The following is a 56,398-nucleotide window of genomic DNA, read 5'->3' as shown; positions in this document are numbered from 1 at the left end:
GCCCGCTCCCCCGGTGGCCGTTGCCGAGGTGCCGCCCGCGCTGCTGCTGCTGCTGCCGCCGCCGTTGCTGCTGCTGCCGCTGCCGTTGCTGCTGCCGCTGCCGTTGCTGCTGCCGTTGCTGCTGCCGCTGCCGTTGCTGCCGCCAGCGCTGGCCGACGGTTCGCCGCCGCCATGGCCCGCCGCGCCGCCGACGCCGGCCGAGCTGTCTTCGGCGCCGCATGCGGACAGGAGGGCCGCCGAGAGCAGCGCATGCAAAGAAACCACGGATCGTCTGAACAGAAGAAAGGTTGATCGAGACATCAGATTCTCTCCTCCCCGGCCATCGGCGCGCGGCGCCGCAGGGCGACCGGTAAGTGCATGTCGCTCGACGGGCGCGAGCGCGCCCGCCGAGCGATCATGGAGTCCCTGTCAACTAAATATGGATGAAGAGGGTACGGGGCCACCGCCGGGCGCCGCTCTGCTCTCCCTGTGAGCTGAAGCGCCCGCGATCAATCACACGTTGTCCCAATTTTTCGTGCGGGGACCGGAGCCGTCACCTGGGATGTAGATTTGCACCCAGGAAGGACGCCGCGGTGCAGCTCGCGTCGAACGACAGCCCGCTCGCCCGGGACCTGAGGTGACCCGCCGTCAGAGCTCAATGCCGAGGAGCGCGCCAGGCCGGAACCGGTCGCGCGTGAGGACCGCGTCGGTCACGAGAAATTCAAACAACATGTGATTGATCGCGGGCGCTTCAGCTCACAGGGAGAGCAGAGCGGCGCCCGGCGGTGGCCCCGTATCCTCTTCATCCACATCCTGGTCGCCAGCGAACCCTGGCATCTAGAGCAATCCATGAAGCTCAAGCTCAGCGCCAGCATCTTTCTCCCCATCCTCGTCGCGCTAGGTTGCAGTGGTGCCCCCCGAGAGGAGGACGGCGGCACACCAGGTAACGGAACCGGCGGCGCTTCCAGCTCGGTCGGGTCCACCGGCTCCGGCGGGTCCACCGGCTCCGGCGGAACATCGAGCTCCGGCGGGTCCACCGGCTCCGGCGGGTCCACCGGCTCCGGCGGAACATCGAGCTCGGGTGGCGCGACGACCACAGGTGGGGGAGCGACCGGCGGGACCAGCACGGGCGGTGGTGCCTCGGGAGGCGGGGGCGCCGGTTCCGGCACCGGCGAAATCTTCAACCCTCCGTATATCCTGGGTGCAGATATCTCATGGACCCTCGAACAGGAGTCGATTGGCCGGAGCTATCGAGACAAGGGCCAGACCAAATCCATCGAGCGGATCTTTGTCGATCACGGGTTCAACTTCATTCGACTCCGGACTTTCGTGTGCCCGGATTGTCCCGGAGGCTATACCTCGGAACTTTATTCGGGTGCTCGCCCGACGGAGGCCTTCTGTGACACCGCTCACACCATCGCCATGGCGAAACGGGTCAAAGCCTGCGGGATGGGCCTGTTCCTCGACTTTCACATGAGCGACACGTGGGCGTCCATCGGTCACCAGGACGTACCGTCCGCCTGGGCTGGGATGAATCCGCCTCAAATGCAGGCGGCCGCTTACGACCACGTGAAAGGCGTGCTCGATGAAATGGTGGCGGCTGGCGTGAAACCGGACATGGTCCAGGTCGGCAACGAGACCAACTCACGCATGTCGGGAGTGTCCATGAGCAATTGGGCCAACTTCTCCGGTCTCGTCAATGCCGGCATCCGGGCCGTGCGCGAAATCGACCCGAACATCATCGTGTGGGCGCAGCACGGTCGACCGCGACCTGACGGCGACTTCCGCCCCTGGGTGGACGCGTACTTGACCAACAATCCGCACATCGACGCAGATGGAATCTGCGGCTCGACCTACGGAACCACCAACAATGGCCAGGACTGGAGGGAGGAGTTCGGGTACATCATCAACACCTACAAGCTGCCCGTGATGAGCTGCGAGTACACCGATGACCGCAGAGATCTCATCAATCCCATCATGCGCGCCTTCCCGAACCAAATGGGCAGGGGCACATTCCTTTGGGAGCCGACGGCGTACGGTGATCGTAGGCTTTTTGATTTCAACAACAATACGTACACGACCAACGCCAACATGGCCGCGTACGCACGTTTGGCCGAGTCCTATGGCCTTCCTGTGCCATCGACCCCTGCCGAAAGGCTCCAGGGAACGACGTGCCAGTAGCCGTGCTGCTGCTGGTGAAGCGGCCGGATGGCAACCTTGGGGACGGCGTAGCAGGAAGGGAAAAGTACATGAACCCTCAAAACCACGTGTCACGGAGGCTCTTCCTGGCCATCCTGGGCTCGGCGTCCGTCGCCGCCGGCTGCTCCCGCGAGGAGAGCGACGCGGCGCGCGCCTCCCAGAAGCCGGCGTCGGAGGCCGATGCCGCGGGGCGGAAGCCGAAGAAGCTGTCCGAGATCGTGGTCGGCTTCTCGCAGACGGGCGCCGAGAGCTCCTGGAGGATCGCGCACAGCAAGTCGATCCAGGAGGAAGCGGAGAAGCGCCACGTGCAGCTCCTCTTCGCAGACGGTCAGAACGTGCACAACAACCAGGTCAACGCCGTCAACGGGTTCATCACCAAGGGCGTCGACGTCATCGTCATCGCGCCGCAAGAATCCGTGGGCTGGAAGCCCACGTTGAAGGAGGCCAAGCGCGCCGGGATCCCGGTGGTGCTCACGAGCCGGGGCGTGGACGCCGAGGAAGATCTGTACGAGACGGTGATGGTCGCGGACTTCGTCTGGGAGGGGCGCAGGGCAGGGGAGTGGCTCGCGAAGCAGACGAACGGCAACGCGCGGATCATCGAGCTCGTGGGCACGCCGGCGGCGGACGTGGCGGTGATGCGCAAGACCGGCTTCGCCGAGGCCATCGCGAAGCACCCGGACATGAAGATCATCGCGAGCCAGAGCGGTGACTTCACGCGCACCAAGGGAAAAGCCGTGATGGAGACGCTGCTCGCGGCCCACAAGGGCGAGATCAACGCCGTCTACGCGCACAACGACGACATGGCGCTCGGGGCGATTCAGGCGATCCAGGCGGCGGGGTTGAAGCCCGGGCAGGATATCCAGGTGATATCGATCGACGCCGTGAAGCCGGCGTTCGAGGCCATGATGGAGGGGAAGCTGAACGCGACGGTCGAGTGCAACCCCCTGCACGGCCCCCTGCTCTTCGATACGATCGACAAGATCGTGCGCGGTGAGAAGGTGCCGAAGCGGACGATCGTCCCTGGCCAGATCTTCGAACGCGAGCAGGCGGCGGCGGCCATCGGCTCGCGGCCCTACTGAGGAGAGATCGGCGCTGGCGCCCCGCTGGGGCGGCGCGAGCGCCATCACGCTCGTGAGCTCGCTCGTCGCGCGGCGCTCACGTACGGAGCAGCAGCCGCATGCCTGTCTCGAAAGCCTTGCTCTCTGTCGAGGGCCTCAGCAAATCGTTCCCCGGAGTTCGCGCTCTGCACGACGTGCACGTCGAGGCGCGCGCCGGCGAGATCCAGGCGTTGATGGGGGAGAACGGGGCCGGCAAGTCGACGCTGATCAAGCTGCTTACCGGCGTCTATTCTCCCGACGCCGGGACCTTGCGCCTCGGCGGCGCGGTGATCCGGCCGACCTCTCCCCGCCACGCTGAATCGCTGGGGATCAGCGCGGTGCACCAGGAAATCAGCCTGATCCCGCACCTCTCCATCGCGGACAACATCATGCTGGGCCGGCAGCCTCGGCGCTTCGGCCTGATCGACGGGCGCGCCGTCCGCGCGAAGGCGCGTGAGGCCCTCGCGCGCCTCTCGCTGGATCTCGACGTGTCGCGATCGGTGGCGGCGCTGCCCACCGCGCTGCAGCAGATGGTCGCGATCGCCCGCGCGCTCGCCGTGGACGCGCGGATCCTGATCCTGGATGAGCCCACCTCCAGCCTGGATGAAGCGGAGACGCTGCGGCTCTTCGACGTCATGCGGGGGCTGAAGGCGCAGGGGTTGGCGATCCTCTTCGTGACTCACTTCCTGGATCAGGTCTACGCGGTCAGCGACACGATCACGGTGCTCAGGAATGGCTGCTTGGTGGGGCAGTACGCGAGCAGCGAGCTGCCTCGCCTGGAGCTCGTCCAGGCGATGCTGGGCGTCAAGCTCGGCGCGAAAGACAGGGCCGCGCCAGGCGGCCCCGCCGGTCCGGGAGGGGAGGCGAGCGCCGCGGAGCCGGCGCTCGCCGCGCGCGGCCTCGAGAGAAAGGGGGTCATCGGACCCATCGAGTTCGCGCTGCGGCCCGGCGAGGTGGTTGGGCTGGCGGGGCTGCTCGGCTCGGGTCGAAGCGAGACCGCCAGGATGCTCTTCGGGATCGAGCCCGCCGATCGCGGCGAGCTCGCGGTGAACGGACGCGCGACCGAGATCAAGACGCCACGGCACGCGATCCGGGCCGGCCTCGCGTACTGCCCGGAAGACCGCAAGGTGGATGGCATCATCCCGAACCTCTCCGTGCGAGAGAACCTCCTGCTCGCCTTGCAGGCCTCCCAGGGGGCGCTGCGGGTGCTCCCGCGCCACGAGCGGGAGCGTCTGGTCCAGCACTACATCAAGACCCTGAGCATCAAGACGCCGTCCCCGGAGACGCCCGTCAAGCTGCTCTCGGGCGGCAACCAGCAGAAGGTGCTGCTCGCGCGTTGGATGGCCATGCAGCCGCGGATCCTGCTGCTCGACGAGCCCACGCGCGGCGTGGACATCGGCGCCAAGCTGGAGATCGAGGCGCTGGTGAAGTCGCTCAGCGAGAAGGGGGTCGCCACGGTCTTGATCTCGTCGGAGCTCGAGGAGGTCGCGCGCAACTGCTCCAGGGTGGTGGTCCTGAGAGACCGCAAGCAGCAGGGCGAGCTCGTGGGAGAGTCCGTGACGCCTTCGTCCATCATCCAGGCCATCGCCCATCAGAAGGAGGCGCCGTCCGATGCTTGAGAAGATCACGGAAGCGGCGCCCACGAACGCCAACCTCACCGGCATCGCAATCCTCCTCTTCACCGGGTGCGCCGGCGCCCTGCTGCTCCTGCGCGGGCGCCGCGAGGCCTGGCCTTTGCTCGGCCTCCTGGCGCTCCTCCTGTTCAATTCGGTCCTGTCCAAGAATTTCTTCTCCATCGTCGAGCGCGACGGGGCTTATTACGGGACGCCCATCAACCTGCTCAACCAGGGCTCGGAGGTGATGCTCCTCGCGATCGGCCTGACCCTGGTGATCGCCGTGAGGGGCATCGATCTATCGGTCGGCTCGGTCATGGCGTTGTCTGGCGCCACCTGCGTGATCCTGATGAAGGAGGCTCACTGCGGGCCGCTCCTGGCTGCGCTCTTGTCGCTCGCCGTCGCCGGCGGCGTCGGTCTGTTCAACGGCGCGCTGGTGACGGCGCTGAACATCCAGCCCATCATCGTGACCTTGATCAGCATGGTCGGTGTCCGCGGCGTCGCCATGCTCATCACCCGCGCCGAGCCCGTGACGCACACGGATGCGACGTTTGCGTTCATCGGCAACGGTCACGTCGGTGGCTTGCCGTTCTCCATGGTGCTGGTGGCCGCCGTGTTCGTCGTCGCCGCGCTGCTCTGCCGGAGGACGGCGCTCGGCCTGTTCATGGAAGCGATCGGCGACAACGAGCGGGCGAGCCGGCTCGCCGGCGTCGACGACCGCCGCATCAAGCTCTGGTTGTACGGCTTTTCCGGCCTGTGCGCCGGCATCGCCGGCCTCGTGGCCGCCTCGTACATCTCCACGGCCGACCCCGATCGCGTGGGGCGCCTGCGGGAGCTGGACGCCATCTTCGCCGCGGTGATCGGCGGTACGGCGCTCACCGGCGGGCGCTTCTACCTGGGTGGCACCCTGATAGGAGCGTTGTTGATACAAACGCTCTCCACCACGATGTACATCCAGCATGTCCCCTCGGAGATCGAGCCGATGCCCAAGGCCGGCGTGATGCTGCTCAGCTGTCTGCTGGTCTCGGAGGAGTCGCGCCGGCGGCTGCTCGAGCTGCTCGGCCTCAAGCGGGGGCAGTAGGGATGCTCCGCTGGGATCGGCGGGATCTGCCGCTCATGGTGACCGCGGTCCTCCTGATCGCGCTCTACTCGGGGGTGCTGGTCTGTTACGACGCGGCGCGCAGCCTGCGTTTCCTGGTCGACCTGATCAAGGGGAACGCGGCGATGGGCCTCTGCGCGGTGGGGATGACCTTCGTCATCCTGTCGGGGGGCATCGACCTCTCGGTCGGCTCCGTCGTCGCGCTCACGACGGTCCTCGTGGGCACGCTGGTCGCCGGTGGCTGCCACCCGGTGGTGGCGTTCTGTGTCGGCCTCGCGGTGTCGGTCGCGTTCGGCGCGATGACGGGGCACCTGATCCATCGTTTCTCTCTGCCCCCGTTCCTCGTGACGCTCGCGGGCATGTTCTTCGCCCGCGGCGCGGCGTTCCTCGTCAGCATGCAGCCCATCGGCATCGATCACCCTGCGCTGGACTGGATCGTCGATGAGCTCGGCTTCGCGCTGGCGATCCCGGGCCTGGACCGGACCTGGGTCCCGGCGACGGCGCTCCTGTTCTTGATCGTCCTCGTGCTCGGCGTGATCCTCGGCCGTAGCACGAGCTTCGGCCGGAACGTCCTCGCCATCGGCGGGGACAGGCAGGCCGCGCTGCTCATGGGGGTGCCGCTGGGCGCCACGACGGTGTGTCTTTATGCGTTGTGCGGCTTGTGCGCGGGCCTCGGCGGGGTCACGACGGCGCTGATCGACAGCGCCGGAAAGCCGAACATCGGCGCGGGGCTGGAGCTCGAGGCCATCGCCTCGGTGGTGATCGGTGGAACGCTGCTGACCGGGGGGGCTGGCAGCGTCGTCGGCACCGTGATGGGCGTGATGATCACGGGCATCGTGCGAGCGGTGATCAACCTGGATGGACGGCTGCCGTCGCCCTGGCACCACATCAGCATCGGGCTGCTGCTGCTCGTCTTCATCGTCATGCAGCAGGTCCTGATCCGATCGGCCCCTGCAGCCAGGGGGGTGGAGTACGGTCATCATCGATGATGCCGGAGAGCGAGGAGCGATAGAATGATCGAGGCCAAGCGAATTCTGGTCACCGGGGCGGCGGGCAAGGTCGGCCAGACATTCATCCGAAGGTTCCTGTCGGACCCCGCGTTCGAGGGGTGGAAGGTCCGCGCGCTGTGCCACAACCGCATGCTGGAGCGGACGGCGCGCGTGGAGGTGCTGCGTGGGACCATCGAGGACAGGGCCGTCGTCAACGAGGCGACCGAGGGGGTGAGCCACGTGCTGCACCTGGCGACGAGCAAGGAGACCCCCGAGAGCATCATGGACGTAGCCGTCAAAGGCATGTTCTGGCTGCTGGAGGCCTGCCGCGTCAGCCCCACGTTCGAGCAATTCATCCTGGTCGGGGGCGACGCCGGGATGGGCCACTTCTTCTATCCGCACCCCGTCCCCGTGACGGAGACCCAGCGGCACAGCGCCTACCCGGGCTGCTACGCGCTGTCCAAGGTGCTCGAGGAGGTCATGCTCGAGCAATATTACATTCAATATGAGCTCAACGGATGCTGCCTGCGCGCGCCCTGGATCATGGAGAAGGACGACTTCAAGGCGCAGCTGTCCTTCGGCGACGACGTGTTCGGAGGGCCGAGGTGGCGCGATCTGGTCGGCGCCGAGGCATCGGAGGGGTACGTCCGCTCGGACGCCGTGCCGGTGATGCTCGACCGCCGCGGCGAGCCGGTGAAGCGTAACTTCGTGCATGTGGAGGATCTGGTCACCGCGATCCTCAAGGCCATCCATCATGAGAAGGCTCGCCAGCAGACCTTCAACATCTGCATGGATGAGCCCGTGGACTACGGCGAGCTGGCGCGTTACCTGGAGGCGACGCGGGGCCTGCCGAGCGTGAGGGTGAAGACGCCGTTCCATTCGACGTGGCTGGACAACTCGAAGGCGAAGTTTCTGCTCGGTTGGCGGCCGCAGTACGACCTGGCGAGGCTCACGGATGCCGCCTTCGACTACGTGCGCGCGCCCGATGACCCGCGCGTCACGTGGTACCCCGGTTGATGGGCCCTGCCTCCCCACGGCGGCCCCTTCCCGCGGTGGACGAGCCTGACGATCACGCCGACGGCCTGGCGTGCTCCTCGGCATCGAGCTCTGACGGCGGGTCACCTCAGGTACCGGGCGAGCGGGCTGTCGTTCGACGCGAGCTGCACCGCGGCGTCCTTCCTGGGTGCAAATCTATATCCCGGACGACGGATCCGGTCCCCGCGCGAGAAATTCGGACAACGTGTGATTGATCGCGGGCGCTTCAGCTCACAGGGAGAGCAGAGCGGTGCTTGGCGGTGGCTCCCTACCCTCTTCATCCACATCCAGTTGACAGGGACTTGAATGCTTGCCCCGTGGCCGGGCAACGCGTGGGGGCCGTGCTGCTCTCGGCGGGCGGGAACGCCGGACGCTTGAACCACCGGAACGGACCCGACATGTCCCGCCCGGCATCAGGCCCCGCCGGGAGAGAGCTGCGTCATGGATATTTCCACCACTTCGTAAGACAAGCCAGTTGTTGGATGATGGGACTTTAGCGCGCCCACGGCGGGCGAAGGGCGACAGCCATGTCTAGGCACTCGAATCATGAGCAAGCGAGTCGTCTCAGAAGACGTCGGTCAGCTATCCCGATCGCGTTGATCGTCGCCAGCGGCTGCACTGGAAGCGTGGGCAACCAGGGCACCTCGGGCGAACCTGATCCTGATGAAGAAAATTCCCCCACCCCAGTGGACCCGCCCGTGTGCGAGGACGGCGTGGTGTACCCCGGGCGAGCGCCGCTGCGGCGGCTCACGCGCTTCGAGTACAACAACACCGTTCGCGACCTCCTGGGCGACACGACCGATCCCGCCTTCTCGCTGCCGAGCGAGGATGTCGGGAACGGTTTCGGCAATGACGCGGACACGCTGTCGGTCTCGAGCCTGCTGGCCGAGCAGCTGGGCACCGTCGCGGAGGGCATCGCCCAGCGTGCGACGGCCACGCCGGAGGCGCTCGCGAAGCTCGCCCCTTGCGCGAGCAACGTGACGGCAGGGAGCGAGGAGGCGTGCGCGCGCACGATCATCGAGAGGCTCGCCCCGCGCGCGTACCGCCGGCCCGTCGCCGCCGGCGAGGCGGACGAGCTCCTCGCGCTGTACAGCGTTGGACGAAAGGACGCGACGTTCGCCGCCGGCGTCGCGACGGTGATCGAGGCGTTGCTTCAATCGCCCGATTTTCTCTACCGCATCGAGAAGGGCACGCCCGACCCGGAGCGCCCCCAGCTCCGCCGACCTACGGGCGACGAGATGGCGACGCGGCTCTCGTACATGCTCTGGGGCACGATGCCAGACGAGCAGCTGCGCATGGCCGCGCAGGCAGGTGAGCTATCGACGAAGGAGGGCGTGCGCGCGCACGCCGAGCGCATGCTCGACGATCCTCGGTCTCGGCCCACCTTCCGGTTCTTCTTCGACAACCTGCTCCCCATCAGCAGCCTCGCGGATCTCGAGCGAAACGCGGACGCCTTCCCGACCTTCTCTCGCACCATCGGCTCGTTGATGCGCGAGGAGACCCAGCGGTTCCTCGAGCACGAGATCTTCGAGGGGACCGGCACCTGGCCGTCCATCTTGACGGCCCCGTACACGTTCGTGAACGAGCAGCTCGCGGCGTTCTACGGCATCCCCGGGGTGACGGGCGACGAGTTCAGAGAAGTACGGCTCGACACGACCCAGCGCCTCGGGCTGCTCACCCAGGGGGGCTTGATGGCCGGCACGACGCACTCGAACAACACGAACCCCGTGGTCCGCGGCTCGTTCGTGCTCCAGAAGCTGATGTGTATCTCGATCCCGCTCCCCACCGGCGCGATCCTGGAGCAGGTCAAGCCGCCGGATCCTTACTCCGGCAAGACGGCGCGGGAGCGCTTCAGCCAGCACAGCAAGGATCCGGTCTGCGCGGGGTGCCACAAGTTCATGGATCCGGTCGGCTTCGCGTTCGAGAACTACGACGCGGTCGGGCTGTTCCGCGCCACCGAAAACGGCGTCACGATCGACCCGAGCGGCACGGTCCCGGAGACGCTGGGGGACGTGAGCGGGCCGATCGACCTGGTGCAGAAGCTCGCCGGCTCCGAAGAGGTTCAGAGCTGCTTCGCAAAGCGCTGGAGCGAGTTCGCCTACGGCCTCACCCTGCGCGCTGAGGATCGGTGCACCCAACAGGCGATCACGACCGCCTTCGAGGCGTCCGGCTACAACGTGAAGCAGCTCCTGATCGAGCTCACGCAGACGGATGCTTTCCACTACTTGGCTCCAGGACAGGAGTGATGGGTATGTCGAAATATCGCTTGAGCCGACGTGCCATGCTGCGGGGTGCCGGCGCCATCGCCGTCGCGCTTCCCTGGCTGGAGATCATGGGCCCCGAACGCACCGCGCGCGCGGCCCCCGAGCCCGCCAAGCGTTTCCTCGCCGTCTACACGCCCGGCGGGACCGTGTTGAACCGCTGGAGGCCGACCGGCACGGAGACGAGCTTCACCCTGAGCCCCATCCTTGCGCCGCTCGCTCCGGTGCAAAACCGCCTGCTCGTCGTCGACGGCCTCGACATGAAGAGCGCGCTCGGGGAGCAGCACCAGGCCGGGATCGTCGCCTGGCTCACCGGTACGGCGCAAGAGGGCGCCAACAACGGCGGCTACGGGAGCGGGCCGTCCATCGATCAGGTGATCGCCGCCCGGATCTCCGCTGGTCAAAAGGCGCAGGCGAGCATCCAGATCGCGGTGCGCTGGGCGACGGGCAAGGCCCACGGCCTGCTGTCGCCGATGAACGCTGCGAACTACGAGAACGCCGCGCCGCACAAGCCGATCCCGCCGCGCCTCGATCCGGTGGAGATCTTCACCAAGCTCTTCGGTACGCTGAACCCGAGCGACAACAACGACGCCGCCCGTCGCCTCGCGCGACAGCAATCGATCCTCGACTTCCTCGACCGGCGCTACTCCGCCGTGTCCGCGGCGCTCGGCGCCGCCGACAAGCAGAAGATCGACCAGCACCTGACGAAGATCCGCGAGATCGAGCAGAGCCTCAGCAGCACCGACACCCCGACCACGATGAGCTCTTGCAAGGCCCCGACGATGGTCGACACGTCCGACTACAACCCGCGCACCGGGCTCAACGCGGACGACAAGGGCAACGTCAAGGACACCTCGACCGACGCGGCGATCCCCAAGGTCGGCAAGCTCATGACCGATATGCTGGTGATGGCGCTCGCCTGCGACATCACCGCGGTCGGCACCCTTCAGTGGAGCGACACCGAGGCGAAGCACACCTTCCCCTGGCTCAACCTGACCGAGCACCACCATTTCTACCAGCACGACGGCGGCTTCAAGCCGGCCGAGTGCGAGCGCATTTGCAACTGGTACTCGAAGCAGCACCTCTACCTCCTGCAGGAGATGGAGAAGATCGACATGGGCGGGCATTCGCTGCTCGACGAGAGCGTCGTCTTCTTCGGCTCCGAGCTCTCGGATCCGCCGTCGCACAAGAAGAACGACATGCCGTTCCTGCTGGCCGGCGGCGGCGGGGGCCTGCGCACCGGACGCTGGGTCCGGTACTCGCACCTCCCGCACAACAACCTGCTCGTCTCGATCTTGAACCTGTTCGGCGATACCAGGACCACCTTTGGCGACCCGCGGTACTGCACCGGACCGCTCACGAACCTGACCTAGCCATTCGAACGAGACGCGGTATCAACGCAACGACGTTCCGCGTCCCCAGCCTCAACTGCCGGCGCTCTCGCCGGACTGGTGTACAATGAGACTTTCTCTGATCGTGGTCCCTGCGATGATGGTCCTTCTTGCCTGCGGCTCCGATTCCGACCCGCCTTCGGACGACCAGGCCAGCTCCAGCACGACCGGCGCTGGGGGCTCGGGCGGCGGGGTCTCGACGAGCGTCAGCACGAGCGCCTCGAGCAGCGCGAGCTCCGGCGGGACCGGCGGCAGCGACGGAGACGGCGGCAGCGACGGAGACGGCGGCGGAGGCGGCAACGGCGGCAACGGCGGAGGCGGCGGGGGCAGCGGCGAGGAAGATCTGCGCACCGCGGCCGCCAGCATCGACGGCTTCCGCTGGGAGATGCCGTGCGACGAAGACCCGGGCAACCGTGACGAGTGTGCGACGTCCACGCTGATCAACCAGACCAAGACGTTCGGCGGCTCGCCCGACACGGTCTATCACGTGACCGTCCGGCTCCGCGGCGTCGTCGAGCCGGAGATCTACAAGGGCGGCACGCCCGACGGCATGCACTTCCGCGTGGGCGGTACACCCGACAATCCGACGTACAACCGCTACAGCTTCTCTGTCTCCGACCCGGCCGAGACCTATTACCTCAACGATAACCCCACCGTGGGGCACGACGTGTTCATCATCGACCACACGAAGACCATTCCGGTCCGGGGCGGAGCCACGGTTTCCTTCAAGGGCGAGGATCCGAACCATAGAATGATCGCCAACTTCAAGCATCTGGTCGTGAACGGCATCGCGCCGGCGCCCCAGCCGTACAACGGTCAGTTCATTCAGCTCGACGTGCAATCCGTCGAGAAGTCGCAGCGGTGACCGCTCGCGGGCGCTCCTCGGCTGAGGGGGCAGGAGGAGCAAGGCGATTCGTCGCGACGCCGCGGCGCACCCGCGTGAGGAGCTCGCTCCGGCGGTCGGTCGTCATGTTTCCCTCCCCCGGAAGAGCTCGGCCAGCTTCGCGTTGTTGGCGAACGCGCGCCGCAGCGCCTCCTTGCCGAGCCGGAGCCGGCTCCAGACCGTGTTCGGAGAGGCGCCGGCGAGCGCCGCGATCTCGTCGACCGTGTAGCCGAGCACGAAATGGAGGGCGAGCGCCTCCGCCGTGGCCTCGGGCATCCCGTCGAGCACCTGGAGCACCATCTCACGCCGCCGGTTCGAGACCGCCTCGGCGAACGGCGACGCGCCGCCCTCGTCCGGGGCCACGTCGATCGGCGCGCCCGGCTCGTCGAAGCGCGCGCGCACGCGGAGGCGCCGGCGCGCGCCGAGCGCGGTCATCACGGCGATGCGGTTGGCAAAATGCAGCACGGTGCACTCCGCGCGGAAGGACGGCAGCGCCTGGAGCAACGCGAGCACGGCTTCCTGGGTCGTGTCCTCGACGTCGGGGTGACGAGGGCCGAGCACCTTCCTCACGCTCCGCAACATGGCGCCGCCGAGCTCCGTGACGAGCGTGCGGATCGCCGCCGGATCGCGCGCCGCGGCGGCCCGGGCGAGCCCGAGCAGTTCGTCCGCCCGCGGCGGCGCTCCCTCCGGCGGCGCGTCGAGGTCAGCCGCAGGCCCCCGCATTCTGGCGACGAAGGTTGAGTCCATAACTCCCGGTCAAGGCGCGCAGCTCCGAGCCCGGCGACGACGGCGCGACTAGGGCCCTCCGGAGCGCGGAAAGCCGTCGGTGTCCCACGCCAGATCGGAGATCCGCAGCGTCGGTGCGCCGTTCGATTCGGCGTCGTAGGCGTGATAGATGTTGTAAGAGCGATCGCCGGAGGACAGCACGGCGTTGTGTCCGGGCCCTCGCCACCGGGAGCCGCCTCCCACGACAAGCGTGACACGCATCTTGAACTCCTGAGGCTCCCTTGGCGAATCGTTCGCCGAGTCGTCCCGCTCTCCCACATGGGCCGGAGCGCCCACGATCAATCATGGGTTGCTCGACCTTCTCGTGGAGCGCCAAGAATCGTCTTCGCAGCAATTTTGCGTCGACACAGGATCAAGGCGAATCGAGGTGCGACGCGGCGAGCTTCGTCAGAGGTCGGCCACGCCGCTCCGCGTCGATGGCCACGGAGGGTCCGTGCGACCTTCTGGAACGGCGGAATCCTGGAACCGATGCCCGCAAGTCGTTCTGCCCTTGCTCGGCTCATGCGCCCACACATTCTGCCGGGGAGCCCGAATTTCTCGCGGCGACCGGAGCCGTCGCCTGGACTGCACATTGCACCAACGAAGGAATCCGCGGAGCCGCTCGCGTCGAACGCCAGAGCGGCTCGCGCGGGACCTGAGGTGACCCGTCCTCAGAGCTCGATGCCGAGGAGCACGCCAGGCCGGAGCCGGCAGCGCGTGAGGACGGTCTCGGTCCCCTGCTCGAGCCTGAGATCGTAGCGGACGCGCGCCGGGTCGAGCTCGGCGAAGAGCTCCGCGAACAGCCGGACATCCTGGCTCAGAGCCAGCTCGACCACCGAGCCGGCCACGAGCACGAGCGCGTTCGAGGCGCTCGCCTCCGCAGGGACGACCGCCGGTGCCTCAGCGCTGCCCGGCCTCGGCGCGGCGTCGACATGATCGATGCCCGCGCCGAGCCGCACGCCGAGCTCGATCGGCGCCACGCCCGGGGCGAGGGCGTAGAGCCAGCAGGCATCGGCCCGGAGCGCGATCGTGCGGAGATCGAGGCCGATGCGCGCCTCCTCGTAGCGGCGCTCGAACTGGTACTGGAAGCGCGCGTCGAGGGCGAGCCGGTGCCGCTCCCAGCTCCCGCCGAGCGCGACGCGTACGCCGGGGCCGTGCGTCAAGCCGACCTCGGCCGAGTGCGCCGTCACGCCGTAGAAGAGCCCGAGCTCCAGCGCGCGCCGCGCCGGCGCCGCCCCCCCGGAGACAGGAGCTTCGGAGGGCGCCTCGGGAGGCGCCGCCTGGCGCAGGATGAGCGCGCGCGCCTGCTCCCGATCGAGCGAGGCGCGCGCGTCCAGGCGCAGCGACCGGAGCGAGAGCTCCACGACCTGCGCCAAGGACTCGCGATCGAGCTCGTCGAAGCGACCCGAGAGATCGATCGAGCGCACCAGGAAGCGATCGGCCACGGGATCCGTGAAGTAGAGCGCGGCGCGGCGCGGGTCGCTCACGTCGATCCAACACGAGACGCTCACGCCGGAGGAGGCCCGCGTCGCGAAGAGCGCCGGCGCGTCGAACCGCGGCGCGGTCCGAAAGCGGATCGTGAACGCGGAGAGCGCCTGGGACTCGAGCGCCGTCCGGATCGCGCCGAGGTTGTCCGCGGCGCCCGTGAGCACGAGCTCCACCACCGGCGCGCCGGGCGCCGGCGCCCCCGGCGATCCGGACGACGCCGCCGCCGTCGCGTCGCTCGCCTGGGCGCGCGCCGCGGAGAGCGCGACGACCGCGGCGAGCCCGAGCGCTGCCGTCGCTCGCTTCGTGATCACCCTCCGAGCTCGGCGAGACGGCGGCGCGCATGCTCGACGTACGGCGAGCCTGGGTGATCCCGGAGCAGCCGCCGCCAGTTCTGGGCCTCGTCGGCGGAGCGGCCGAGCGCCCGCAAGGCGCGCCCGCGGCCATAGAGCGCCTCGACGGCGAGCGGCCGTGAGCCGGCCACGCCGAGGTACCGGTCGAGCTGCACGAGCGCCGCGGCAGGCGCGCCGGTGTTGAGGAGCAGGTTGCCCAGCGACACGAGGGAGAGCGTGGCCTCGGGCGACGTCGCGAAGCTCTTCTGGAGCGAGCGATAGAGCTCGACGGCGCGCTGCGAGTTCCCAGCGCGCCGCGCCTCGTTGGCCTCCCGGAAGAGCTGCTCGGCCGTCGACGCGGAGGACGCCGTCGCGCTCGGCCCGCGCCCGGCGTCGCGCGGCCTCGGGGCAGGCGCCGCGAGCGCCGGAAGCGCCGCTTCGACGGGCGCCGGCGCGCCCGGCTGCGCCGGCCGCGCGCCGGCCGGCGCGGCCTCGCCGGGAGGCGGAACGGCCTCGGCGAGCGCGACCGCACGCGAACGGGACACCACCGCGCGCGCCGCGGGCTCGAGCAAACGGGCGCTCCCCGCCGGGGTCGGCTCCAGGCGCGAACGGACGAGCGCCGTTGTCGCGGCGGCCACGCCGCAGGCGAGGACGACCGCCGCGGCGTAGAGCCAGACGCTGCGCCGCCAGCCGGCCCCGCGCCGCCCCGCGGGACCGCCCCCGGGTCGCGCGTCCTCGTCCCCGCGCCGGACGTCGTTGTCGGGTCGCACGGGCGCGCTCGCGGGCCACACGGGCGCGCCCTCGCGCCGCTGGTCGATCGCAACCGCCCCGATCGCCGCGCTCACGATGCGCGCGAGGCGCTCTGCGTCCCCGGGCTCCGCCGCGCCCACGGCGTCGAAATCCTGGGCGATTTCCCAGGTGGTCCGGCAGGACTCGCAGGCGTCGAGGTGGGCGTCGAAGGCGAGCCGGTCCGGCTCGGTCGCGACGCCGCGGCGCACCCGCGTGAGGAGCTCGCTCCGGCAGTCGGTCGTCATGTTTCCCTCCCCCGGAAGAGCTCGGCCAGCTTCGCGTTGTTGGCGAACGCGCGCCGCAGCGCCTCCTTGCCGAGCCGGAGCCGGCTCCAGACCGTGTTCGGAGAGGCGCCGGCGAGCGCCGCGATCTCGTCGACCGTGTAGCCGAGCACGAAATGGAGGGCGAGCGCCTCCGCCGTGGCCTCGGGCATCCCGTCGAGCACCTGGAGCACCATCTCACGCCGCCGGTTCGAGACCGCCTCGGCGAACGGCGACGCGCCGCCCTCGTCCGGGGCCACGTCGATCGGCGCGCCCGGCTCGTCGAAGCGCGCGCGCACGCGGAGGCGCCGGCGCGCGCCGAGCGCGGTCATCACGGCGATGCGGTTGGCAAAATGCAGCACGGTGCACTCCGCGCGGAAGGACGGCAGCGCCTGGAGCAACGCGAGCACGGCTTCCTGGGTCGTGTCCTCGACGTCGGGGTGATGAGGGCCGAGCACCTTCCTCACGCCCCGCAACATGGCGCCGCCGAGCTCCGTGACGAGCGTGCGGATCGCCGCCGGATCGCGCGCCGCGGCGGCCCGGGCGAGCCCGAGCAGTTCGTCCGCCCGCGGCGGCGCTCCCTCCGGCGGCGCTCCCTCCGGCGGCGCGTGGAGGTGAGTCGCAGGCTTTCGCATGCTGGCGACCAGCATGCACGAGCCCGGAAGTCCAGGTCAAGGCGCGCCTCCCGGAGCACGGCGACGGCAGCGCGACTACGGCCCTGACTACGGCCCTCCGGAGCGCGGAAACCCGTCGTTGTCCCACGCCAGATCGGAGATCCGCAGCGTGGGGGCGCCGTTCGATTCCGCGTCATAGGCGTGATAGACGTTGTAGGCGCGATCGCCGGCGAACAACACGGCGTTGTGCCCAGGCCCTCGCCACCGGGAGCCACCTTCCACGACGATGGTGCCGCCGCCGGACATCATCGGCGTGCCCTCCTCGTCGACGTACGGGCCGGTGATGCGCGTCGAACGACCGACGGCGACCTTGTAGGTGCTGTCGGCCCCACGGCAGCAGGCGTCGAACGAGACGAACAGGTAATAGAAGCCGCAGCGCCGCACGATGAACGGCGCCTCGAGCGCCCCGCGGGCGTCGGGGCGCGCGGCGAGGGCGTGGAGCTCCTCGTCGGCCCGCTCCCCCGACGGGGCGAGCTTCACCATCTTGATACCGCTCCAGAAGCTCCCGAACACGAGCCATGGCGTGCCCTCCTCATCCATCGCGACGTTGGGATCGATCGCGTTCCAGTCGTCCCGCGCCGCGCCGTCGTTCGAGCAGATGGCGGCGCAGCGGTCGGTCCACGGACCTGCCGAGTCGAGCGAGGCCTTCGTCGCGTGCCCGATGCACGAGCGGTTGCTGCCGAACGTCGAGGCGGAGTAGTAAAGATGATAGGTGTCCCCGAAGCGCGAGATATCGGGCGCCCACAGATCGCTCACGCCCGGGACCTTCTCCGCCAGCCAGGCCGGCCTGGCGTCGAACACCCGGCCGGCGGCCTGCCACGCGAGGAGGTCCGAGGAGACCTTCATCGGGATCCTGTCCCCCGTATGAAACAGGTAATAGCGGTCGCCGGCCCGGATGACGGACGGGTCGTGGGTCCCGAGGTTCCCGGACAAGCGCAGCGCCTTGGGCGGGCTCGCCGGGTCGTAGAGGGCATCGGCGCACCTGTCGGCGGCGCCTCCCGCGCCGCCGCCCCCGCCCGCGCCGCCGCTCCCGCCCGCGCCGCCGCTCCCTCCGACGCCCTCGGCGCCGCCCCCTCCGGCCGTCGCGCCCGGATGGCCTCCCGCGCCGCTGCCCGCCGTGGTGGCAGAGGCGGTCGTCGTGGCATCAGCGCCGGCGGCGCCGCTGTCCTGCCCCCCTGAGCCGGAGCCCGGCGCCGAGCTCTCCGTGCTGCAATTCGCGAGCGTTGCGACGGCGCCGATCATGACGCCCCATGTACGCGCAGACCCACATCGTCGCCACGGCCGGCAAAGCAAAGGATGCATCGAATCTCCTGGAGCTCCCTTGGTCCCGCTTTCCCAGGTGGACCGGAGCGCCCGCGATCAATCACGGGTCGCTCCAATTTCCCGTGAAGTTGGGGAATTTCACGCCCAGCAAGACTTTTACACCGGCACAGGATGCCGCAGATCCACGCGTCGTGAGCTTCCGGGAGGTATCTTGCCGCCGCCTCGTCCGGCGCGGCGAGCGGGATCCACGTCGCGCTCCGCGCCGCGCGAGATCAGGAGTCGGATCAAGGCGCGGCGCGGCGGGCCTCGTAGAGGTCGGCGACGCTGGTCCGCGTCGACGCGAAATACAGGACGGAGCCGTCCGGTGAGAGGTGCGGATCGGTGTCGCGCTCCCCGGGGAGGTTCACCGGCTCCTCGAGCGGCACCGGCTCCTCGAACGCCGCTTCGGCGCTTGCCCGCCGTGCCCAGAACAGGTCTCCCTCGCCCGCGCGGCTCGATCGGAACAGCATCTGCTTGCCGTCGTCGAACAGGAACGGGCCACCCTCGTCGCCCGGGCCGTCCAGCCCGGCGAGCGGGATGAGCGCGCTCCAGTCGTCCTCCGGGCGTTCGCGCGATGCGATCGCGAGGTACGTCTCCGCGTCCGCGGGCGTGACGCCGGTCACGACGTGGAGCCCTGTGGGATCGACCTGAGCGCCCATCACCGTGGCGCCCTCGACGGCGAGGGAGTCCACGTGCGCCGGCGTTCCCCACGGGTCGCCCCGGCTGGCGCGCTCGGCCAGCCAGGTGCCCTCCGGCTCGCGCCTGCTGTAGAACCAGAGCCGGAGCCCATCCCCGGAGACGCAGGGGGTATCCTCGATGCTCTCGGCCAGGTTGATGTTCTCCACGGCGTGCGGCGGGTCCCAGGGCGAGCCCACCCCTGCCCGCCGCGACGTCCAGATGTCCCGGTTCCCCTCGCGATCGGACATGAAATAGATCTCGAGCAGATCGTCCGTGAGCGTCGGGTCCTCTTCCCTTTTGCTGCTGTTGAGCTCCGTCATCGCCGTCGGCGCCTCGAACCTCGGCCGCTCCGGCGCGCCCCCTCCCCCGCCCTGCCCCGGCGCGAGCATGCCGATGACGAAGCGCTGGTCCTCACACCCCGCCCCGCCGAGCGCGAGCCAGAGCGCCCACGCCGCCGTGATCCCTCGGGACCGCCACCTCATCCACCACGCTCCTACCCGCCGACGTGCGCTGGATCGAGCCCCGTCCCTGCCGGCGCGGGCGGGTCGCCTCACCCGATGCCGGCCTCGCTGGGCGGCCCGACGGCCGCGTCTCCCCCGGCGGCCTCGATCGGCACGCGGGGGAACCACAGCGCCGCGATGAAGCCGGTGATGCCCATGGCCGCGATGATCCAGAACACCGTCGTGAGGCCGGACGTGAGCGCCTCCCCGAGGTGCTGGACGATCGACGGATCGAGGCCGCGCGCCCCCTCCGCCGTCAGGAGCCGGCTCGCCGCGTCCGCGGGGATCGACGGGTCCTTCGCGAGCTGGGCCGTCAGGACGCCGCCCATGATGCCCACGGCCACGACGCCGCCGAGCAGCCGGGAGAACATCGTGCTCGCGGTGGCGATCCCGCGCTGCTCCCACGCCACGCTGCTCTGCACCGCGATGAGCAGCGCGACGTTGGACAGCCCCATGCCCACGCCGAAGACCAGCGTCGTCGCGCGGAGCATCAGCGGCGTGTCGTGCGTCCCGCCGAGCGCGAGCGCGAGCCCCGCCGCCGCCGTGACGCCGAGGCCGATCCAGATGAGCGGGCGGAACCCGACCCGGGGGATGAGCCGCCCGCCGATCGCGCTCGCGATCGGCCAGCCGATGAGCATCGGCGCGATGGCGCTGCCGGCGTCGGTCGGGCTGCCGCGGAGCACGCCCTGCACGAAGAGCGGCACGAACGTGATCGTGCCCATCATCGCGCCGCCGAGGATCGCGCCGGCCACGTTGGAGATGAACATCACCGGGCGCCGGAAGAGCGGCAGCGGGATCATCGGCTCGGGGGCCCGGCGCTCGACAGCGAAGAACACGGCGAACAGCGCCGCCGACGCGACCGCCGCGAGCAGCGTCGTCTCCCCGCCCAGCCTCCCGGTGGCGAGCAGCAGCGCGACCACGCCGGCGGTCAGGAGCGCCGCGCCGAGGAAATCGAGCTCGTGAGGCCGCCTGTCGATGCGCTCGTGGAACGAGGTCGCCACGAGCGCGACGGACGCGGCGCCGAACGGGATGTTGATGTAGAAGACCCAGCGCCACGAGAAGTAGTGCACGATGAGCCCGCCCACCATCGGGCCGATGATGCCGAACAGCCCCCAGGCGGCCCCGAAGACGCCCTGGATCCGCGCGCGCTCCTTGAGATCGAAGATGTCGCCCGAGATGGTCATCGCCATCGGCTGCATCGCCCCGGCGCCGGCCCCCTGGAGGGCGCGGAAGGCGATGAGCTGCGGCATCGATCGCGCCGCGCCGCTCGCGATCGAGCCGAGCAGGAAGACGGCGATGCCGAAGAGCATGATCGGCTTGCGGCCGTAGATGTCCGACAGCTTGCCGCAGATGGGCACCAGCACCGACGAGGTGAGCAGGTAGGCGGTGGTGACCCAGGCGTACTGGTGAATGCCGCCGAGATCGCCGATCACGGTGGGCATCGCGGTGGCGACGACGGTAGATTCGAGGGCGGCCATGGCGAGGGCCAGGATCAGCCCGGCGACGGTGAGGGCGCGGTGGGTCGTGCGTTCTGAGGCCATGCGGGTCGTGGGGATGTGGTGTGGAGGAGCGCGCGCGGCAAGCGGGACGCCACGCCGCGCGTCGGGGCGGCATGCCGCGTAGCCATGCCCCTGCCAGGGTTCGTCTCGGCGGTGGGTACGCTCTCTGCGTGATCTCGCTCCTCGGAGCCGCCTGCGGGAGCACCACCTGCAACCAGCCGGCCGGCGGCCCCGGGGAGATCGCGTCCGCGCCTGACGCGACGCCGGCCACCACCGCCGCGGGAGGCTCGCTCCTCGCCTTCGTGAGCGGCAAGGAGGGGAAGATCCGCGTCTACTCGGTCGACGAGCGCAGCGGCGGGTTGGCGCTGCTCCAGGCCAACGCCACGGACGGGCTGCCGTCTTTCCTGGCCGTGGATCCGGCGCGGGCCCTGCTGTTCGCCGTGGACGAGGACAACGCCCTGATCCGCTCGTTCGAGCTGGACGCGGAGAGCGGCGTCCTCACCCCGATCAACACGGTCAGCGCGCAGGGCGACGGCCCAGCCCACCTGTCGCTCTCCACGGCCGGGAACTGGCTGCTGGTCGCCAATTACGAGGGCGGCAGCGTATCGGTGATCCCTGTCGCGAGGAACGGGGCTCTTGGCAACGCCACCGACACCGAGAGTCCAGGCGCGAGGGCCCACATGGCGATCACCGATCAGAGCGGCGCCTATGCCTTCGTGCCCTGCCTGGGCGCAGACATGATCGCCCAGTATGCGTTCGACAGCATCCAGGGTCTGCTCGAGCCCAACGCGGTCCCGAGCGCGGGCCTTCCGGCAAACTCCGGTCCGCGGCACCTCGTGTTTCATCCGCAGGGCGCGGTTGCCTTTGGAATCAACGAGACAGCGAGCACGATCACGTCGTTTCGATTCGAGCGAGCCTCGGGCCGGCTGACACCCATCGCGACGGCCTCGACCCTGCCCGAGGGGTACTCGGGACGAAACACCGGGGCCGAGATCGCGGTGCACCCGACCGGCAGGTTCGTCTATGGCTCCAATCGCGGGCGCGATAGCATCGCTGTCTTCTCGGTCGACGCTTCGTCCGGGAAGCTCTCGCCGCTCGCCGAGGTGCCGTCAGGACGCGGCGACGGTCCGCACAATCCACGCAGCTTCGCGCTATCGCCTGACGGCCACCTCCTTTATGCCGCCAACCAGAGCTCCGGTCAGCTCGTGGCATTCCGCATCGGGGCCGACGGCAAGCCCGTGCCGCTCGGCGTCGAGGCGCAGGCGCCGGGCGTCACGTATGTCGGGTTGTTCCGCTTCCCGGGCCACCGCCAGCCGGCGCCACGGTAGAAATCGACCTCGGGGAGGAGCTACCTCATGATCGCGCCCCATCCGAGGGTTCAATGGCCTCGCCGTCTGCAGTGCTCCCTGCTGTGGGCCGCCGTGGTCCTGGCCAGCGCTTGCCGGCCACCGGCGGCCGCCGACCGGACCTCGCCCATGGACCGAGCGCCAGACGCGCAGGCGCCGATGCAAGATGCCATCGCGCGGTGCCTCGCCCCGGCCGCGCCCAGGACGGTCTTTCCGAGCTCGGCGGGCTACGACCACGACCGGCGTGGCTTCAACCTCCGTATCCAGGTCCTTCCGGGCGTGATCGTCCACCCCGTGAACGTCCCGCAGGTCCAAGCTGCGGTCAGGTGCGCCCGTCGCCTCGGCTTGAACATCGCGGTTCGCTCCGGCGGCCACAGCTACGAGGGCTACTCGCTTGGCAAGGACGGCGGCATGATCATCGATCTTGCCGGCATGACCGACCTCGCCGTCGACAAGGACCGAAAGACGGCGACGGTGGGCGCCGGGTGGCGCCTGGGCCCGCTCTATTACGCCGTGTGGCAGCAGGCGCGCCTGGCGTTCGTGGCAGGCAGTTACCCGAGCGTCGGCCTGGATGGTGCCTGGCCCGAAAACGCTCTTTCTCGAAGAGATGCCCTTCATCGAGTCGGTGCTCTTCTTCGCCGGCCTCCCGACGACCGACCCGAAGGTGCTCTCGCCCGAGCGCCTCGTGATCGAACCGGTCTGGTTCAAGGCGAAGTCGGTGTACCTGGACGCCCCGCTCTCCTCGGAAGGGGTCGATATGATCGTCGAGTCGCTGGCCGGGACGGGGCTCGGCCCCGACCTCATCTTCAACACCTACGGCGGCGCGATCGGCGCCGTGGCCCCGGACGCGACGGCGTTCGTCCACAGGAAGACGATGTTCAGCATGCAAATCTACCTCGAGGCCGACGCGAGCACGAATCATGACGACGCCATGGCCTGGATGACGGCGTTCGGTGACAAACTGCGGTCGTACGCGTCCAGGTTCGCCGTGCCGAACTACATCGACGCCGACCAGAAGGACTGGCCGACCGCCTACTACGGGAGCAACTTGGCGCGGCTCGTCGCCGTGAAGCAGAAATACGACCCGCAGAACGTCTTCCGCTTCGCCCAGAGCATCCCGACACACTCTCCCTGAGGGCCAGTCCACCGCCCGAGGTGGAGACGATGCTCGACGTGGCGTCAGCGCGCAGTCTCGTCCAGCAAGGCGCGGACGCGCCCCTCGACCGCCGCGAACTCGGGGGTGGCGGGCTCCAGCGAGCCCCCGAGGTGCACGTGCCGCACGAGCCCCGCTCGATCGAGGAGGAAGCTGACGCTCGTGTATTGTCGCTTGGGATGGCCATCCATCCACCAGCGCTTCAACGTGCGCCAGTCCGGGTCGATCGCGACCGGGAAGGTGTATTTGAAGTGCGCCAGGTAGCCTCTGACCGCCTCGGTGTCGAGGGGCTCGGGATCCTTGTGGTGGTACATCCCGACGACGACGAGCCCTCGTTCCCGATAGCGCTCGTCCAGCGCCTTGAGCGCCGGGGCGGTGGCGCTGCAGAACGGGCAGCTCGGCGACGTGAACCACCGGACCAGCACGACCTTGCCTCGCAGCGCCGCCAGCGTGAGCGGCGGCGAGTTGTACCAGGGCCCCACGTCCCACGCAGGCGGCGGCGCCCCGATGACGCCCGACACATCGTGGTCGAATCCCGGGTCACCGCTCGACAGGAGAGCGGCGCTCCCGGGAGGCGGCGCAGGCGCAGCGGGCCCCGCAGGCGAGGCCGCGGGCGCTGGCTCCGGGGAGGCGCACGCGAGGGCGAGCGCGGCGAGGGGCAGCGAAAGCAAGCGAGTGAGCATGGCGATGTCTTCGCGCGAGACGATCGCAGGCCCGTACGTGCGAGTCAATCGTGGCTGGCCGGCGTCCCGCCTCCGCGCTGGCACGCCGTGCCCGTGAGATACGCGGGTGCCACGACGCCGGCGAGCTCACCGCGTGCGCGCATCGGACCGCGCGCGTCGTTGCGTCCGACATGCCGCGCGCGTCGCCCCGAGCTCGGCCATGTCGCCGGTCGCTCGCGTGGACCCGCGCCGGAGCGGCGGCCAGCGCCGCGCACATCTACCGATCGGGCGACAGCGTCGTCATAACGACCCAATCCACCGTCCACCGCCGGCTCGCGCTTCTGCTGCCGAGCGCACGGTGTCGAGCCGATCACGGAGCGAGAAAACAGCATGTCCGGAAAGGAAGCCTCCTCGAAGGAAGGCAGGCTGATATCGACGCTCGAGCGCTTGCTCGAGCTGCCGGCGGCCAACCTGAGGCAGTCGCTCAACCAGGCGAGTGACCTCCTCGCCGGCGCTCTCGGCGCCGACAAGATCGACATCTTCCTCTTCGACGCCAGCAGGAACACGCTGCGTGCCCTGGGGACGAGCAAGACGCCCATGGGCCGGCTCCAGCGATCGCTCGGGCTCGACATCCACCCGGTCGCCAACGGCGGCTCGATCGCCCGCGTCTTCACGACCGGTGATCCTTACATCACCGGGCATTCGGAGCAGGAGCCCGGCGAGCTGCCCGGCCTTGTCCACGAGCTCGGCGTCCGGTCGCACATCGCGGTCAGGCTCGTCGTCGAGGGCGAGCGGCGCGGGGTCGTCTCTGCTCACTCCGCCGCGCCGGAGTTCTTCTCCGACGAGGATCTCCGCTTCCTCGGCGCGGTCACGCACTGGATCGGCGCCCTGACGCACCGGGCGGAGCTCGTCGAGCAGGTCACCTCCGCCGCGCTCGCGCAAGGCCGGCGCCAGGCCGCGGAGGAGCTCATCACCGTGCTGGCGCACGATCTGCGGAACTACCTGAGCCCGCTCATGGGCCGCCTTGGTATGCTCCACCATCGCGCGGAGCTCGACGGCCGGGTCGACGACATGCGCGACGCCGACCGGGCGATCGGCTCGGTCGCGCGGCTCGGCCAGCTCATCTCGGATCTGCTGGACGTGGGGCGCATCGAGCAGGGGCTCTTCGAGATCGCCCCTGCGCCCATGGACCTCGCCTCGCTGGCGCGGGACATCGCCGCTGCGCTCGGTACACCCAGCGTCGAGATCCGCGTCGAGAGCCCGCCGGAGCTCGTCGTCGTGGCGGACAGGGATCGCCTCCGCCAGGCCCAGGAGAACCTCGTCAGCAACGCGATCAAGCACTCGCCCCCGGGAACGTGGGTCCTCATCAAGCTCACCAGCGAGCTGATAAAGGGGATGGAGTACGCCCACGTCGACATCGTCGACCGCGGATCCGGCGTGCCGCCGGAGATCCTTCCCCGCATCTTCGACCGCTTCGTCACGAACGGCCATGCGTCGGGGATCGGCCTCGGGCTGTACCTGGCGAGCAGGATCGCCGCCGCCCACGGGGGCACGTTGGCCGTGAGCTCCCCTCCTGGAAACGGCGCGACGTTCCGACTGAGCTTGCCCGCGAGCGGACCGCCCGTTCGTCGGGACGAGCTGTGATCGCGCTGCGGTGGCGGCGCAAACGCCCTCCGCGCCTGCAAGCGCGGCGCTCCTCTGGACGACCCCAGGCTCACGCGTAAGATGGCGCGCATGCCGCGCCCCCCCGCCACGCCCGACGACCCCGGCCCGCCGAGCCTCGCGGCCTCCACGGAGCCTCGCATGACAAAGGGCGAGGTGCTGGCGGTGCCCCGGATCGAGCTGTGCGTCGAGCGCGAGGCGGGCAAGCCCGCGAGCCGGGCCATGGTGCTCGACGGCGATTTCATCCGCATCGGCTCCCACCAGAGCAACGACCTCGTGCTCGCCGACCGCGCCGTCTCCCGCTTCCACTGCATCCTCGAGCGCGTGAAGTCCACGTTCCGGCTGACGGACGTCGGCTCGCTCAACGGGACGACCATCGCCGGCGTCCGCGTGCGGGACGCCGACGCCATCCTGCCGGAGTGCCGCATCGAGCTCGGCGAGTCGGTCGTGCGCATCCGCGACGCCGACGCCGTCGCCGAGACCGAGCTCGCGCGCGCGGTCAGCTTCGGCGCGCTCCAGGGCGTGTCGGTCCCCATGCGCCGCCTCTTCCCCGTCCTCGATCGCGTGGCGAAGAGCGCGCCCGACGTGCTGATCGAGGGCGAGAACGGCACGGGCAAGGAGGTCATCGCCACCGAGCTCGTCCAGCGCGGCGCCCGCGCCGACAAGCCGCTCGTCATCGTCGACTGCGGCGCCATCTCGCCGAGCCTCATCGAGAGCGAGCTGTTCGGCCACGTGCGCGGCTCCTTCACGGGCGCCACGCGCGACCGCGCCGGCGCCTTCGAGGAGGCGGACGGCGGCACCGTCTTCCTCGACGAGATCGGCGAGCTGCCGCTGGAGATGCAGCCGAAGCTCCTCCGCGCCCTCGCCTCGCGCGAGGTGCGCAGGCTCGGCGAGAGCCGGGTGCGCAAGGTCGATATCCGGGTGATCGCCGCCACGAACCGGCGCCTGGAGCGCGAGGTGAACAGCGGCCGGTTCCGCGAGGACCTCTATTACCGCCTCTCGGTGCTCACCGTGCGCGTCCCGCCGCTCCGGGAGCGCAAGGAGGACATCGGCCTCCTCGTCCACTGCTTCCTGAACGAGCTCGGCGCCATCGACAAGGTGCACCTCTTCCCCCCCGAGGTCATCGAGGACATGAAGCGCTACGACTGGCCCGGCAACGTGCGAGAGCTGAGGAACTACGTCGAGCGCCGCGTCGTGCTCGGCGAGGGCGCCGCCATGGGAGCGACGGCGCCGTCCGAGCGCAGCTCCGCGCCGCCCCCGGGCGCCGCGCCGCAGGGCGCCGCGCCCGGCGAGCCCGCCGCCAACATCGAGATGCCCTTCAAGGAGGCGAAGGACGCGATCATCGACCAGTTCGAGCGGCGCTACCTCGCGGCCCTGCTCGAGTGGTCGAACGGCAACGTGAGCCGCGCCGCCCGCAAGGCAGGGCTCGACCGGATGTACCTCCACCGCCTCCTCCAGCGCCACGGGCTGCGCCGAGCCGCCGCCCTCGACTGAGCCGCGCGCGGGCGGCCACCGCGCTAGCTGTAGCGGGGCCAACCGGAGGCCGCCGCTCTTGCGATAGAACAGGGCGCAGCGGTGCTGCACATGTCACAGTCGCGTCGCAATGGCGCGATCCGTCCGTGTGCGCAACCTCGCAAAATCTCTGAATATTTCAGAAACCGATCTGCTCCTCTGGCTCGCGGAGCATGCGCCAACGACGGAGCTCCGCCACCCCGCGGATTTCCTCCCGGCGGAGCTCGCGGGGCAGGCGCAGCAGGCGCTCGGCCGCGCCCCGCCGTCGGCGCCGGCGGAGGAGCCGATCGAGCGCCGCTGCGCCGAGTGCGTGAAGCTCCCGGCGAAGGCCGGGCTCCGCGTGGTCGAGGTCGGCGCCGACGCCGTCTGCGACCTGTGCGGCAGCTCGGCGAACAAGCGGGCGGCGCTCGCGATGATCGGGGCGTTCCGCGCGCGCGGGCTGCGGAGGCTGCTCGTGGTCGGCGGCGGGCCAGGCACGTCCGAGGACCTGCGGCAGCTGCTCGCGGGCGAGGTCGACATCCGCATCGTGGACGGAGAGGGCCACCGCAATGCGGCGAAGGCCGACGCCGATCTCCGCTGGGCCGACGTGGTCGCGGTCTGGAGCTCGACGATCCTCTCGCACAAGGTGTCGAAGCTCTACACCGATCAGCGCGCCAGCTTCCGCGAGAAGCTCGTGACCGTCCCGAGGCGCGGCGTGGCCGCGCTGTGCATGGCCGTCACCGAGAAGGTGGGCGCGCCCGCGGGATGACCGGCGCCCGGCCTCCCCGCCTGCCCTCCGAGGGGCGGCGCTTCACCCTCGCTCGGGCGGTTGTTCGGCAAGCGCAAGCGCGAGCGCTCACGCAGGGCGGCTGTTCAGCCGCACCCGGCGGAAGGTGCGCCGCGCGTGGGGCACCCAGCCGTGGAAGTGCCAGCGCGCGGCCATGACCAGCCCGCGGACCCACTCGTCGGCGGCGTAGGCGACCCAGACGCCGGCGAGCCCCCAGCCGAAGTGGACCCCGAGCAGCCAGGACAGCCCGACGGCCACGGCGAACATCGAGAAGACGCCGAACCCGACCGGGAAGCGGGCGTCGCCGGTGGCGCGGAGCCCGTTGATGACGACCAGGTTGAGCGTGCGGCCCGGCTCGACGAGGAGGGTCAGCCAGAGCAGCCGGGAGCCTGTGGCGATCACCTCGGGATCGCGCGAGAAGAGGCCGAGCAGGTGGGGGCCGAGGAGCGCTGTGGCGATCACCAGGCTCACGCACACGCAGAACCCGATCGCCAGGCCGCCGCGCACCAGGCGATCGGCGCCCTGCAGATCGCCGGCGCCGATGCGGTGCCCGACCACGATCTCGGTCCCGAAGCCGATCGCCATGCCGAACAGGAGCAGGAAGTGCACGATCTGCATCGTGTACGTATGCGTGGTGAGCGCCGTTTGCCCCATGTTGGCGACCATCGCCAGGATGATCATGAAGCTGATGCGATAGACCACGTTCTCGCCCGCCCCCGGCAGGCCGATGTGCAGCATCTCGCGGAGGCGATCGGGGCGAATGCGCCAGAAATCCTCGAAGGTCGGGCGGATTCCGAGGCGCGAGATCCACAGCTGCCGGTGCATCCAGAACGAGAGCGCGCGTCCGACCACCGCGGCGAGCGCGAGCCCCATCATGCCGAGCCCAGGAGCCCCGCCGACACCGAACATGAGCGGCAGGCTGAGCGCGAGCTGCACGATGTACATGACGACGATGAGGCGCAGCGTGTCGCGGGTGTAGGTGTGCGCGCGCAGCACCGAGCCCATCGAGAAATTCACCGCGTCGAACGCCAGCATCACGCCGACCGCGATCAGGTAAGGCTCCGCGATCGGGAACAGGGACGGCGGCAGGCGCATCAGCTCGAGCAGCGGCCTCGCGCCGATCGCGATGACGGCGAAGCTGAAGACGCCGAGCCAGAGGTTGGCCGCGAGCGACGCGCGCGCGACCTGCTCCGCGCCGGCCCGGTCCCGCGCGCCGAGATACTGGGTGACCACAACGCTCGCGCCGACGCTGACGAAGCGAAAGGTGATCATGAAGGTCAACATGATCTGGTTGGACAGCCCGTACGCGGCGGCGGCCTCGTCCGACAGGCGGCTGACCAGCCATACGCCGAACACGCCGACGAGCATGTGCAGCAGGTTCTCGCTGAAGATGGGCCAGGTGATCTCCAGCAAACGCGGGCGAGGAAGAACGGGGGCAGGTAGGACCGATTGCAAAGCGCCGCATCCTACTCTGCCGAGGGGCATCTCGCCACGACGGAGCATGACCACGCGAGCGCCGTCGCGCGTAGCGCGTAGCGCGGCCGCGGTCGTACGCGGAACGAAGATTGGTGCCGCTGTCGCCTATCTCCTCACGACCCGCGCGATCGCACGGCAACCCAGCGAGACCGCGCGAGACCGAGAGAATGACACCCGACCGCCCCGCGCCGCCCTCAGCGGCGCAGACGGAGAGGAGGGCCTCCGGCAACACACGCAAGAGCGTGTTCTCGCTCGCACCGTTGCATGCTTGTCCCTTCCCGCATCCTTGCGTATCGATTACTCTGGGAATGGGCGGAACAGGGCACACTCGTCCTTCTGCGCCTGGAGGATCAAATGGGGATATTGCACGGCAGCGCCCGATGGCTCCTGGCCGCGGCGGCCACGGCGTCGGCTGTCGCTGGCGGATGCTCCTGCGGCGATGCCAGCGGGACGATCGGCGCCACGTCCGGCGGCGGAGCCGACCTGGGCGCAGGGGGTCAGAGCGCGGGGGGCGGCGGCTCCGGGGGAATCCCCTTCCTGGCGGGGAGCGGCAGGTCAGGGGTCGGGGGCGGCGGGTGCGAGGGGCTCGAGTGCCAGCAGATCGCCTGTCCCGGCGGCGGCAAGACCACCGTGAGCGGCACCGTGTACGAGCCCGGGGGCAAACTCCCGCTGTACAACGTCACGGTGTACGTCCCGAACAGGGCGCTCGAGCCCATCACCGACGGCGCGAGCTGCGATCGATGCGATGTGACGCTCTCCGGCGATCCGATCGCGACCGCGCTGACGGACACGAACGGGCGTTTCGTGCTGGAGAACGTGCCGGTCGGGGAGGACATCCCGCTGGTCGTCCAGCTCGGCAAATGGCGGCGCCAGATCACCCTGCCGAAGGTCGAGGGGTGCGTCGACAACCCGACCGTGGACAGGACGGTCCGCCTGCCGCGCAGCAAGGCCGAGGGTCACCTCCCGAAGATCGCCTTGACGACCGGCGGCTCGGACGTGCTGGAGTGCCTTCTGTACAAGATGGGAATCGACGCGTCGGAGTTCACGCCGGAGGCGGGCGACGGGCGGGTGAACCTGTTCGTCGGGCGCGCCATCGAGGGCGACAGCGCGACGAGCAGGTACCGAGACGGCCTGAACGACGGCGCGCCCTTCTCGCCGGCGCGAGGGTTCTGGAGCTCGCTCGACAACCTGAGGCAATATGACATGGTGATCCTGTCGTGCGAAGGCTCCGAGTTCGGGGACGACAAGCCGGAGGCCGCGCGGCGCGCGATGTTCGACTACGCCTCCGCGGGAGGCCGCGTGTTCGCGTCGCACTGGCACAACACCTGGCTCCGGCTCGGCCCGGAGCGGTTCCCGGAGACGGCGACATGGGACGAGGAGAGCGATCCCGACGACGGGCTCCCCGTGCTCGTCGACACCACGTTCCCGAAGGGCCTGGCGCTCCGGGACTGGCTCGCCAACGTGGGAGCGTCGACCGTGCCCGGGCAGATCGAGATCAACGATCCGCAGCACTGGGTCGACTCGGTGAACGAGGAGATCGCGACGCGGTGGCTCTACAACGACGCCAACGCGGATTTCGACGCGCCCGCGGGGGTCAAATACTTCACGTTCAACACGCCCATCGGCGCGCCGGAAGAGGAGCAGTGCGGAAGGTTCGTGTACACGGACATCCACGTGGCGGCGAGCGACGTCGCCGGGGCGCCGTTCCCGAGCGGCTGTCAAGACCGCGGCGGGGCGACGCATGAGCTGACCGCGCAGGAGAAGGCGCTGCTCTTCATGCTGTTCGACCTGTCGGCCTGCATCGCGCCGGACGACGAGCCGCCGCCGGTGCCCGTGCCGAGGTGACGAGCGCCTCGACGGCGCGGCGAGCTCCCTCTCCGGGGCCTGCGGTGGTCATGGTGGCTGTCGACGAAGAGGCGCCGGACGCCAGGCGAGCCGGACCACGGCGGCGGGCGCCGAGACGAGCCGGGCGCGGCGCTGGAGGCTCGACATTCCGGGGCGCTCGCTCGCGATTTCCTGAGCGATATTGACGCCCTGCGCATGGATACGCGGTTGCCCAGGGTGGTCACCCGACCACCAAGGGGAGCACTGTAGCCTGCGTGGACCCGCGCGGGACAGCCCCCCACACAGGCCAGAGACGCAGCGCAGCAGCGCCCGCTCCACGAGCTCCGCCAACTGGCATATTTTTTGCGGAATTTTCGGTGCCTGCACACCACAGCTCACTCGAATCGGCGCCCGTGAAGGCTTCGCCTCACGCTCCCGCCGGAGACCACCGGCCGCGGTTGGGCCCTGCACGCACTGACACTGTATTTCATCACACAAACAGCATCGAGTTCATCTCTTATTCAGGGGCACGCAGAGGGCTTGCCATGGCGCGGAACTGCCCTTTTAATGCCGCGCCATCCGGATACTTTCCTTGGAGGACATGATGAAAAGTGTTTTGCTTCGCGGTGTGCTTGGCAGGTCGAGGTGGTCATTCGGCCTTGCGGTGGTTGCGTTGCAAGCCACCGTGCTGATCGGCTGCGGTGACACGGCGACGGACGACGGCGTGGGCGGCGCGGGCGGCGCCGGCGGCGCGGGCGTCGGCGGGGCGGCCTCCGCCAGCTCGACGACGTCGAGCGCCTCGACGACCTCCGCCAGCTCGACGACGTCGAGCGCCTCGACGACCTCCGCCAGCTCGACGACCTCGGCCTCGACGACCTCGGCGACGACCTCGGCCTCGTCCACGACGAGCGCGAGCACCGGGGGGGTGCCCACGGAGGGCACGCCGGTCGAGCGTCATGGCCGGCTCCGGGTCATGAACGGCAACATCGTCGGCGAGCACGGGTCCCCGGTCCAGCTCAAGGGCATGAGCCTGTTCTGGAGCCAGTGGAGCAACTACTACAACGGCAATGTCGTCAACTCGATCGCGGACAACTGGGACGCGACCGTCGTCCGCGCTGCCATGGGCATCGAGGGCGAGGACGGGTACCTCCAGGACGCGGGCGCCCAGAAGGCCAAGGCGAAGACCATCGCCGACGCGGCGATCGCGAAGGGCATCTACGTCATCCTCGACTGGCACGACCACAACGCGCACCAGCACCTGGACCAGTCGAGGAACTATTTCCGCGAGGTGGCGCAGGCCTACAAGAACGTGCCCAATGTCATCTTCGAGGTCTTCAACGAGCCCCTCAACACCAACACCTGGCCCGCGGTGAAGTCCTACGCCGAGGCGGTGATCTCCGAGATCCGCGGCCAGGGCGCGAACAACCTGATCATCGTCGGCTCGCCGAACTGGTCGCAGGACGTCGACATCGCCGCGGACAATCCGCTCAGCGATCAGAACGTGGCGTACACCCTCCACTTCTACGCCAACACGCACAAGGCGTCGCTCCGCGAGAAGGCCCAGAAAGCCATCAACAAGAAGCTGGCGCTCTTCGTGACCGAGTGGGGGACCTGCTCCGCCGACGGCAACGGCCAGCTCAACCTCGGCGAGTCGCAGACCTGGCTCGACTTCCTGGACGCACACAACATCAGCTGGGCCAACTGGTCGCTGGGCGACAAGGCCGAGGCGTGCTCCGCGCTCAGGCCCAACGCGAACCCGATGGGCAACTGGAGCGACAACGACCTCACCGAGTCGGGCAAGTGGGTGAAGGGGAAGATCGCAGAGTGATCCGCGCGCGGGTCGCCGGCCGCTCGCGCCGGTGACCCGCCCCCCGACCGAGGGCGCCGCTCACCCGTGCGCTCGTTTGCCCTCCACGGACAGGGGCCGCCCGGCACAGAAGGGGCATTGATCGTCCGGGCTCCAGTCGTCGTCTTCGAGTCCGAGCGCCCGTAGCTGCTCCAGCTCCCACGCGCGCGCCTCGGGCGAAAGCGGGGCGGGACAGATGGACTTGTGGTCTCTCAGGCTGCTCAACATGGACGGTCCCGTTCGGTTGTGCTCCGGAGAGCGATTCCGGGATCTATCGCGCACAGCCCTGTAGCGCCCGCGAAATCGGCCGTGCCGCGCCGCGTCTGTCCATGGTTGAGACGAACGGAAACCACCTTTAAAGGACGGTCCCCCGGAAGCTCGTTAACCAAGCTTCGCGCCGCGTCCTCCTACATCCGAACGTTTACGTGGTCGTGGTCGTGGTCGTGGTCGTTTACGTGGTCGTGGTCGTGGTCGTTTACGTGGTCGTGGTCGTGGTCGTGGTCGTGGTCGTGGTCGTGGTCGTTTACGTGGTCGTGGTCGTGGTCGTCAACGATAGGTCGTGAACGACCACGACCACGACCACGACCACGACCACGTAAACGTTCACGTTCACGTTCACGTTCACGTTCACGTTCACGTAAACGTTCACGTAAACGTTGGTGACGGGTGGTGGGGTAGCGGGGACGGCGCGCTCTTCAGCGAAGCCCCCCCGCGCGCAGCCGCTCAGCGACCTCCCGCCGTCGCAGCTTGCCGCTCGTCGTCTTGGGCAGCTCGCCCGGCTGAACCAAAACGACCTGGTCCACCGTGACGCCGTTCGCCCGCAGCGCCTCCCGCACGCGCTCCGCGAGGCCGGCGTGCTCGGACGCCTCGGCGCGCGTCTCGGCCACGACATAGACCGACTCGGTCTGGCGCTCCTCGACGAACAGCCCGACCGCGACCACACACCCGGCCCGGATCCCGTCGACCCGGGAGGCGATCTCCTCGATCACGGCGGGGATCATCGTGTGACCGCCCTTGATGATCACCTCCTTCTTCCGGCCGGTGACGAACAGCGTCCCTCGATCGATGAACCCGAGATCGCCCGTCCGCAGCCACCCGCCCACGAGCGCCTCGGCCGTCGCCTCGGGCTCGTTGAAATAGCCCTCCATCACCGTCTCCGAGCGCACCTCGATCTCCCCCACCGTGCGCTCCGGAACCGGGCTGCGCTGGGCGTCCACGATCCGGATCTCCGTGTGCGGGATCGGCCTGCCGACGCCGGTGAGCTCCAGCGAGAGGGGGCCAGGCGCCGCCTCCTCGACGCGCCCCTCGCGCTCCAGCAGGCCGCGATCCACCGTGAGGGCGCGCGGCTCGGCGTAGAGGTCCGGGAAGGTCACGGCGACCGTCGCCTCGGCCAGCCCGTAGACGGGGAAGAACGCCTCGATGCGGAAGCCGCAGGGCGCGAACGCCTCGGCGAAGCGGCGGAGCAAGGCGGGGGAAATCGGCTCGGCGCCGATCATCGCGCACCGCCACGCGCCGAGATCGAGGCCCGCCTCGACGGCGCGGCGGGCGAGGCCGATGCAGATCGCATAAGCGCTCGGCGGCCCGAGCGAGATGGCGCCCCGGATGCTCGACATGTCCGCGAGCCACGAGAACGGCCGCGTCCGGAACTCGAGCGGCGAGAGCATGTGAACGGGGAAGTCGTTGAAGAGCGGGAAGAGCAGCCCGCCGACGAGGCCCATGTCGTGGTGGAGCGGCAGCCACGAGACGCCCCCCGCGCCCTCGCCGCGCACCGGGAGCCGCTGGCTCATCGCGTCGAGGTGCAGCATCAGCCGCTCGTGCGGGATCACCACGCCGCGCGGGTGCCCGGTGCTGCCGCTCGTGAGCTGGATGAGCGCGGGCCCTGGCGCGCGCTCCGGATCGGGCAGCGAGCCCGCGAGGGGCGCGTCGAGCAGCGGTTCGGCGGCGAGCTGGAGGAGGCCGTCCGCCCCCTCCTCGCCCTGCGCGAAGCCGAGCAGCGCGGACGAGACAACGAGCGCGCGCGCGCCGACGCGGGCGGCCGTCCGCCGGAGCTCGCCGAGGAACGCCGGCACGTCCGTGAGCCGGTAGGGCACCCCGACCTGGATCGGCACCGCGCCGAGCACCCAGACGCCGAAGAGGCACGGCACCGCCACCTCCACGTCCGTCACGAGCAGGAGCACGCGATCGCCGGGGCGCACCCCCGCCGCGAGCAGGCCCGACGCCGCCGCGCACGCGCGGCGCCAGTACTCCGCCCACGACCAGCCGACGAACTCGCCCTGCTGCTTGTGATAGAACCCGAATCGTTCCGGCGTCGCCTCGGCGCGCGCCCTGAGCAGGCCCGCGACCGTCCGCGCAGCGAGCCCGCGGCTCACGGCGCCTGCCTCGGCTCGGGCGAGGGCGCGACGCCGAGGCGCTCGCGGCCGCCGCCCTTCGTCGCCACGATCATGTACTCGAGCGCGGTGCGGCGCGCGAAGGAGAGCCGGCCCACGGTCATGTACGTCTGGAGCAGCCGCGAGAAGCCGGGCGCGCGGGCGTCGATCCGGGCGCGGTTCGCGCGCACGTTGTCGATCCACCGGGCGACCGTGTGCACGTACGAGCTCGTGAGATCCTCGACGCGCCGGACATCGAGGCCGGCCTGCTCGATCAGCCCGAGCTCCTCGGCCAGCGAGATCAGACGGCAATAGCCGAGCGCCTCGACGAAGATGTACTGCGTCGCGGCGCTCTCCCGGTCCCCGCGGGCGCGCGCCGGAAAATAGCAGTCGGAGATGAGCAGCCTGCCGCCCGGGCGCAGCGCGGCGGCGATCTTCTGGTGGATCCGCTCGCGGTTGTGCATGTGCACGATGCTGCCCACGAAGAGCACGGCGTCGAGCGACTCGGGCGCGAGGTCGATGTCCTCGATATGCGCGAGATCGATGCGGACCCGCGAGGCGACCCCCGCCCGATCGGCGCGGCGGAGCGCCTCCTGCCGCTGCTTGTCGCTCAGCGTGACGCCCTGGAAGCTCCCGCCGGTGCGCTCGGCGAGATAGATGAGGTTCGAGCCCCAGCCGCACCCCACGTCGAGCACGCGCTCTCCGGGGTGGATGTCGAGCTCGCGGCGGACCCAGTCGTACTTCCGCTCTTGCGCCGCCTCGAGGCTCTCGGCGGGATCGAGGAAGATGCCCGTCGCGTAGGCCAGCCGGCTGTCGAGGACCATGGAGAATATCTCCGGGTCGTTCTGGTAATGCGCGGCGACCTCGCGCCGCTCGTGCTCCCGCTGCTCCTCGGGCGTCCGGACGGCGGCCTCGCGCTCGGCGCGCGTGCGCGGGGCGATCAAGGCGCCCCTCCCCGGCCGCCCCGCGCCGCGATCTGCGCCTCGACGAAGGCGATGACGTCACCGACCGTGCTGATCTGCGCCTGATCGGGCGCCGCGAAATCGGGCGCCACGATCTGGAATCGCTCCTCGAGCGCGACGTTGACCTCGATGAGCGCCAGTGAATCCACGCCGAGGCCGCTCTCGAGCGACAGGTCGGGAGTCACGGCATCGACGCTCATCCCACATCGCTCTGCAATGATGGTGCGGACCTCTCTGGCGATCTCCGGATCTCCCCCGCCCGCCGCCTGCGGCTGCTTCCGAAGCGCCGCCTCGCTCTTGTTCATCGCGCTCTCCAGTCCAGGGTTCGGCGCGCGCGACCTTCAGCACGCCAGCGCGATAGATGCTCATGCCAGCGCCGGTCACGGCCGTAGCGCGACGTACCATGATCGCCAGTCGTCGTCCATGGCCGGACGAGCCCGCTCGACCGCGAGGTCAGCGCGTCGCGGGCGCGCTGGCGCGCTGCGCGCGCCGGAACCTACGCGCAACAGACGCGCGACGGACGCGCGAGGCCCAGCCGCGGCGCCTCGCCGCGGCCCGGCGCGAGCGGCTCAATCGCCGAAATCGCCGTCGAACCCGCCGCCGTCATCGAACCCGCCGCCGTCATCGACCCCGTCGCCGTCATCGCCCCACGGCTCGCCGTCATCCGCCTCATCCCCCTCGTCGCCCGTCGAGAGGTCGTCGCCGCCGCGATCCGCGTCGTTCAAGAGGTCAGGATTCTCGGCGGCCTCCTGCGCTGTGCCGAGCATCGTGCCCGCCGGGTTCACGAGGAGGACGTTTGGAGGCGTGAGCATGTGCATGAACGAGGTGATGAGCATCACGTCCAGCATCATCCCGAGCGGGCTGGGTGGGTAATAGACGACGAACGGATCATAGCCCGGGTGCGTGGGGCTCACGGGAGGCCGCTCGGCGCCCGCGCCGTCGGCCGCCGGCGCGTGCACGACGCGCGCGTCGGCGTGGTGATGCTCCACGCGCGCCTCGGGCATCGTGGCCTTGAGGGCGCCCTCGACCCGACCGACGAAGGACTCGAACTGCAGCCGCGCCGCCTCGAACAGCGCCGGATCCTTCGCCAGGGGCTCGACGCGGCGGCGGTAGTCCTCTCCGGACTCGCCGGCTCTCGGCTCGAGGTCCCGCAGGCGCCCGCCGATGGAGACGAGCCCCGCCGGCTCGTCGTCGGTGTGCTCGGTGCGCGCCCGCGTCTCGATGACGAGGTGCAGCCCTGCTTCCTCGTGCTCGGCGGCGAACCGGAGCTCGCTGAAGCCGCGCCCGAACACGGCGGAATGCTCGGACAGCGCGAGCACGAGATCGGGAAGATCGTCCGGCTTCCCGTCGGTGTCCTGGAAGATGACGGTGTCATCGATGACGAGCGAGAGGGCGTTCGTGACCCCGAGCTGGACGAGCGCCCGCCGCACCTGATCGACCACGGCGGTGGCCTCGAGCTCGACGCGCACACGATCGGTGTCGAGATCCACCGTGGCGCCGAAGCTGCGCTTCAGCTTCTCCCAGACGGTGGGGTTGCGCTGGATGATGCTGCCCTTGAGCGAAACGTGGATCTGTCCGATGAGCCGCATACGCGCTACTTAGCACCGCGGCGGCGCGCGATCGCCGACGGCGCTCGCGAGCGTGGAGGGCAGCAGGGGCACGAGCGCCGGCTGAGCGTTCGACGACGCACCGCGCGCCGCGCGGCGGCGCAGGAGCCCGGCCGCCCCTGGCCGACGGAGCTAGCCGAACGTGAACCGCTGCGCCACGCGCTTGTACGCCTGCTCGACGACGCGGCGGGCGTGGTGGATCGGGTTGGAGTGGGGGAACTGCAGCGAGGGCGGCGCGACCTCGTCGACGCCGTGCGTGGAAGACGCCGCGTCCGAGAGCCGGCGCGCGAGGGCGCCCACGGTGTCGACCTCGAAGTCCTTCGAGTTCTCGTCGAGGAAGCGGCAGAGCCCGCGGAGCCGCTCGACGTTCAGCCGGTTCGGGAAGCCGCGGCGCGCCTCCGCCGAGTCGAGGAAATAGAACTCGAACGAGTGCGTCACCAGCGTGACCTCCTTCACCCCGAGGGCGCGGTAGCGGAGGAGGCAGTGCTTGATCTCGTCGAGCGTCACCGCCGTGATCTGAAGGTGCCTGAAGCGCTTCGTGGGCTCGATGAAGTTCGTGACCGGCAGCTCGTACACCCCGGGCTCGGGCGTCTCGAAGAGGCCGAGCCGCGCGCCCGGATACTGCATCTTGCAGTTCTTGCTGAAGTAGCAGGGGTTGTAGTTGCTGCTCAGCACGAGCCCCGCCCGCTTCATCGCCTGCCAGGTGTCGTTGTTCGCGCCGAAATTGCCGGCGCGGTAGCCGAGCAGCTCGCTCGCCGGGACGCCCGCGCGCACGAGCAGGTCGCGCCCCTCCAGGAGGAGCCGCGTCTGCTCCTCGACCGGGTAGTCGGCGATGTCGTCGGAGACCCGGGGCTCGCCCCGGGTGTGCCAGTCCGCGCGCCGCTGCACGGGGTGCACGTGCAGCTGCACGTCGTGGCCGCGGCTGTGGAGCGCCTGGCACACGCTCGTCAGCCCGTCCATCCCGAAGCTGTACGAGCCGATGGCCTCGACGAAGAACGTCCCGCGCTGGCCGTACGCCTCGAGCTCGCGCATGATGAGCTCGATCCCGAGGGGGTCGCGCTGGTTGACGAAGCGGCCCCAGATCCGGAGATCGTAGCCCATCGCGGGAGACTTGGTATCGCCCAGGATGCGCTCCTCGGCGCACTCCACGTCCACGGTGATGTATACCCGCGTCCTCCCGTCAGCCATCGCCAGCTCCTCCCTCGCCACGCTTCTGAAGAACCATCGTGATCGTCGGGGACACGAAGCCCACGTGCATCCCGAGCGGGCCGAGCAGCCGGTTCGCTGCCGAGAAGGCCATGCGCCGCGGCCCCGACAGCCCCATCTTGGCCTTCAGGTCGACGATCAGCCGGCCCCGATCCTGCTGCGAGATGTCGACATAATCGCCGAACCCGCGCCGGAGCTGCCAGGGAAATACGCTGTAGACCGACCTGCCCGGGAACAGCGGGCGCAGCAGCCGAGGCACATAATTGATCAGGGCGCGACCGCTGTGGCACTCGACCGGCCACAGGCGGTTGCTCGTGCCCAGGATGACGATGAACCCCCACGGCCCGAGCACCCGATCGATCTCGCGCTGGACGATCGGCAGGCGCTCAGGCGGGACGTACTCGAGCACGCTGTTGCAGGAGACGAGCTCGAACTCGCCGTCGGCGAACGGCATCGCGGTCGTGTCGGGGACGTGATGAACGCGGATCTTGTCCGACAACCCGTGGCGCTCGGCGTTCAGCTGCGCCAGCTCGACGTACATGGGATCGATATCGAGCGCTGTCACGTCGGCGCCCAGGGTCGCGAGCACGATCGCCGTCCCACCGAAGTGGCAGCCGAACTCGAGCACCTTCTTGCCGCGGACCGACGTGAAGAGGTCGTCGTAGGCGTGGCGGCTGCGCCGCCACTCCCACGTGGCATACCCCCCGACCCACGGGTCGTCGGGATCCCAGCCGTGGCGCCGCGCGCACTCGCGGAAGCGGCGATCGGCGTCTGCGTCTCGGACAGCCGGCGGGGTGGCGACGCTCTGGCTCGGCTCGCTCATCGTGGAAAGGATCAAGCGTCGGCTGTCCCTGCGGGCAGCAGGGGCGCCCGGTAAATGGCGAACAGGAAGGGCGAAAACCAGGGGTTCGTCTCGCCGGGGACCACCCGGCGCGCGATCGCCTTGAGGGGCCCGACGAGCTTCCAGACGGCGCGCCGCGCCAGGAGCGGCGCCTCATCGTCCAGCCAGAAATCGAAGTGGCCGCCTGTGTATCGGGCCTGGACGATCTCGGCGCCATTGCGGCGGGCGGCGGCCTCCAGGAACGGCAGATTCATGATGCGGGTGTTGTGGCCTTTCAGGTTCTTGCGATCGAGCAGCCAGTGGAGCGCCCTCTGCCCGCCGGCGAAGTTCGGCATGCCCACGACCACGGTGCCTCCCGGCTTGACCAGCTCGAAGTGCCGATCCATCACCGCCGCCGCGTCATCGAAGTGCTCGATGAACCCGAAGGAAGCAACGATATCGAACTTCTGCTGGGGCTTCCAGCTGAAGAAATCCCCCTTCTCGATCTTGCCGACCTTGATGCCCCGCTTCCGGATCTCCTGCTCGACGACCTCCGGGTCGCAGGCGTAATCCAGGCCGTACGCCGTGAACCCCAGGCGCCCACAGAAGTCGACCAGGATACGGCCCGGCGCGCAGCCGATCTCGAAGAACGACAGCCCCTCCCCGCGCGGCAGGAAGGGAGCGACGTCGTCGTAGATCTCGCAGCCGCCCCCCAGATCGTCGGTGCCGATGTAGCCCTTCCAGTGGTTCTCCCAGTACTCCTGTGACGTGAGCTTCAACGTCGCCTCCTCGATGCCATCGCGAAAAGGGCGGCTCCACGAGGAGCCTCCCGGAGAACCGCAGTCGACCACGCGCGGCGCGGGCGATCGAATGCTGCCCGAGATTCGTCCAGTTTGACGAATCCTAGAGGACCGGGCGGCTCACATGCAAGCCGGCCCTCCGCCTTCTTCCCGCGCCTCCGCTCTTCAACGTTCTTCAACGTTCCTCGACGTTCCTCGACGTTCCTCAGCGCAGGCGCACGCAGGCGCACCCCCACGCGGCGCGGGGTCGCCGCGCCTGCGCGGGGCCGCCCGGGCCCGCTCCCCGGAGCTCCACCCCGCGCAGCGGTCGCGCGTCGCCAGCGCTAGGAGGCGGCCCCCTTCTGGAGGCGCTCGCGGAGCAGGACCTCGAGCGAGGCGAGCGCCTTCGCGAAGCCGTCGATGCCCTCGCTCAGCTTGTCGCTCGCCATCCGGTCGGCGGTGTGCATGGCGCGGAACGCCGCCTCATCCATCGGGATCTTCGCGATCTGCAGGGCGCGCGCCGCGTCGGGGTCGAGCTTCCTCGGCAGGTCGCCGCGCGCGGAGGAGAGCTCCGAGAGCAGCTTCGGCGAGATCGTCAGGAGGTCGCAGCCGGCGAGCTCCTTGATCTCGTCGAGGTTGCGGAAGCTCGCGCCCATCACCTCGGTCTTGTAGCCGTGCTTCTTGTAGTAGTTGTAGATCTTCGTGACCGAGACGACGCCGGGGTCCTCGGCCGGCGCGTAGCTCGTGCGGCCGGTGTCCTTCAGGTACCAGTCGAGGATGCGCCCGACGAACGGCGAGATGAGCGTCACGCCGGCCTCGGCGCACGCGATCGCCTGGTGCAGCCCGAAGAGCAGCGTGAGGTTGCAGTGGATGCCCTCCTTCTCGAGGACCTCCGCCGCGCGGATGCCCTCCCACGTCGAGGCGATCTTGATGAGGACGCGCTCGCGCGAGACGCCGGCCTCCTCGTAGAGGCGCACGATGCTCCGGCCCTTCTCGATGGTCCCCTGGGTGTCGAAGGAGAGGCGCGCGTCGACCTCGGTCGAGACGCGGCCGGGGATGATCTTCAGGATGCGCAGGCCGAAGTCGACGGCGAGCCGCTCGAACGCGAGGCCCACGACGTCGTCCGGCCCCTTGCCCCGGCCCGCCTCCTTCTGGCCCCAGGCGAGCGCGCCGCTCACGATGTCGGCGTACTCGGGCATCTGGGCCGCCGCGGTGATGAGCGACGGGTTCGTCGTCGCGTCCTGGGGGCGGAATTTCTCGATCGAGTTGATGTCGCCGGTGTCCGCGACGACGACGGTGTACGCCTTGAGGCGCTCCAGCAGGTTCTGGTCCATGGGCGCCATTGTACGAGCAGCCAGCCAGGACGCTTCAAAGCTTTCGTGGCCTTCGTGTGAGGACCCCCCTCCGGCTGGATGCACGGCCGGCGGTGGCCTATGGAGAGGGCCCCGTGGAGCAGCCCCCCAACGCCGTCGCGCAGCGCGTCCTGTCCGCCTACGATGACCGCCTCTCGGTCCTGCGCGCCGAGGCCAGCGCGCTCGATCGCCGATCGAAGACGTTCTCGCTGCTGCGCGGGATCTCGTTCGTGGCGGCGGCCGTGGCCGGGGGGTACGCGCTCTTCGGCGATGTGCCGCGGTGGGTCGCGTACGCCGCCGGGGCGGTGACCGCGGTGTTCCTCGGGCTGCTCGTGGCGCACGCGCGCCTCGTCACCCGGATGACGGAGCTCGAGCAGCGCATCGGCCTCTACGTGCGCGGGAAGCGGCGGGTCGCCGGCGATTTCGCCGATTTCCCGGAGCGCGGCGATCGCTTCGCCGCGCCGGACCACGATTATGCGGGCGATCTCGACGTGTTCGGGCAGGCGTCGCTGTTCCAGCTGCTCGACGTGGCCCAGACGGGCGAGGGCGAGGCCACGCTCGCGGCCTTCCTCGCGGAGCCCGCCCCGGCGCCCGCCGTGGCGGCGCGGCAGGAGGCGGTGCGCGAGCTCGCCGGCCTCGGGGCGTTCCGGGAGGATCTCGCGGTGGTGGGCATGCAGGCGGGGGCGCGCGGGCGCGAGGCCGGCCCGCTCATCGCGTGGGCCGAGGCGCCCCCGACGCTGCTCGGCCCGGAGGCGCGCTCGGGCGGCCTGCCGGTGAGCGCGCTCCTGACGGCGGCGAAGGTGCTCGTGCCGCTGACGCTGGCGCTGCTCGCCGCGCCGCGGTTCATCCCCGCGGAGCAGCTCGGGCTGCTCCGCCACGCGTTCCTCCTGCCGCTGGCCGCGCAGGTCCTCGTGCTGGTCCTGCTGCGGCCCGCGTGCGAGCCCATCCTCGCCGCGGCCTCGTCGCGCGAGGCGCCGTTCGCGCGGTACCGGCCGCTCCTCGCCCGCATCGAGGAGCAGGCGTTCTCGTCGGCGCTGCTCCGCGAGCTCAAGGCCGAGCTCGCCGGGCCCTCGGGCGTGCTCGCCTCGCGGGAGATGACGGCGCTCGAGACCCGGGTCGGCTACTCGGACCTGCGCCACAGCGGGCTCATCCACATCCTCGCCGACCTCTTCCTGCTCTGGGACGTGTGGTGCGCCCTCGCGCTGGAGCGGTGGAAGCTGCGCGCGGGCCGGCACGTGAAGGCGTGGATGCGGGCGCTCGGGCACATGGAGGCGCTCGCGAGCCTCGCGACGTTCGCGCACGAGAACCCCGACTACGCGTACCCCGACGTGAAGGACGGCGAGCCGCGCTTCACGGCGGCGGGGCTCGGCCACCCGCTCCTCCCGCGCGATCGGCGGGTGACGAACGACGTCTCGCTGGAGGGCGCGGGCGCCGCGCTGCTCGTGACGGGGTCCAACATGTCGGGCAAGAGCACGCTGCTGCGCGCCGTCGGGGTGAACGCCGCCCTCGCCCTCGCGGGCGCGCCGGTCTGCGCGTCGTCGCTGTCGCTGTCGCCGGTCCGCGTGCGGACGAGCATGCGGATCAAGGACTCGCTCGAGCACGGCGTCTCGCACTTCTACGCCGAGCTGACCCGCCTGAAGCGCGTCGTCGACGGCGCGAACGGCGGCGAGCGGGTGCTGTTCCTGCTCGACGAGATCCTCCACGGCACGAACGCGCGGGAGCGCCAGATCGGGGCGAGGGCGGTCGTGCGGCACCTCGTCGCGCAGGGCGCCATCGGCGCGGTGTCGTCCCACGACATGGGGCTCGCCGTGCTGGAGCAGGAGACCGCGGGGCGGGTGCGCAACATGCACTTCGAGGAGCTCGTGGTCGAGGACAGGATGACCTTCGATTACAAGCTGAAGCCCGGCGTGGTGACGAGCGCGAACGCGCTGCGGCTCATGAAGATCGTCGGGATCGACGTCGACTTCTCGGAGGGGGAGCGGACGGCGGCGGCGGCGACCGCGGCGCCGGGAGCGAGCGCTCCGGCCGCGGCAGCGGCGCGGGAATGAGCGCGGCCCCCGCCCGCGTTGAGGGCGCCATGCTTTCTCTGCTCCCTGGATGCCTCTCGCGCCGCGCCCTCGTCTCGGCGCGTCCCTTGCTCTCCTGCGCGCTCCTCGCGATCGTCGCGACAGCGAGCGCCTGCGCCACGGCGCCGCCACCGCCGCCACCTCCCCCGCCGGCGGGCGGCGGGGCGGCCCCGCCGGCAGCGACGCCGGGAGCGAGCGCGCCGGCCGCGACGCGGACCGAGATCGACGAGGGCGGGGCGGCGCTCCTCCGCGCGGAGGGCGTGGACGGCGCGTTCGTCCTGTTCGACGCCGCGCGGGGCGTCACCCGCGTCGTGAACCCCGACCGCGCGGCGGCGCGGTACGTGCCTGCCTCGACCTTCAAGATCCCGAACACGATCATCGGCCTGGAGACCGGGGTCATCCCGGACGAGCGCTTCACGCTGCGGTGGGACGGGGTGCAGCGCCGCGTGCCCGACTGGAACCGCGATCACGATCTCGCGTCGGCGATGAAGCACTCGGTCGTCTGGTTCTACCAGGAGGTCGCGCGCCGGATCGGGGCCGAGCGCATGCAGGCGCACCTCGACGCGCTCGGCTACGGCAACCGCGACATCTCGGGGGGCATCGACCAGTTCTGGCTGACCGGGGGGCTCCGCATCTCCCCGCACGAGCAGATCGATTTCCTGCGGCGGCTCCACGCCGGCGCGCTGCCTTGCTCCGCGCGGAGCCTGGACATCGTGAAGCGGATCCTCGTGCTGGAGCAGACGCCGGCCTACACGCTGCGCGGCAAGACGGGGATGGAGATGGATGAGCGATCGAGCACCGGCTGGCTGGTCGGCTACGTCGAGCGCGGGGCAGACACCTACTTCTTCGCGACCGTGCTCCTCGGCACAGGCAGCGACGGCGAGCGCATCATGCCGCTGCGCCGCAGCCTGACCCGCGCCCTGCTCAAGCGGCACGGCGCGCTCCCCGAAGACGCCTGACGCCGGCGCCTCTCCCGGCGCCGGCGCCGCCCCCCTACGCCGCCGGCGCCTCTCCCGGCGCCGGCGCCGTCCCCTATGCCGCCGGCGCTGCGCTCGTGGGCGGCGGCGCCACGCCCGGTGACGCCGTGGAGCGCGTCGCCCACGCGAACGCCGCGATCCGCTCGGCGAAGCGGCGCGGGTCGTCGACCTGCGGGCAGTGCCCGATGCCTTCGGGCTCCTCGATCTCCGCGTGCGGAGGGAGGTACCGCCGGTAGTACTCGAGGTTGGCGCTCGGCATCAGGCGGTCCGAGCGGCCCCAGATCAGCAGGATCGGCATCGAGAGCGCGCCCAGCTGCTCCGGCGTGAACGCGTGGTCGCACCGGGCCGAGCGCCTGAAGGAGAGGATGGTCTCGCGCGAGAACGTCCGCACGACGTCGCCTGCGATGAGGGGGGTGAACCAGGGGACGCGGTGGTAGAGGCGCGCGAAGAACGCGTGGGCGTCGGCCCGCGACCGCAGGTTGAACACCGCGAGGAGCTCGGCGAGCTCAGCCTGCTCCATGCCGGCGCCGGCGGGCGACGCGAGCACGAGCGCGCGCACGCGGCCCGGCGAGCTCAGCGCGTAGCTCACCGCGACCGCGCCGCCGAGGGAGTTGCCGACCACGATCGCCGGCTCGTCGAGCTCGCGGTCGAGCAGCTCGTGCATCGCGGTGGCGAGGCACTCCGGCGTGAACGCCGACGCCGGCGCCGCGCTCCACCCGTGCCCCGGCGACTCCGCGGCGATGACGCGGCGGGCGCGCCGCCGGAGTCGCTGCAGCACCGGCGCGTACGGGAGCGCCGAGGAGCCGATGCCGTGGAGCAGGACCACCGTCGGGAGCGGGCCCGTGCCCGGAGCATCGTAGAGGTGCAGCCGGCAGACCGACGTGTCGACCCAGCGGCTCTGCACCCCGGACCTGTTCAGCGCCTCCTTGGCGAGGCGTTCGGCGAGCGGGAGGATGCCCATGCGCCGGGCATAGCAGATCGAAAGGGTTCCCGCGGGGGCGGAAGCACGGGCCCGCGCGCGCGGGCTGTCGGGCGCTCGGCGGGCCGCGGACGAGGTCCGGGGGCGCGCCCGATTTCCGTTGAGCTCCATGGAGATCCGCGCCACATCTCCCGCCGTGCGATCGCCCCTCCTCGCCGCCGCTATCACCCTGATCGCGTGCTCGCGCCCCGAGCCGCCGACGCTCAAGCCCGAGCTCGCGGCGGTGACCGCCGTCACCGCCCAGGGCATCGATCTGCGGGTCCAGATCCAGGCGTACAACCCGAACAGCATCGATCTCTCGACGCGCTCGATGAAGGCGAGCGTGCTGCTCGACGGCAAGTACGACGTCGGCACCGTCACCGCGCTCACGCCGCTCGATCTGCCCGCGAAGAAGTGGACCCGTATCGAGGCGCCGCTCTCGGTGAAGTGGAAGGACCTCACGAGCATCGCCGCGCTGGCGGCGCAGAGCCGCGGTATCCCGTACCAGGTGAGCGGCACCGTCGCGATCGGCGGGGAGACGCTCAACGTGGACGTGCCGTTCCGCCTCGCGGGGACGATCACGCACGAGCAGCTCGTCACGGCGATCGGCAACTCGCTCCCGGGCCTGCCGCTCCCGGGCCTGCGCTGAGGAGCACAGCCCGCAACGGACGATCGAGCGAGACGCCTCGGGTGCTCGCCCGCCATCGCCCTCATTCAACCTACGTATCGCACGATCGTTGAATACCCCTCCACCGTACCGCGCGACGGGATAGCTTAGAAGGCCCGGCGCGCCCTGCGGTCTCCAGCGTTGTCTCGAGCCCCCAAAGCTTGCAGAATCGCGGCGGAGGAGACGTCCGTGCCCGTCCACGAGGAGCCCCCCGTTCGCGCGCGCCCGCGGTCATGGACGCGCTCTTCTCCGCCGCCGAAGGGCGCAGCCCCATGTCCGGCGGCCTGATCTTCCACGACGACGGCGGCGGGGCCGTCGCGCGCTGCACGCGCTGCGGCGCCGAGGCGGCGGGGCCGTGCGCGCGCTGCGGCGCGCCCGTGTGCGGCGACTGCTGCGTGCTCACGGAGGGCGGCGCGCGCGTCTGGGCGATCTGCCTCGCGTGCGAGGATCGCGGCGGCCGCTCCCTCCGCCGCGGCTGGGCGACGGTCCTCGGGTGGATCGCGCTGCCCATCGCGGCGCTCGCGCTGATCGTCGGGCTGCTCGAGTGGCTGCGAAGCAACTGAAGAGACCGGAGGTGTCATGTTCAGCGTGAAGCAAATCGAAGGCGCGATCCCCACGGTGGAGCTCGTCGACGGCGGCTCGGCGAGCCGCGCCGTGCTGGCGCCGGCGCGCGGCGGCATCCTGACGGAGCTGGCCCTCGGCGGGCGCGAGCTGCTCTACCTCGATCGCGCCACCTTCGAGGATCGCAGCGCCAACGTGCGCGGCGGCAACCCCGTGCTCTTCCCCTCCCCGGGCAAGCTCGCCGGCGACGCCTGGTCCGCCGCCGGAGCAGCGGGCCAGATGCGCCAGCACGGCTTCGCCCGCACCCTGCCGTGGTCGCTCGACGACCATGGCACCCTCGAGTCGGGCGGCGCGTACGCGCGCCTCGTCCTCCGATCGAGCGAGGCGACGCGCGCCCAGTACCCCTGGGATTTCCGCGCCGAGTTCACCTACACGCTGCTCGGCAGGGCGCTCCGCATCGATCTGCGCATCACCAACGAGACCGGCGCAGGCGCCCCGCCCATGCCCTTCGGCGCCGGGTTTCACCCCTACTTCGCCGTCTCGCAGGCGGACAAGGCCCGGGCCTCGATCGAGACGCGGGCGACGCGCGCGTTCGACAACACCACGAAGCGGGAAGCGCCCTTCTCCGGCTTCGACCTGACCCGGCCCGAGGTCGACCTCCACCTGCTCGATCACGGCTCCACCGAGAGCTCGCTGTCGATCGAAGGCACCCCCGGGGTGCGCATCGCCGTCCGCGGCTCGCCCGAGTTCACCCACTGGGTCGTGTGGACCTTGCAAGGCAAGGACTTCGTCTGCCTCGAGCCCTGGACCTGCCCCGGCGACGCCCTCAACACCGGAGAGCGCCTCATCCACCTCCGGTCGCACGAGACTCGGGCGCTCTGGATCGAGCTCTCCGCCTGAAGCGATGACGGCCGCGCTCCCCCCGCGACGCGCTGGAGGGCGCGCTGGAGAGACCGAGGAGCCGCGCAGCGTCGGCGGCGAGGCGCGGCTTCTCGGTTGACTGCCGGCCGGAAAACGCGTCGAATCCCGCCATGACTTCTACCGATCTCCTTACCGCACATCGATCCCCGCTTGCCCGCTCCCGAGCGCTCCTCGGGCGGCGACCTCGCCTCTCGCTCTCCGCCCTGGCGGCCGCCGCGCTGGCGACGACGCTCGCCACGGGCGCCTCCGCGGCGCCGGTCTGGACCGGAGACTTCGAGACGGGCAATCTGAACCAGTGGAACACGACCCTGAACGGCGAGCACATCTCCGTGGTGACGTCGCCTGTCCTTCAGGGCACGAGGGCCGGGAAGGTCCAGCTCACCAACGACGCGAGGTGGTCGAACGGCATCAAGCGCGTCGAGCTGAACCACAAGCCGGCCGGCGGGCGCACGGCCGAGGGCGCCCAGACCTACTTCGCCTGGAGCTTCTATCTCCCCGAGGCGCTCGCGGCGGACCCGCCGACGCAGATCGGATACTGGGAGTCCGAAAATAGCTACAACCAGATGATGTCGTTCGAGGTCGTGGGGCAGCACATCAGCTTCGCCACCCGCAAGCCCGACAACAAGGTGCACTGGGAGGCGGACGGCGCGGTGACGCCCGGCGTGTGGCACCGCATCGCGCTGCACGTCCGGTGGTCGACGAACCCGAGCCAGGGCTCCGTCGACGTGTGGTTCGACGGCAAGCAGGTCGTCACCGGAGGGAAGGCGCAGACGCTCGCCGACAACAACGCGCATTTCACGCAGATCGGCCTGCTGCGCAACCCGTCCGAGTTCACCGACAGCCCCGTCATCGTCCTCGATGACGCCGTGGAGGGGGACACCCTCGACGACGTCCGCCCCGCGCTGCCCTCCTCCGGGGAAGGCGGCGCCGGTGGCGCGGGCGGCGCCGGCGGCGCCGGCGGCTCCGGCGGCGCGGGCGGCTCCGGCGGGACCGGGAGCACCGTGGGCGCGGGCGGCGACGCTGCGGGCGGCAGCGGCGGCAGCGACGGCGCGGGCGGCGACGCGGCCCCCGGCCCCAGCGCTTCGAGCTCCGCCTCCGCCTCTTCCGGCGCCGGCTCCACCAGCGCGGCGACCGGCGGCACGGACGAGGTGGAGGCCGACGAGGGCGACGACGGCGGCTGCAGCTGCCGCGCCGCCGGCTCGCCCGCGGCCCCCGCGCCCATGGCCCTCGCCGGCCTCGGCCTCATCGCGGCGCTCGCGTTCGCGCGGCGGCGCGAGCGGCGCTGAGCCGTCGCGAGCGGCGCTGCGCCGTCGCGAGCGGCGCGAGCCGCAGCGCCCCGGGCGGGCCAGAGCCGCGCCGAACACATGACAGGGGCGGCTCTTAAACAAAATTGATTTTCGGATCAATTTTCATCAACTCAACATTGACAATATTGACCTCGGTGAGGATATTAAGCTCATCCCGTGGCAAGATTTGTCGTCAGATGCCCTAGCTGTGATGGGGAGCTGCGCGCGACGCGGCTCGGCTGCCAGAGCTGCGGAACCAACCTGGACGGCCAGTTCGAGATCCCCGCGCTGCTCCAGCTGTCGCCGGACGATCTCGCCTTCGTGACCGCGTTCGTGCGCTCGTCAGGCAGCCTGAAGGCGATGGCTCAGGTCCTTCAGATCAGCTATCCGACCGTGCGAAATCGGCTCGACGAGATCATCGGCCGGCTCGATGCGCTGGAGCAGGGCGTCGCGCGGCGCCGGCACGAGATCCTGGATGCGCTCGAGAAGGGGCGGCTCTCCGCGAAGGAGGCCGAGGAGGCTCTGCGCAAGGTGGGATTATGATGATGACCACGCCCGACGAGAGAGTGCGCGCGCTCGTGCGCGACAACGTCATCAACCCCGCGGAAGGCGAGCGGCTGCTGGCAACGATGTCGCCGCGGCCTCCCCAGCGCGGATGGCGGCTCGCGCTGAATCCGTTCGAGCGCTTCGGCGGGGGAGCCGCCGCCGCGGCGGGGCTCGCCGTCGCCGCGCTGAACGTCGCCCTCACGAGGCTCGGAGTTCGCTTTGACGGCTTCCTCGACCTGCACGCGACGCCTGCCGTCATCTCGTACCGGACGGCGCTCCTCGAGCAGGTCGTCGCGTGGCCGTTGCCCGCCCTGCTCTTCTGGACGTATGCGCGGCTCCTGCGGCGCCGCGTGCGGCTCATCGATTTTCTCGGCGTGATCGGCCTGTCGCGCGCGCCGATCGCGCTCGCCGCCGTCGCGCTCGGCCTGCTCGCCCCGCGGCTGCCGGCGGGCGTGCCCGCATTCACGCCCGAGCTGGCCGTCATCGCCGTCGTCGGAACTGTGTGTCTCGTGTGGTCCTTGGCGCTCCTCGTTCGGGGCTTCAGGAACGCCTCCGGCCTGCGCGGCGCGCCTCTGATCGCGGGGCTCATCGGCCTCGTGCTCCTGTCGGAGATCCTCTCGAAGGTCGCGCTCGCGCACCTCGGCTGAGTCATCGATCTCCCCGGTGCGCCGCCCGGCTCGCGCGGCGCGCTCTGCGGTGCTCGCGCGACCGCGAGGGCGCACCGGTGCGCCCCGGGCGGCGCTGCACCTCTCTCTCATGCTCGGAGGGCTCGTCATGTCATTTCGATCGTATCTCGTGGTCCCGGCGCGCCGCGCCGCGCTCGCCGTCTCGTGTGTCGCCGCGCTCGCGTGGTCGTCCCTCGGCGCGGGCTGCGGCGCCGGAGAGCGCACGTCGTCCGCCTCCGGGAGCGACGCGTCCCCTGACGACACGGAGGCGCCGACGACGCCGGACGCGCCGGCGTGTCCGGAGGCGGCCAGCGCCAAGATCACTGTCGAGAACGCGCGCGGCACGCTGTCTGGCACGCTCGTGGTGCCAGCCGGGTGCGGGCCGTTCCCTGCTGTCGTGATCATCCCCGGGTCGGGGCCGACCGACCGGGACGGCAATCAGCTCGCCGTGGACATCGAGCCGGACACGTACAGGCTCCTTGCGGATGGACTCCGGGACAGGGGCATCGCGTCGATTCGCTACGACAAGGCCGGCATCGGCGCGAGCGTCTCCGCGGCCCCCCGGACGGAGCAGGAGCTGCTCTTCGAGATGGGCGCCGACGACGCCGGCCTGTGGGTGAAGAAGCTCCGCGAGGACGGGCGCTTCGCGACGATCACGGTGGTGGGGCACAGCGAGGGCTCGCTGCTCGGGATGCTGCTCGCCCGGGAGACCGAGATCGACGGCTTTGTCTCGATCGCCGGCGCTGGCAGGCCCATCGGCGATGTCCTGCGGGAGCAGCTCGAGGGCCTTCCGGACGAGGATCGCGAGAAGGCAGACGCGATCCTCGACCAGCTCGAGGACGGAGAGCCCGTCGCCGACATCCCGCAAACCCGGCTGTTCATGAGCCTGTTTCGGCCGAGCGTGCAGCCGTTCATCATCTCCTGGATGAAGCACGACCCCGCGGTGGAGCTCGCGGCCGTGACGGCGCCGATCCTCCTCCTGCAAGGGACGACCGATCTCCAGACCAAGGTCGAGGACGCGGAGCGGCTCGCCGAGGCGCGCCCGGACGCGACGCTCGTCATCGTCGAGGGAATGAGCCACACGCTCAAGGAGGCGACGCTGTCGAACGAGTCGCAGGCCGCGGCGTACACCGATCCGAACCTGCCCGTCGTGCCGCGCGTCTTCGAGGCGATCGAGGCGCTGATCCGGGAGGAGTGACGCAGACCCGGAGGCAGCGCTAGGGAGCCGGCGTCGCCGCGGCGAGGATCGCCTTGACCTCCCGCAGCATCTCGGTCGTCTCGGCGCGCTGCGCCCCCTCGGCGAAATACGCCGAGAGCTTCTCGGAGCCCGCCCGGATCGCGTCGCTCTCCTCGCGCACCACGACGCGGAAGATCGGCCGCTCGGCGGTGCCCGCGAGGTCGATGCTGCCGTCGGTCGGCAGCGCGTCGCTCCGGTAGATCGCGAGCAGCTCGTCCCGGAACAGCCCTCGAAGACCCGAGATCTGCTCGGCGCTGAGCTGTCCGCGGAGCGCCGCCTTCCCCTGGTGCCCCTCGAACGTGCCGCTCATCTCGATCCAGACGACGGTCTCCTCGCCTGCGCCGCTGTTCACCTCGAGCTGCGCCCAGGGCGCCGGCGGGATGTCCGAGCCGGGGTGCCCGGCGCACCCCGCGAGGCACAGCGCGCCCCACAGGAAGGCGCCGAGCGCCGCCCTCCTAACACGTGATGATCTTGCTGCCATTGCTCGTGATGTTGAAGCAGGGATTGACGTCGAACATCGTGTTCAGGATCCGGTTCGCCTCGTCCCTCGCGAAGGCCTTCATCGTCGACGAGCTGTGCTGCGCGTCGGCCTCGAAAGCGTACCACCACAGCCACAGGACCTGGTAGCCGTCCGCGCCCCGCCCGCTGGGCGACCCGATCCCGGAGCACCCATCCAGGTACTTCTCGTCGCAGGACTCGCTCTTGGCAGGGCATTTGTTGCTGCCGTCGTTGCCGCTGTGTCCGCACCAGTCCGCGTGCCGCGACTCGTGGATCAACGTCCCGGCGCGCTCCACGACGTTCTCGTTGTAGAAGAACGGGATGTAGAGCTCCGTATAGTCATCGAACCCGCCCCAGGTCGTGTACGCCCGCTTCGACCCGTCCCCGCACCGCGCGTCCAGCTCGTCGAACTCACGAATCGTGTAGTTGCCGCCCCAGCGCAGGATGTTGCCGTTGAAGTCGTTCGTCTTGAGCGGCTCGTTCGGCGACGCATAGTTGAGGAGCTCGATCGCCTGGAACGTGCGCGCCAGCGGCCGCCTCCGGTCGCACGCGGCCTCCCAGCCGAAGCCGTCGTCCCAGTCCCCCTTGTCGAAGTCGTACGCATCCCAGTAGAAGTCGATCCACGGCTGCGTGCACCAGAAGCTCGTCATCACCCCGGGATCGGTCCCACGCACGGTGTCGCAGGTGTCGGCGCGGGCCTCGGAGGCGACGCCGAGGAGCAAACAAGACGCAAGAATGGCGCTGATCGTGCTTTTCATGATCGATCCCTCAACGAGTGATGGCAGGCGTGTCGGTCCGGGGAGCCACCTTGAACGCCCGTGATCCGGGCTTCTCCGGCTGCGCCGGCCGACCGTTGTTCGGGTTGTAATCCTTGGCGTCGGCGACGTCCTCCGCGAGCGCCTTGCGCGCGTCGATCAGCTGGATCCCGCCGACGTCGATCCCGAGGGCGTAGAGGCTCGCCGCCGCCGGGTTGCGCAGGAGGTCGCCGGCGGAGTAGATGGCCTTCAGCTCCTCCGCGGCGCCGAGCGCCTCGAGCCCGGCGATCGCGCGCAGGCGAACGCGGTATTCATCCGCGAAGAGCTGCTCGTCGACCTCGGGGTCGGGGAGCTTCGTCGTGGCGATCTCGTTCAGCGGCTTGATGCCGTCGCGCGAGCCGAGCAGGCCAAGGAGGTGAGCCGCCCGCCAGCGCATCTCGCCGGGCCTCGCCGACTCGGCCTTGTCCGGCGGGACCGACACCGACCACGCCTTGTAGACCTCGGCGACCACGGGGACGACCGCCGGCCCGATGGCCACGAGCTCCCGGAGCGCCCGCGTGAACTCCTCCTCGCTCCCGAACTCTCCCATCAGCGAGAGCTGCCTGTTCACCATCGCCAGGATGCACTCGTTGCTGCACTCGACCGCCTGCGACTCGACCGCCGTTTCCTCCGGCGCGTCCTTCTCGGCAGGGGCGGCGCAGCCCGCGGCCGCGCCGATGAGAATGAAGATCATCGTTGTTCTGATGGAGACCGACGACATGGTTCACCTCGGGTTCGGTTCGTGCTCGGGCGCTCTCGCCCTCTCGACGGCGCGCGCGGCCGCAGCGCCTCCGCGTCGGCAGGCCTGCGCGCTGGTCTCACGCGAGCGCGATATGGATGCTGGGCAGGCGCTCTTCCCACCCCTCGACATCATGGTGGGAATCGCCTGACCGACCGTGCGAGCTACGCTTCGACGCTTCGACGTAATAGCAATCGTCAGGCCACTGGCTGAAGGCACGCCTGGGCGGCCCGGCGCGGCGCCGCCGAAGGCCGCGCGCTGGGCGGCATATCCCCGGGTTCGCAGCGCTTGGTCGTGGAGCGAGCGCCGGCTTCGCGTGATGCCGGGCGCCTGTTGGAATGGTCCGGGCCCCGCTCGGAGGCCATGCCCTGGAGGCCGGGGCCTCCATCTGTGGAGGCTGGCCCCTCCAGGGCGACGCCAGCGCCCGCAATGGCCGGCGCTGGCGTGGCAGGCGCGGCCCGGCCATTTCGGTCCTCCCGCCGCCGAGGCGTGCTAGAAGGCGACGATCATGAGCAGGCTCTCCGAACGCGCGTTTGCCGAGATGGTCGAGGCGGGGTGTCCCGCGTGCGGGGGACGACAGCTCAACCTACGCTCGTATGTCGACGGGCTCGTGCCGCTCATGGAGGGCGAGCCCGTCGGACCGGTCAAGTGGGTCTACAAAGGCGAGATGTTCGTCGACGGGCTGTACGAGATCACGTGCGGCGCGTGCCAGCACCTCCTGTTCACGGACGACCGCTGCCCCCGGTGCCACGCCGAAGGCGGCCTCGCGCGCGGGCTCACGACGACCAACACGTACGCCGTGCCGGAGCGGTGCTCGCGGTGCGAGCACATCGAGGTGCGCTATATCGCGTTCGTGCCGATGCGCGTGAAGTACGAAGGAAAGCGCGCGGACAGGGCGCAGACGAGCGTCGAGCTGCACGACCCCGGCTTCCACGGCTATCGCGTCGACTGCAAGGACTGCGGCAAGATCGCCGAGCGCGCGGACGCGTGCCCGATCTGCGAGAGCCCGGCGCCGATCCGGGCGCGCTTCAGCTGATCGTCAGGCGTGGCTCGCGATGAAGCTGGCCGTCGCCTCGGGCGACGAGAGGATCGCCCACTGGCGCTCCGGGTACGAGAAGTTCGTGGCGAACGCGTCGGCCACCGGCTGGCTGCGCGCGGCCGCGGCGAGGAGGGCCAGCGCGTGGTCCGGCGGCGGGAGGAGAAAGGCGTTCGTCCACTCCGTGGCCGGCCGGAGCGCGCTCCAGAGGCGATCCTCCAGGTCCGCGCAGAACGCCTCGTCGAACGCGGCGCCGGCGGCCGCCTGCCCGGCGATCTGCTCGGCGGCCAGCGACGCCGCGAGCGTGGCCATGTTCGCGCCCTGGCCCGTGATCGGATCGTAAGTGATGTGGAGATCGCCCAGCGCGAGCGCGAACCGCTCGCCGCCGAGGGGCGCGTACGCGCGCCGCACCACCGGGGTCACGGCGCCCGTCAGGTAGTCGCGCGGGCCGGCCAGGCCGAAGCTCGCCCGATCGACGCGCTCGGCCGTGAGCGGCGCGTGCGCGAGCACCGCGTCGAGCAGCGCCGCGTCGAAGCGCGCCGGATCGTCCTCATAGCGCATCCGCGTGATCGGCTCGAGCGCGCCGCCGGGGATCGCCTCGATGAGCAGCGAGGGCGCGATCCCCCCGAGCGTGATGTACTGGTTCTCGAAGATCTCACCGTGCCCCGGGGAGAGCTGGAACATGAACTCCATCGGCCCGGGCGGCATGCGGAGCCCTCGGACGATGCCCGCGAAGAGCCGCCGCATGGGCGCGGCGTGCGGGCTTCGCTCGGGGACCTTCGAGAAGAGCTCCGTGAGGCCCGCCCGGCCCGTGGCGACGACCACGAGGTCGTGTCCGGCGGCGAGGCCGCGGACGCCGGCCGCGTCGAGCGAGGCCCTCACCACGCGGCCGCCCCGCGCGACGAAGTCCTCGAGCAGCTGGGGCAGATAGACGCGCATGTCGATGAAGAGCGCTTGATCCGCGAGGCGACCGACGAAGTCGAGCGCCGGCGCGGCCGCCACGCGGATCCGGATGGTCCTGGTGGCATGTTCGGGCCCCTCCCAGTGCGCGACGCCGAGCGCCCGCTGGCGCGCCCGCGTCGGCGGGGAGAGCCCGACGGTGCTGGGCAGGCGCCCCGTCCGGATCTCGTCCGGCGTGCGCTCCTCGTAGAGGCTCACGTCGAGGCCCTCCTTCTGGAGGTGCAGCGCGAGGTGCAGGCCGGCCACGCCGGCGCCGACGATTGCAATGGTGGGCATCCTTGTCCTCCTCGTTCCTTCTCCGCTGTGCGTGCGAGCTTC

Annotated in this window: 53 protein-coding genes and 1 pseudogene (1 of these 54 cut by a window edge); 28 read left to right on the top strand and 26 right to left on the bottom strand. The window is 70.3% G+C overall.

Annotated elements, in window-relative coordinates:
• Positions 1 to 264, bottom strand: the start of a protein-coding gene (locus tag POL72_RS35155; RefSeq protein WP_272101170.1) for a rhamnogalacturonan lyase. Its footprint begins 1,785 nt before the window's first position; only the first 264 of its 2,049 coding nucleotides appear in the window; the start codon lies at positions 262 to 264; its stop codon lies off the left edge, out of view.
• A 564-nt stretch (positions 265 to 828) separates the two neighbouring features.
• Between POL72_RS35155 and POL72_RS35150 the strand changes: the two genes are divergently transcribed.
• From POL72_RS35150 to POL72_RS35110, 9 genes are all read left to right on the top strand, one after another.
• Positions 829 to 2,160, top strand: a complete 1,332-nt coding sequence (locus POL72_RS35150) for a glycosyl hydrolase 53 family protein (RefSeq protein WP_272101169.1) — start codon at positions 829 to 831, stop codon at positions 2,158 to 2,160.
• Between the two features lie 68 nt (positions 2,161 to 2,228).
• The gene (locus POL72_RS35145; RefSeq protein WP_272101168.1) at positions 2,229 to 3,257 is read left to right on the top strand and encodes an ABC transporter substrate-binding protein; all 1,029 of its coding nucleotides are present in this window, start codon (positions 2,229 to 2,231) and stop codon (positions 3,255 to 3,257) included.
• 98 nt (positions 3,258 to 3,355) lie between these two features.
• Positions 3,356 to 4,894: a sugar ABC transporter ATP-binding protein gene (locus POL72_RS35140; RefSeq protein WP_272101167.1), complete on the top strand. Its 1,539-nt coding sequence runs from the start codon at positions 3,356 to 3,358 to the stop codon at positions 4,892 to 4,894.
• Positions 4,887 to 5,969 (top strand): ABC transporter permease, encoded by a 1,083-nt coding sequence (locus tag POL72_RS35135; protein ID WP_272101166.1) that lies wholly within the window; start codon positions 4,887 to 4,889, stop codon positions 5,967 to 5,969. Before POL72_RS35140 ends, POL72_RS35135 begins: the two co-directional genes overlap by 8 nt.
• 2 nt (positions 5,970 to 5,971) lie before the next feature.
• The gene (locus POL72_RS35130) at positions 5,972 to 6,976 is read left to right on the top strand and encodes an ABC transporter permease subunit (protein ID WP_272101165.1); all 1,005 of its coding nucleotides are present in this window, start codon (positions 5,972 to 5,974) and stop codon (positions 6,974 to 6,976) included.
• Between the two features lie 24 nt (positions 6,977 to 7,000).
• Positions 7,001 to 7,993, top strand: coding sequence for an NAD-dependent epimerase/dehydratase family protein (locus tag POL72_RS35125; protein WP_272101164.1), 993 nt, complete (start codon positions 7,001 to 7,003; stop codon positions 7,991 to 7,993).
• Positions 7,994 to 8,697: 704 nt separating this feature from the next.
• Positions 8,698 to 10,257 (top strand): DUF1592 domain-containing protein, encoded by a 1,560-nt coding sequence (locus POL72_RS35120; protein WP_272101163.1) that lies wholly within the window; start codon positions 8,698 to 8,700, stop codon positions 10,255 to 10,257.
• 35 nt (positions 10,258 to 10,292) lie between these two features.
• The gene (locus tag POL72_RS35115; RefSeq protein WP_272101162.1) at positions 10,293 to 11,645 is read left to right on the top strand and encodes a DUF1552 domain-containing protein; all 1,353 of its coding nucleotides are present in this window, start codon (positions 10,293 to 10,295) and stop codon (positions 11,643 to 11,645) included.
• 85 nt (positions 11,646 to 11,730) lie between these two features.
• Entirely contained in the window at positions 11,731 to 12,528 is a 798-nt protein-coding gene (locus tag POL72_RS35110; RefSeq protein ID WP_272101161.1) for a hypothetical protein, read from the top strand.
• A 102-nt stretch (positions 12,529 to 12,630) separates the two neighbouring features.
• Here the strand turns inward: POL72_RS35110 and POL72_RS35105 are convergent, their stop codons facing one another.
• The 8 genes from POL72_RS35105 to POL72_RS35070 all read right to left on the bottom strand — a co-directional run bounded on the left by POL72_RS35105 (position 12,631) and on the right by POL72_RS35070 (position 20,872).
• On the bottom strand, positions 12,631 to 13,269 hold the full coding sequence (locus POL72_RS35105; RefSeq protein WP_272101160.1) for an RNA polymerase sigma factor: 639 nt from the start codon (positions 13,267 to 13,269) through the stop codon (positions 12,631 to 12,633).
• A 72-nt stretch (positions 13,270 to 13,341) separates the two neighbouring features.
• Positions 13,342 to 13,533: a hypothetical protein gene (locus POL72_RS35100; protein WP_272101159.1), complete on the bottom strand. Its 192-nt coding sequence runs from the start codon at positions 13,531 to 13,533 to the stop codon at positions 13,342 to 13,344.
• Positions 13,534 to 13,982: 449 nt separating this feature from the next.
• Positions 13,983 to 15,110, bottom strand: coding sequence for a hypothetical protein (locus tag POL72_RS35095; RefSeq protein WP_272101158.1), 1,128 nt, complete (start codon positions 15,108 to 15,110; stop codon positions 13,983 to 13,985).
• Entirely contained in the window at positions 15,107 to 16,162 is a 1,056-nt protein-coding gene (locus POL72_RS35090) for a tetratricopeptide repeat protein (protein WP_272101157.1), read from the bottom strand. The genes POL72_RS35095 and POL72_RS35090 overlap by 4 nt, the downstream gene beginning before the upstream one ends.
• Positions 16,159 to 16,812, bottom strand: a complete 654-nt coding sequence (locus POL72_RS35085; RefSeq protein WP_272101156.1) for an RNA polymerase sigma factor — start codon at positions 16,810 to 16,812, stop codon at positions 16,159 to 16,161. Before POL72_RS35085 ends, POL72_RS35090 begins: the two co-directional genes overlap by 4 nt.
• 87 nt (positions 16,813 to 16,899) lie before the next feature.
• The gene (locus POL72_RS35080; protein WP_272101155.1) at positions 16,900 to 18,093 is read right to left on the bottom strand and encodes an arabinan endo-1,5-alpha-L-arabinosidase; all 1,194 of its coding nucleotides are present in this window, start codon (positions 18,091 to 18,093) and stop codon (positions 16,900 to 16,902) included.
• 305 nt (positions 18,094 to 18,398) lie between these two features.
• Positions 18,399 to 19,313: a hypothetical protein gene (locus POL72_RS35075; protein WP_272101154.1), complete on the bottom strand. Its 915-nt coding sequence runs from the start codon at positions 19,311 to 19,313 to the stop codon at positions 18,399 to 18,401.
• A gap of 68 nt (positions 19,314 to 19,381) precedes the next feature.
• Complete coding sequence (locus POL72_RS35070) at positions 19,382 to 20,872, bottom strand: MDR family MFS transporter (RefSeq protein ID WP_272101153.1); 1,491 nt, start codon at positions 20,870 to 20,872, stop codon at positions 19,382 to 19,384.
• Between the two features lie 128 nt (positions 20,873 to 21,000).
• Here POL72_RS35070 and POL72_RS35065 point away from each other — a divergent pair, with 128 nt between their 5' ends.
• The 3 genes and pseudogenes from POL72_RS35065 to POL72_RS35060 all read left to right on the top strand — a co-directional run bounded on the left by POL72_RS35065 (position 21,001) and on the right by POL72_RS35060 (position 23,311).
• Positions 21,001 to 22,158, top strand: coding sequence for a lactonase family protein (locus tag POL72_RS35065; RefSeq protein ID WP_272101152.1), 1,158 nt, complete (start codon positions 21,001 to 21,003; stop codon positions 22,156 to 22,158).
• A gap of 27 nt (positions 22,159 to 22,185) precedes the next feature.
• A pseudogene (locus POL72_RS51950) lies at positions 22,186 to 22,767 on the top strand (FAD-binding oxidoreductase); the annotation flags it as partial.
• Positions 22,768 to 22,783: 16 nt separating this feature from the next.
• Positions 22,784 to 23,311 carry an FAD-binding oxidoreductase gene (locus tag POL72_RS35060; RefSeq protein ID WP_272101151.1) on the top strand — a complete coding sequence of 176 codons (528 nt, stop codon included), beginning with the start codon at positions 22,784 to 22,786 and terminating at the stop codon, positions 23,309 to 23,311.
• 44 nt (positions 23,312 to 23,355) lie between these two features.
• Here POL72_RS35060 and POL72_RS35055 read toward each other — a convergent pair whose 3' ends face one another.
• Positions 23,356 to 24,012, bottom strand: coding sequence for a redoxin family protein (locus POL72_RS35055; RefSeq protein ID WP_272101150.1), 657 nt, complete (start codon positions 24,010 to 24,012; stop codon positions 23,356 to 23,358).
• A 369-nt stretch (positions 24,013 to 24,381) separates the two neighbouring features.
• Between POL72_RS35055 and POL72_RS35050 the strand changes: the two genes are divergently transcribed.
• The 3 genes from POL72_RS35050 to POL72_RS35040 all read left to right on the top strand — a co-directional run bounded on the left by POL72_RS35050 (position 24,382) and on the right by POL72_RS35040 (position 27,913).
• Positions 24,382 to 25,635, top strand: coding sequence for a GAF domain-containing sensor histidine kinase (locus POL72_RS35050; protein WP_272101149.1), 1,254 nt, complete (start codon positions 24,382 to 24,384; stop codon positions 25,633 to 25,635).
• Between the two features lie 159 nt (positions 25,636 to 25,794).
• Positions 25,795 to 27,147 (top strand): sigma 54-interacting transcriptional regulator, encoded by a 1,353-nt coding sequence (locus POL72_RS35045; protein ID WP_272101148.1) that lies wholly within the window; start codon positions 25,795 to 25,797, stop codon positions 27,145 to 27,147.
• A 127-nt stretch (positions 27,148 to 27,274) separates the two neighbouring features.
• Positions 27,275 to 27,913: a hypothetical protein gene (locus POL72_RS35040; protein WP_272101147.1), complete on the top strand. Its 639-nt coding sequence runs from the start codon at positions 27,275 to 27,277 to the stop codon at positions 27,911 to 27,913.
• 87 nt (positions 27,914 to 28,000) lie between these two features.
• Here POL72_RS35040 and POL72_RS35035 read toward each other — a convergent pair whose 3' ends face one another.
• On the bottom strand, positions 28,001 to 29,386 hold the full coding sequence (locus tag POL72_RS35035; protein WP_272101146.1) for an MATE family efflux transporter: 1,386 nt from the start codon (positions 29,384 to 29,386) through the stop codon (positions 28,001 to 28,003).
• 375 nt (positions 29,387 to 29,761) lie between these two features.
• Here POL72_RS35035 and POL72_RS35030 point away from each other — a divergent pair, with 375 nt between their 5' ends.
• Entirely contained in the window at positions 29,762 to 31,252 is a 1,491-nt protein-coding gene (locus tag POL72_RS35030; RefSeq protein WP_272101145.1) for a peptidase associated/transthyretin-like domain-containing protein, read from the top strand.
• A gap of 543 nt (positions 31,253 to 31,795) precedes the next feature.
• Here POL72_RS35030 and POL72_RS35025 read toward each other — a convergent pair.
• A complete protein-coding gene (locus tag POL72_RS35025) occupies positions 31,796 to 32,149 on the bottom strand; it encodes a hypothetical protein (RefSeq protein WP_272101144.1) in 354 nt (117 codons plus the stop codon).
• A gap of 7 nt (positions 32,150 to 32,156) precedes the next feature.
• On the opposite strand from POL72_RS35025, the gene POL72_RS35020 reads away from it, so the two are divergent.
• The gene (locus POL72_RS35020) at positions 32,157 to 33,059 is read left to right on the top strand and encodes a glycoside hydrolase family 5 protein (protein WP_272101143.1); all 903 of its coding nucleotides are present in this window, start codon (positions 32,157 to 32,159) and stop codon (positions 33,057 to 33,059) included.
• Between the two features lie 443 nt (positions 33,060 to 33,502).
• Positions 33,503 to 33,640: a hypothetical protein gene (locus tag POL72_RS35015; RefSeq protein ID WP_272101142.1), complete on the top strand. Its 138-nt coding sequence runs from the start codon at positions 33,503 to 33,505 to the stop codon at positions 33,638 to 33,640.
• On the opposite strand, the gene POL72_RS35010 is transcribed toward POL72_RS35015, so the two are convergent.
• The 9 genes from POL72_RS35010 to POL72_RS34970 all read right to left on the bottom strand — a co-directional run bounded on the left by POL72_RS35010 (position 33,601) and on the right by POL72_RS34970 (position 42,151).
• Complete coding sequence (locus tag POL72_RS35010) at positions 33,601 to 33,726, bottom strand: hypothetical protein (protein WP_272101141.1); 126 nt, start codon at positions 33,724 to 33,726, stop codon at positions 33,601 to 33,603. The genes POL72_RS35015 and POL72_RS35010 overlap by 40 nt on opposite strands.
• Before the next feature lie 46 nt (positions 33,727 to 33,772).
• The gene (locus POL72_RS35005; RefSeq protein ID WP_272101140.1) at positions 33,773 to 35,446 is read right to left on the bottom strand and encodes an AMP-binding protein; all 1,674 of its coding nucleotides are present in this window, start codon (positions 35,444 to 35,446) and stop codon (positions 33,773 to 33,775) included.
• The gene (locus tag POL72_RS35000; protein WP_272101139.1) at positions 35,443 to 36,387 is read right to left on the bottom strand and encodes an SAM-dependent methyltransferase; all 945 of its coding nucleotides are present in this window, start codon (positions 36,385 to 36,387) and stop codon (positions 35,443 to 35,445) included. Before POL72_RS35000 ends, POL72_RS35005 begins: the two co-directional genes overlap by 4 nt.
• Entirely contained in the window at positions 36,384 to 36,710 is a 327-nt protein-coding gene (locus POL72_RS34995) for an acyl carrier protein (RefSeq protein WP_272101138.1), read from the bottom strand. Before POL72_RS34995 ends, POL72_RS35000 begins: the two co-directional genes overlap by 4 nt.
• A 264-nt stretch (positions 36,711 to 36,974) precedes the next feature.
• Complete coding sequence (locus POL72_RS34990) at positions 36,975 to 37,994, bottom strand: hypothetical protein (protein ID WP_272101137.1); 1,020 nt, start codon at positions 37,992 to 37,994, stop codon at positions 36,975 to 36,977.
• 150 nt (positions 37,995 to 38,144) lie between these two features.
• The gene (locus POL72_RS34985) at positions 38,145 to 39,200 is read right to left on the bottom strand and encodes a polysaccharide deacetylase family protein (RefSeq protein WP_272101136.1); all 1,056 of its coding nucleotides are present in this window, start codon (positions 39,198 to 39,200) and stop codon (positions 38,145 to 38,147) included.
• Positions 39,193 to 40,041 carry a class I SAM-dependent methyltransferase gene (locus POL72_RS34980; RefSeq protein WP_272101135.1) on the bottom strand — a complete coding sequence of 283 codons (849 nt, stop codon included), beginning with the start codon at positions 40,039 to 40,041 and terminating at the stop codon, positions 39,193 to 39,195. The genes POL72_RS34985 and POL72_RS34980 overlap by 8 nt, the downstream gene beginning before the upstream one ends.
• An 11-nt stretch (positions 40,042 to 40,052) precedes the next feature.
• On the bottom strand, positions 40,053 to 40,817 hold the full coding sequence (locus tag POL72_RS34975) for a class I SAM-dependent methyltransferase (RefSeq protein WP_272101134.1): 765 nt from the start codon (positions 40,815 to 40,817) through the stop codon (positions 40,053 to 40,055).
• 344 nt (positions 40,818 to 41,161) lie between these two features.
• Complete coding sequence (locus POL72_RS34970) at positions 41,162 to 42,151, bottom strand: transaldolase (protein ID WP_272101133.1); 990 nt, start codon at positions 42,149 to 42,151, stop codon at positions 41,162 to 41,164.
• 113 nt (positions 42,152 to 42,264) lie between these two features.
• Here POL72_RS34970 and POL72_RS34965 point away from each other — a divergent pair, with 113 nt between their 5' ends.
• Both POL72_RS34965 and blaOXA read left to right on the top strand, forming a co-directional pair.
• The gene (locus POL72_RS34965) at positions 42,265 to 44,217 is read left to right on the top strand and encodes a MutS family DNA mismatch repair protein (protein WP_272101132.1); all 1,953 of its coding nucleotides are present in this window, start codon (positions 42,265 to 42,267) and stop codon (positions 44,215 to 44,217) included.
• Positions 44,218 to 44,246: 29 nt separating this feature from the next.
• Complete coding sequence (gene blaOXA, locus POL72_RS34960) at positions 44,247 to 45,194, top strand: class D beta-lactamase (protein WP_272101131.1); 948 nt, start codon at positions 44,247 to 44,249, stop codon at positions 45,192 to 45,194.
• 73 nt (positions 45,195 to 45,267) lie between these two features.
• Here blaOXA and POL72_RS34955 read toward each other — a convergent pair whose 3' ends face one another.
• Complete coding sequence (locus POL72_RS34955; RefSeq protein WP_272101130.1) at positions 45,268 to 46,173, bottom strand: alpha/beta fold hydrolase; 906 nt, start codon at positions 46,171 to 46,173, stop codon at positions 45,268 to 45,270.
• Positions 46,174 to 46,300: 127 nt separating this feature from the next.
• Between POL72_RS34955 and POL72_RS34950 the strand changes: the two genes are divergently transcribed.
• From POL72_RS34950 to POL72_RS34920, 7 genes are all read left to right on the top strand, one after another.
• Positions 46,301 to 46,819 (top strand): LEA/WHy family protein, encoded by a 519-nt coding sequence (locus tag POL72_RS34950; RefSeq protein ID WP_272101129.1) that lies wholly within the window; start codon positions 46,301 to 46,303, stop codon positions 46,817 to 46,819.
• Positions 46,820 to 47,070: 251 nt separating this feature from the next.
• Positions 47,071 to 47,400 (top strand): hypothetical protein, encoded by a 330-nt coding sequence (locus tag POL72_RS34945; RefSeq protein ID WP_272101128.1) that lies wholly within the window; start codon positions 47,071 to 47,073, stop codon positions 47,398 to 47,400.
• Positions 47,401 to 47,416: 16 nt separating this feature from the next.
• Positions 47,417 to 48,298, top strand: coding sequence for an aldose epimerase family protein (locus POL72_RS34940; protein ID WP_272101127.1), 882 nt, complete (start codon positions 47,417 to 47,419; stop codon positions 48,296 to 48,298).
• A gap of 131 nt (positions 48,299 to 48,429) precedes the next feature.
• Positions 48,430 to 49,605, top strand: a complete 1,176-nt coding sequence (locus tag POL72_RS34935; RefSeq protein ID WP_272101126.1) for a polysaccharide lyase family 20 protein — start codon at positions 48,430 to 48,432, stop codon at positions 49,603 to 49,605.
• Positions 49,606 to 49,782: 177 nt separating this feature from the next.
• Entirely contained in the window at positions 49,783 to 50,148 is a 366-nt protein-coding gene (locus POL72_RS34930; protein ID WP_272101125.1) for a DUF2089 domain-containing protein, read from the top strand.
• The gene (locus POL72_RS34925; RefSeq protein WP_272101124.1) at positions 50,145 to 50,798 is read left to right on the top strand and encodes a YIP1 family protein; all 654 of its coding nucleotides are present in this window, start codon (positions 50,145 to 50,147) and stop codon (positions 50,796 to 50,798) included. The genes POL72_RS34930 and POL72_RS34925 overlap by 4 nt, the downstream gene beginning before the upstream one ends.
• Positions 50,799 to 50,925: 127 nt before the next feature.
• Entirely contained in the window at positions 50,926 to 52,014 is a 1,089-nt protein-coding gene (locus tag POL72_RS34920; RefSeq protein ID WP_272101123.1) for an alpha/beta fold hydrolase, read from the top strand.
• A gap of 19 nt (positions 52,015 to 52,033) precedes the next feature.
• On the opposite strand, the gene POL72_RS34915 is transcribed toward POL72_RS34920, so the two are convergent.
• Genes POL72_RS34915 through POL72_RS34905 form a run of 3 tightly spaced genes read right to left on the bottom strand, consistent with a single transcriptional unit; the run spans position 52,034 to position 54,039 of the window.
• Complete coding sequence (locus POL72_RS34915) at positions 52,034 to 52,534, bottom strand: hypothetical protein (protein WP_272101122.1); 501 nt, start codon at positions 52,532 to 52,534, stop codon at positions 52,034 to 52,036.
• Positions 52,509 to 53,309 (bottom strand): hypothetical protein, encoded by an 801-nt coding sequence (locus tag POL72_RS34910; protein WP_272101121.1) that lies wholly within the window; start codon positions 53,307 to 53,309, stop codon positions 52,509 to 52,511. Before POL72_RS34910 ends, POL72_RS34915 begins: the two co-directional genes overlap by 26 nt.
• Positions 53,310 to 53,319: 10 nt before the next feature.
• Positions 53,320 to 54,039: a hypothetical protein gene (locus POL72_RS34905; RefSeq protein WP_272101120.1), complete on the bottom strand. Its 720-nt coding sequence runs from the start codon at positions 54,037 to 54,039 to the stop codon at positions 53,320 to 53,322.
• Between the two features lie 553 nt (positions 54,040 to 54,592).
• Here POL72_RS34905 and POL72_RS34900 point away from each other — a divergent pair.
• A complete protein-coding gene (locus POL72_RS34900; protein ID WP_272101119.1) occupies positions 54,593 to 55,120 on the top strand; it encodes a hypothetical protein in 528 nt (175 codons plus the stop codon).
• Positions 55,121 to 55,123: 3 nt separating this feature from the next.
• On the opposite strand, the gene POL72_RS34895 is transcribed toward POL72_RS34900, so the two are convergent.
• The gene (locus POL72_RS34895; protein ID WP_272101118.1) at positions 55,124 to 56,356 is read right to left on the bottom strand and encodes a styrene monooxygenase/indole monooxygenase family protein; all 1,233 of its coding nucleotides are present in this window, start codon (positions 56,354 to 56,356) and stop codon (positions 55,124 to 55,126) included.
• Positions 56,357 to 56,398 lie beyond the last annotated feature (42 nt).

It is taken from the genome of Sorangium aterium (assembly GCF_028368935.1).
GTDB lineage: Bacteria > Myxococcota_A > Polyangia > Polyangiales > Polyangiaceae > Sorangium > Sorangium atrum.
The sequence above is the reverse complement of the archived record's forward strand: the minus strand, read 5'-3'. Positions and strand labels throughout refer to the sequence as shown.

Bases quoted from the DNA above. Each gene is read 5' to 3' on its own strand.
- POL72_RS35150 (WP_272101169.1), top strand. From the start codon at position 829: ATGAAGCTCAAGCTCAGCGCCAGCATCTTTCTCCCCATCCTCGTCGCG.
- POL72_RS35145 (WP_272101168.1), top strand. From the start codon at position 2,229: ATGAACCCTCAAAACCACGTGTCACGGAGGCTCTTCCTGGCCATCCTG.
- POL72_RS35140 (WP_272101167.1), top strand. From the start codon at position 3,356: ATGCCTGTCTCGAAAGCCTTGCTCTCTGTCGAGGGCCTCAGCAAATCG.
- POL72_RS35135 (WP_272101166.1), top strand. From the start codon at position 4,887: ATGCTTGAGAAGATCACGGAAGCGGCGCCCACGAACGCCAACCTCACC.
- POL72_RS35130 (WP_272101165.1), top strand. From the start codon at position 5,972: ATGCTCCGCTGGGATCGGCGGGATCTGCCGCTCATGGTGACCGCGGTC.
- POL72_RS35125 (WP_272101164.1), top strand. From the start codon at position 7,001: ATGATCGAGGCCAAGCGAATTCTGGTCACCGGGGCGGCGGGCAAGGTC.
- POL72_RS35115 (WP_272101162.1), top strand. From the start codon at position 10,293: ATGCTGCGGGGTGCCGGCGCCATCGCCGTCGCGCTTCCCTGGCTGGAG.
- POL72_RS35110 (WP_272101161.1), top strand. From the start codon at position 11,731: ATGAGACTTTCTCTGATCGTGGTCCCTGCGATGATGGTCCTTCTTGCC.
- POL72_RS35105 (WP_272101160.1), bottom strand. From the start codon at position 13,269: ATGCGGGGGCCTGCGGCTGACCTCGACGCGCCGCCGGAGGGAGCGCCG.
- POL72_RS35100 (WP_272101159.1), bottom strand. From the start codon at position 13,533: ATGCGTGTCACGCTTGTCGTGGGAGGCGGCTCCCGGTGGCGAGGGCCC.
- POL72_RS35090 (WP_272101157.1), bottom strand. From the start codon at position 16,162: ATGACGACCGACTGCCGGAGCGAGCTCCTCACGCGGGTGCGCCGCGGC.
- POL72_RS35085 (WP_272101156.1), bottom strand. From the start codon at position 16,812: ATGCGAAAGCCTGCGACTCACCTCCACGCGCCGCCGGAGGGAGCGCCG.
- POL72_RS35080 (WP_272101155.1), bottom strand. From the start codon at position 18,093: ATGATCGGCGCCGTCGCAACGCTCGCGAATTGCAGCACGGAGAGCTCG.
- POL72_RS35075 (WP_272101154.1), bottom strand. From the start codon at position 19,313: ATGAGGTGGCGGTCCCGAGGGATCACGGCGGCGTGGGCGCTCTGGCTC.
- POL72_RS35070 (WP_272101153.1), bottom strand. From the start codon at position 20,872: ATGGCCTCAGAACGCACGACCCACCGCGCCCTCACCGTCGCCGGGCTG.
- POL72_RS35060 (WP_272101151.1), top strand. From the start codon at position 22,784: ATGCCCTTCATCGAGTCGGTGCTCTTCTTCGCCGGCCTCCCGACGACC.
- POL72_RS35055 (WP_272101150.1), bottom strand. From the start codon at position 24,012: ATGCTCACTCGCTTGCTTTCGCTGCCCCTCGCCGCGCTCGCCCTCGCG.
- POL72_RS35050 (WP_272101149.1), top strand. From the start codon at position 24,382: ATGTCCGGAAAGGAAGCCTCCTCGAAGGAAGGCAGGCTGATATCGACG.
- POL72_RS35045 (WP_272101148.1), top strand. From the start codon at position 25,795: ATGACAAAGGGCGAGGTGCTGGCGGTGCCCCGGATCGAGCTGTGCGTC.
- POL72_RS35030 (WP_272101145.1), top strand. From the start codon at position 29,762: ATGGGGATATTGCACGGCAGCGCCCGATGGCTCCTGGCCGCGGCGGCC.
- POL72_RS34995 (WP_272101138.1), bottom strand. From the start codon at position 36,710: ATGAACAAGAGCGAGGCGGCGCTTCGGAAGCAGCCGCAGGCGGCGGGC.
- POL72_RS34990 (WP_272101137.1), bottom strand. From the start codon at position 37,994: ATGCGGCTCATCGGACAGATCCACGTTTCGCTCAAGGGCAGCATCATC.
- POL72_RS34985 (WP_272101136.1), bottom strand. From the start codon at position 39,200: ATGGCTGACGGGAGGACGCGGGTATACATCACCGTGGACGTGGAGTGC.
- POL72_RS34980 (WP_272101135.1), bottom strand. From the start codon at position 40,041: ATGAGCGAGCCGAGCCAGAGCGTCGCCACCCCGCCGGCTGTCCGAGAC.
- POL72_RS34970 (WP_272101133.1), bottom strand. From the start codon at position 42,151: ATGGACCAGAACCTGCTGGAGCGCCTCAAGGCGTACACCGTCGTCGTC.
- blaOXA (WP_272101131.1), top strand. From the start codon at position 44,247: ATGCTTTCTCTGCTCCCTGGATGCCTCTCGCGCCGCGCCCTCGTCTCG.
- POL72_RS34955 (WP_272101130.1), bottom strand. From the start codon at position 46,173: ATGGGCATCCTCCCGCTCGCCGAACGCCTCGCCAAGGAGGCGCTGAAC.
- POL72_RS34950 (WP_272101129.1), top strand. From the start codon at position 46,301: ATGGAGATCCGCGCCACATCTCCCGCCGTGCGATCGCCCCTCCTCGCC.
- POL72_RS34945 (WP_272101128.1), top strand. From the start codon at position 47,071: ATGGACGCGCTCTTCTCCGCCGCCGAAGGGCGCAGCCCCATGTCCGGC.
- POL72_RS34940 (WP_272101127.1), top strand. From the start codon at position 47,417: ATGTTCAGCGTGAAGCAAATCGAAGGCGCGATCCCCACGGTGGAGCTC.
- POL72_RS34935 (WP_272101126.1), top strand. From the start codon at position 48,430: ATGACTTCTACCGATCTCCTTACCGCACATCGATCCCCGCTTGCCCGC.
- POL72_RS34925 (WP_272101124.1), top strand. From the start codon at position 50,145: ATGATGATGACCACGCCCGACGAGAGAGTGCGCGCGCTCGTGCGCGAC.
- POL72_RS34920 (WP_272101123.1), top strand. From the start codon at position 50,926: ATGTCATTTCGATCGTATCTCGTGGTCCCGGCGCGCCGCGCCGCGCTC.
- POL72_RS34915 (WP_272101122.1), bottom strand. From the start codon at position 52,534: ATGGCAGCAAGATCATCACGTGTTAGGAGGGCGGCGCTCGGCGCCTTC.
- POL72_RS34910 (WP_272101121.1), bottom strand. From the start codon at position 53,309: ATGAAAAGCACGATCAGCGCCATTCTTGCGTCTTGTTTGCTCCTCGGC.
- POL72_RS34905 (WP_272101120.1), bottom strand. From the start codon at position 54,039: ATGATCTTCATTCTCATCGGCGCGGCCGCGGGCTGCGCCGCCCCTGCC.
- POL72_RS34900 (WP_272101119.1), top strand. From the start codon at position 54,593: ATGAGCAGGCTCTCCGAACGCGCGTTTGCCGAGATGGTCGAGGCGGGG.
- POL72_RS34895 (WP_272101118.1), bottom strand. From the start codon at position 56,356: ATGCCCACCATTGCAATCGTCGGCGCCGGCGTGGCCGGCCTGCACCTC.